The organism is Streptomyces sp. NPDC020422, assembly GCF_044386705.1.
GTDB lineage: Bacteria > Actinomycetota > Actinomycetes > Streptomycetales > Streptomycetaceae > Streptomyces.
This window is the reverse complement of sequence record NZ_JBIRVJ010000001.1, coordinates 843500-889906: the sequence shown is the minus strand read 5'-3', so window position 1 is coordinate 889906 and position 46407 is coordinate 843500. Positions and strand designations below refer to the sequence as shown.

Genomic DNA, 46407 nt, shown 5'->3' with positions numbered 1-46407 from the left:
GAGCCGGCCAGACCGCCGGAGGACGAGCGGCTCGCCGTGCTGTCCGAGCGGGAACGAACCGTGCTCGATCTGATCGGCGAAGGGCTCACCAACCGGCAGATCGCCAAACGGCTCTACCTCTCCGAGAAGACGGTCAAGAACCACATCTCCCGGCTCCTCGGCAAACTCGGCGTGGAACGCCGCGTCCAGGCCGCCGTGATCGCCGCCCAGGCCCACGAGGACGGTGCACAGGAGCGGTAGCGCGGACGGGCGCGGAGTCGCGTGGCCCCGCCTGCCGCGTCCGCCTACCCCGTCCGCCGGAACGCGGTCCGCACCAGGCGTGCCGCGACGAACCCGCCCGGCGCGCAGACGGCCGCGAGGGCGATTCCCGTCCAGCCGAGCGGTTCGGTCTCCAGGACCGAGCTCAGGAACGGGACGTAGAGGGCCGCGGCGGCCAGCAGGGCGGAGGCGAGGACCGAGAGCGGCAGGAACGGGTTCTGCCGGGTCAGCAGCCGTGCCCGCAGCCCCAGGACGACGCCGAGCTGGGCGGCGAGCAGGGCGAGGAAGAGGACGCTCTGCCACGGCAGCCCCAGCGTCCGGGCGGCGAGTGCCGCGCCGAGCGTGACGGTCGTGACGACGGCGGCGAGGAGGAGCAGCCGTTGCCAGGCACCGCCGCCGAGGATGTGCTGGTCAGGGGGGCGGGGCGGCCGGCGCATGGTGCCGGGGGCGGCGGGTTCGGCGCCCATGGCGACGCCGGTGAGGCCGTGGGTGAGGAGGTTGATCCAGAGGATCTGGCCCGCTCTGAGGGGAAGCGGCAGCCCGAGCAGCGGGCCGGCCAGCATGACGAGGATCTCGGCGGCGCCGCCGGCCATTCCGTAGACCAGGAAGCGGCGGATGTTGTCGTAGACGCGTCGGCCCTCCTCGACGGCGGCGACGACCGTGGAGAGCTCGTCGTCCGTGAGGACGAGGTCGGCCGCCTGCCGGGCCACCTCGGTGCCGCGCGCACCCATGGCGACGCCGATGTCGGCCCGGTGCAGGGCGGGGCCGTCGTTGACGCCGTCGCCGGTCATGGCGGTCACGGCTCCCGCGGCACGCCAGGCTTGGACGATGTCCACTTTCTGCTGGGGGTCGGTGCGGGCGAAGACGGGGACGGCGGTGAGGTCGGCGACGCGTCCGGCCGCCACATCCGCACCCGTGATGACCTGCCCGTCCGACTCGCCCCGGTCTCCCAGGAGCGCCACGCCGGACGCCACCGCCCGCGCCGTCGCGGGGTGGTCCCCGGTGATCAGTACGGGGGTGATGCCGGCCGCGCGGCAGGCGGCGAGGGTCGCGGCGGCGTGCGGCTTGGGCGGGTCGCTCAGCGCGACGAGGCCGAGCAGGGTGAGGCGGGTCTCCGCCGCGGTGACCGGGTCCGGGACCTCGTCCCGGACCCGCGAGGCGACCGCGAGCACACGGTAGCCGCGCTCGGCCAGCCGTGCGGCCTGCCGACGGGCCTCGGCGAGGGCGTCCGGCCCGGCGGCGAGGACGGCGGGGTCGAGCACGGCTTCGGGGGCGCCCTTGGTGCAGACGAGCACCCGGCCGTGTGCGGTCGTGTGCAGGGTGGTCATGCGTCGGCGCAGGCTGTCGAAGGGGACCTCCGCGATCCGGGGCCGGCTCGCCGAAAGCGCCGCCTGCGCCGGGCAGCCCGCCTTGGCGGCGGCCGCGAGCAGGGCGGCCTCCATGGGGTCGCCCAGGGCGGTCCAGCGGGCGTCGGACGGGGCGGGGTCCGGCGGGCGGAGGGTGGCGTCGTTGCACAGGGCTGCCGCGGTCAGCAGCTCCCGTACGGGCCGGAGCTCGTCCTCGGTCGCCGGTCGCCCGTCGACGAGGACCTCCCCCACCGGCTCGTAGCCGACACCGGAGAGTTCCGCACGCACGCGCGGGGTCCAGACGTGCTGGACGACCATGCGCCCCTCCGTGAGCGTCCCGGTCTTGTCGGTCGCGAGCACGGACACGGAGCCCAGGGTCTCGACGGCCGGCAGCCGCCGCACCAGGGCGTGCCGGGCGACCATGCGCCGGGCTCCGAGGGCGAGGGCCAGGGTGACGACGGCCGGGAGGGACTCGGGGACGGCGGCCACGGCGAGGCTGATGGCCGTGACCGCCATGGTGCCGGGCGGGAGTCCCCGTACGAGCCCCAGGGCGAAGACCAGCACGCACAGGGAAAGGGTGACCACGGCGAGCACGCGCCCGAGGGCGGCGAGACGCCGCTGCAGCGGGGTCGGCTCGCGGCGGGTGTCGAGCAGGGCCGCGATGCGGCCCAGCGCGCTGCCGGATCCGGTCGCCGTCACCGTGGCCACGCCCCGGCCCCGGACGACGACCGTGCCGGCGCTCAGGGCGTCTCCCCCGGCCTTGTCCACGGGCACCGACTCCCCCGTGAGCATGGACTCGTCCAGGAGCAGGGCGGTTGCCTCGGCGAGCTCGGCGTCGGCGGCGACTATGTCGCCCTCGCCGAGCCGGAGGACGTCTCCCGGGACGACGTCGGCGGCCGGCAGGTCGCGGACGGCGCCGTCGCGCAGCACACGGGCGTGCGGGGCGCTCAGGGCGGAGAGGGCGGCGACGGCGTTGTCGGCCCGGATCTCCTGGGCGACGCCGACGGCGGTGTTCACCGCGATGACCAGCGCGATGACGACCGCGTCGGGATGGTCCCCGATGGCGAGGGTGAGGGCGACCGCGCCGAGGAGCACCGTGATCAGCGGGTCGCGCAGCTGCGCGAGGATGCGGCTGTGGAGGCGTACGGACCTCTCCGAGGTCACCTCGTTGGGCCCGGACGCGGCGAGTCGGCGCGCCGCCTCCGACTCGGTGAGACCGCTCGCCTGACCGGGCGACGCGATGGCCGGCGCCGTCATGGCGGTTCACCCGACGGGGACGGTGATGACGGGGCAGTGGGCGCGGTGCAGCAGGCCGTGGACCACGGAGCCGAGGCGCATCCCGCTGTACCCGCCGTGGCCCCTGCGGCCGACGACGAGGGCCAGGGAGTGCTCGGCGGCCTCCGCCAGCACCTCGACGGGCGAGCCGGCGATCACCTCGTGGGTGAGCCTCACGTCCGGGTACTTCTGCGCCCATCCGGCGGTGGTCTCGGAGAGCAGCCTGCGCTCGGCGTGGAACAGGGAGTCCCCGGTGGGCAGGGAGAAGACCGGAGCTTGCCGGACGGCGATGGCGCGCAGCGCGCAGCGGCGCAGATCCGCCTCGTCGAGGGCCTGGGCCAGAGCGGCCCGGGAGGACTCGCTGCCGTCGATGCCGACCACCAGGTAGGGCGGGTCCTGGGTGACGTGCTCCGCGTCGCCCACGACGACGACCGGGCACCGGGCCTGCGCGGTGACCGGCACCACGAGGGAGCCGGCGCTCAGGTACTCCTCGGTGCGGCTGAGGTGCCGTGAGCCGAGGACGACCATGGCGGCCTCCGCGCTCAGCCCGGTCAGCACCCGGGACGGGACTCCGTCGACGAGCGTCGTGGTGACGCGGACGCCGGGGCGGCGGCCGTGCGCCCACTCCGACGCGGTGCGCAGCGCGGCCTCCGCGTCGACCGCGCGGGCGTGGTGATGCGGGATTCCGGCATGCCGGGGGTCGTGCACCGGCGGGACGGCGGCCACCAGGCGCAGGGCGAGGCCGCGGCGGTCGGCCTCGTCGACGGCCCAGGCCAGCGCGAGGTGCCCGTTCCTGACGGGGTCGATGCCCATGACGATGTCGGGGCGTTTCGTCGTACCGGTCATGGTGAGCTCCCCTGTCAGGGTCCGTGCCGGGGACGGGTCCCACGGGGCCGTGGTCGGCACGGTGCGGCTCCTCCGTTCGGAGCGCCTGTTCTCACCGTGGCATCGGGTGGCCTCGCGTCCGCAGGGCCGCTGGGGGCAAGGGAGGGGCCGAAGGTCCCCTTCCGCGCCCGGCCGTGCCGCCCCCGCGCCGCCGGCGGCGGCGCGGGGGTGCCGATCGGCCCACGGAAGGGCGCCGGTCGGACCCTCCGGGACACGGCGGTGCGGTGCGAGGGTGGAGACCGGCAGCTACTCCGAAGGAGGACGGCCATGTCCCAGGCAGCTTCGAACCCCGCTCCCTCCGCGCCCGGCGGTCCCGCCGCCCCGCGACCGGCCCTGCTGAGCTTCCTGGGCGGCGTGGGGACGGTCACGGGCAGCAAGTTCCTGGTCGAGACCGACCATGCGCGGATCCTGCTCGACTGCGGCCTCTTCCAGGGCTTCGCGAACCTCAGACGCCGCAACTGGGACCGGTTCGCCCGGGACGCCGCCGACGTGGAGGCGGTGGTGGTCACCCACGCCCACCTGGACCACTGCGGCTATCTGCCGCGCCTGGTCCGGCAGGGCTTCCGGGGACCGATCCTCATGAGCCCGCACACGGCCCGGCTCGCGGCGATCGTGCTGCGCGACAGCGCACGGCTGCAGATGGAGGCCGCCCGGCACGCCAATGAGCACGGCTGGTCCAAGCACCGCCCGGCCAGGCCGCTCTACGACGACACCGACGTCGACAAGACGGTGTCCTTCTTCGATCCGGTCACGGTCGGTGCCGACGTGGAGATCATGGCCGGCATCCGGCTGACCCTCCACCACGGCGGGCACATCCTCGGCTCGGCCTGGGCCCGCCTCACCCTGGAGGACGGGCACACCCTGGCCGTCTCCGGGGACCTCGGCCGCCCCGGGCATCCGCTCCTGCTGCCGCCGGAGCCGTTCTCCGGCGCCGACGTCCTGCTCATGGAGTCGACGTACGGCGACCGCCGCCACGACCAGGAATCCGGCCGCTCGGCGTTCGCCGACGTCATCGCCAGGACCCTGGCCAGGAGCGGCACCGTCGTCATCCCGGCCTTCGCGATCGACCGCACCGAGGTCGTCCTGCACGAACTGACGCGGCTCCGCGAGACGGGAGTCCTCCCGAGGTCGGTGCCCGTGTTCGTGGACAGCCCCATGGCCCTGGCGGCCCTCGACGTCTACCGGGACGCCGTGCGCGAGCGCTCCGCCGAGCTGCGGCCCGAGATCCTGTCCCAGGGCGAGGCCGCCCTGAGCCCCGCGCCCTTCCTCGCCGCCCGCTCGGTGCAGGAGTCCATCGACATCAACAGCACGCGCGGCCCCGCCGTCATCGTCTCCTCCGCCGGCATGGCCACCGGCGGCCGGGTCCTGCACCATCTGCACCGGCTGCTGCCCGATCCGCGCAACGCCGTGGTCGTGGTGGGCTTCGCCGCGGCCGGCACCCGGGCGCGGGACCTGGTGGACGGTGCCCGGGCGCTGAAGATGTTCGGCGAGTACGTGCCGGTACGCGCCGAGGTCGCCGACGTACCCCACTTCTCGGCTCACGCCGACGCCGGACAGATCGTCGAGTGGCTGCGCGGCGCGCCCGCCCCGCACACCACCTACCTGGTGCACGGCGAACCGTCGGCGTCCGAGGCGCTGCGCGACCGCATCGACCACGAGCTGGGCTGGACGGCCATCGTCCCCCGCTCGGGCGAGGCCGTCCTGGTCCGCTGAACGGACCCGCCCGTGGGACCGGACCGCGTCCGGTCAGCGGGTCTCTCCGGCCCCCGGGGCCGACTGCCTCCGGCGGCGCCGCCAGGCCCGCCGGAGCTCGTCCGTGCCCCACACCAGGATCGGAAACGTCGCGATGAGCAGGATGACGTCCGGGGGGAGGGCTGCCGTGCCGAAGAGGTGCTGGAGCGGGGGCGCGTAGACGAGGGCGGCGGTGAAGGCGAGCTCGAAGACGATGCCGACGAGCAGCAGCGGGTTGGAGAAGACGCCGATCTCGTGGAGCGCGGCGTGGTCGGTCCGCGCGGCGAAGGCGGTGCCGATCTGACAGGTGACGATGCCCGCGAAGGTGGCGGTGGTGGCCGTCACGTACGCGTGGTGCAGGGGGCTGCCGGCCCCGGTCGGGTCGCCGGGCTGCCAGCCCGCGCGCCACAGTACGGAGAAGTAGCCGATCATGACGAGGGCTGCCGACACCAACCCCAGGTACCCCCAGCTGCGCACGAGCATGTCACGGGAGATGACGCCCTGGTGCTGGGGCCTCGGCGGCCGTTGCATGATGCCGGGCTCGGAGCGTTCCCTGCCGAGGGCGAGTGCGGGAAGCGTCTCGGTGCCGAGGTCGATCGCGAGGATCTGCAGCACGGTGAGCGGCAGGGGGACGGCGCCGGCCGAGAGGGCGAAGACGAGGAAGGGCACGATCTCCGGGGTGGCGTGGGCGAAGATGTAGACGATGAACTTGCGCACGTTGTCGTAGACCCTGCGGCCCGCCTCGATCGCGGTCACGATGGTGGCGAAGTCGTCGTCGGTGAGGACCATCGCGGCGGCCTCGCGGGCCACGTCCGTGCCCGAGCGGCCCATCGCCACGCCGATGTGCGCACGGTGCAGCGCGGGGGCGTCGTTCACGCCGTCGCCGGTCATGGCGACGATCCGGCCGTGGGCCCGCAGGGTGTCGGCGACTTTGAGCTTCGTCTCGGGCGAGGAGCGTGCGAAGACGATCTCGGCGTCGCCTGCCACCAGGAGGCGGTCCAGCGCGTCGTCGTCGAGTGCCTCGGAGGCCGCGACGACCTGGAGACGGGGCACGCCGATGCCGACTTCGCGGGCGACCGCCGCCGCCGTGGCCCCGTTGTCGCCCGTCACGATGTGGACCCGCACCCCGGCGCCGTGGCAGCGCTCGACGGCCGCCGCCACCTCGGCGCGGGGCGGGTCGTACAGGCCGACGAGACCGAGCAGGGACAGCTCCGACTCGGCGTCCTGGCGGCGCGACGGCCGCTCGGCGCCGCTCGGCAGCTCGCGGGCGGCCACGGCGAGGACACGCATGCCGCCCGCCGCCAGTTCATGCGCCGCCGCCCGGGCTCCGTCCGTGTCGGGCCCCGGCCGCAGCCGGGGCAGGATCGCCTCGGGCGCGCCCTTGGCGACGATCCGCGCGCGGCCCGCCGCCCGGTCGTCCTGCTGCACCACCGACATCATGCGCAGCCGGGGATCGAAGCGGAACAGCGCCTGCCGTCCCTCGTCCCGTCGGCCTGGATCCACGGGGCTGCCGTACTCCGCGGCGCCGGCGACGAGGGCCGCCTCCGTCGGGTCGCCGTGCGGTTCGCCATCGGCGTCGCGGGTGACCGTGGTGCACAGGGCGGCCGAGTGGATCAGCTCCTGGGCCCAGGGGCCCGGTTCCGTGCCGTGGCCGGGCGTCCACAGGGCGTGCAGGCGCATCCGGTTGCGGGTCAGGGTGCCGGTCTTGTCCGTGCAGATGACGCTCGTGGAGCCGAGCGTCTCCACGGCGCTCAGGCGTTTGACCAGGGCGCCCCGCCGGGCCAGGGAGCGGACTCCGACGGCCAGGGCGAGGGTGATGGTCGGAAGCAGTCCTTCGGGAACGTTGGCGACGAGCAGGCCGATGGCGAACATCAGGGATTCGGTGAGGGGCAGCCCGACCGCCACACCGACGCACAGGAAGACGATCCCCATGCCGGTGGCGACGCCGGCGATGAGCCAGGCGACCTTCTTGACCTGTCTCTCCAGGGGGCTGGCCTCGCGCCGGGTGCGCTGGCTGAGTGCGGCGATCCGGCCGAGTTCGGTGTGGTGGCCGGTGGCGAACACCACGGCCCTTGCCTGCCCTTCGACGCAGGTCGTTCCGCTGAAGACGAGGTTGGGCTCCTCCAGGAGGGGCGCGCCGAGGAGACCGGCCGCGGCGATCCGTTCGGCCGGCACGGACTCCCCCGTGAGCGTCGACAGGTCGACCTCGACCCCGCCGTCGGTGACCCGCGCGTCGGCGGGGACCTTGTCGCCCTCTTCCAGGAGGATCACGTCCCCCGGCACCAGGTCCCGGGCCTCCACGGTCGACGGCTTGCCGTCCCGTACGACGAGGGCGTGCTCGGGCAGATAGCGCGCGAGGGTCTCCACCGCGCGCTCGGCCTGGCGCTCCTGGAGGAGGGCGAAGGCCGCGTTGACGCCGATGACCGCGAGGATCGCCCAGCCGAGGACGGCGAGGTCGGCGACGTAGGCGAGTGCGGCCGCCGCCCACAGCAGCAGCGCGAGGGGGTGGGCCAGCTGTCCGGCCAGTTCCCGCGGGAGGGAGGAGCGCGCCTTGCGCCGCACCTCGTTCGGGCCGTGGACGGCGAGGCGGCGGGCCGCTTCACGTGCGGACAGTCCGTCCGGTCCGGTCGCCAGTTCACGGCGCAGCCGGGGCAGCGGCTCCTCCGGGTCGAGCGGGAGCCCGGCGTCGGGGCGCTCGGCCTGCCGCTCCGCCGCCGCGCCGCCCGTAGGGTCATTCATCGGCATGCCCGGGGCCGGTGCCCCGACGGAGCCGGCCGGGCCGTACGGGCTCGGCCCGTTCCCCCTCCCGTCCCCGGGCGGCGACACCGCCGCTGGTCACGGCGGTCGCCGGGGTCGGTACGCGCGGACCTCGCAGGCCCGGTCCCGCCGCCGGCGCTGTCGGCCGGTGGCCTGATGCGTCTGCGCGGCTCATGTCGCACCTCCGGGTTGGGAGGGCCGGACGGCTCGGCGGTGTGCTCAGCGCGTGGCGCCGAGTTCGCTGCCGATGTGGTGCGCCCACTCCTGGATCCGCTGCGGGTTGCGGAAGTCCCCGCCCTTCCCGTGGCGGACCAGGGACCGGGCGATACGTCCGGACGTGTCGGCGGTGACGGCGCCGCCGAACGTGATGTGTTCGCGCGCCCCCAGCTTCTTCATCCGGCGGGCCACGCCGGGTGTGGGCGGGATGTCGTGCTGTTCTGCGGAGCTGTCGACGGGCCCGCTGCTGAAGAGCCAGACGGGCCGGTTGCGCAACTGCTCGGCGTTGCGGCGGGCGCACCGGCTGGCCTTGCCGTTCCAGCGCCCGGCGTAGAGGGCGCCGCCGAGTACGACGCCGTCGTATCCGCTCACGTCGGTGACGGTGTCGGCGGGCAGGACGACCGCGTCGACGCCGTCGGCGCGGAGCGCCTTGCCGATCTCGTCGGCGATGCCCGCGGTCGCGCCGTGCCTGCTCCCGTAGGCGACCAGCACGCGTGTGTGCGTCATGACCTCTCTCCTCTTTCCACGCGCCGCACCGGGATGCTGCGTGCCGTCCCGGTCTTCGCTTCGGGCATCGGGATGCGGATGGTGAGGATGCCGTCCTGGTACGACGCGTCCACCTCCTCGGCGGGGATCGGGGCGGGGAGCCGCAGAGTCCGGCGGAACGCTCCGTAGCGGAACTCCGAGTGCTCCTTGTCCTCCTCGCTCTCGCTGTGCTCCGCGCTCACCGTGATCAGGTTGTCGTCGACGCTGATCGTGATGTCCTCGGGCCCCATGCCGGGCAGTTCGGCGCGCAGCACGTAGCCGCCTTCACCGCTGGTCACCTCCACCGGGATGGAGTGCGCGGCGGCGCCGGGACGCCATCCGGGCAGCCCCGGGAACTCGCGGTTGAACCAGTCGTTGAAGTCGGGGATGAGGCTGTGCCTGCGTTCCACCTTGTCTCCGGTCATCGTTCCGCTCCTCGTGTGCGGCTCCCGGGGCGGGTTCCGTCCGACGGGTCGGGCCGGGAGTCCTGTTCGCCCCCACCTCCACTCTCCCCCTCGTGCCGTCGGACGTCCGTTCAGCGGCAGATCTGCTCGACGAAGTGGCCCACCACCTCCTCCGGCAGGTGCCTGGCGAGGTCGGCCTCGCTGATCATGCCGACCAGGCGGTGGTCGTCGATGACCGGCACGCGACGGACGCGGTGGTCCTGCATGGTGCGGAGCACCTGCTCGGCGTCGGCGGTCGCGTCGACCGTGACCGGCTTGCCCTGCGCGAGGTGTCCTGCCGTCATGGCGCGGGGGTCCTTGCCCTTCGCCAGGCACTTCACCACGATGTCGCGGTCGGTGATGATGCCGTGGAGCCGTTCGTCCGGCCCGCAGATGGGCAGGGCGCCGACGTCGAGTTCGCTCATGCGGCGCGCCGCGTCCATCAGGGTCTCGTTCTCCTGCACACAGCTCGCACCGGTGTGCATGATCTCTCTGGCGGTCGTCATGGCCGAGTCCTTCTTCCCTGTCCTCGCCGTCTTCGTGTCTTCGTGCTGTGGTCGGGTGGGGCTCCCGCGGGCGGAGTCAGAGGAAGGCCGCGGAGACCCGGACGGTGTGTATCGGGCGCCCGGGGCGCGTCCTCGCCTCCAGGGCGCGGGGATCGGCGCCGGACCGCCGGGGCGGTGCGTCGCCCGTGGTGCCTCGGGGACCGGACCGGCGCGGGGGTCCGGCGTCCCGGGCGGGGCGGCGACGGTTCCTGCGGGGCATGCTCACTCCTCTCCGCCGGGTCCGGTGCCGGGATTCGCCTCGGCTCGGGCCACGTGCCGCTTGACCGCGGCGAAGCTGTCCGGTGCCACCGAGAGGGAGTCGAGGCCCGCTTCGACCAGGATCGTGGTGAAGTCAGGGTCGTCGCTGGGCCGCTGGCCGCACAGGCCGACGGGGCGTCCGGCCGCGTGGGCGCGGGCGGCGAGAAGGGCGATGCTGCGGACGACGGCGGGGTCCCGCTCGTCGAAGACATGGGCGAGCGCCTCGGAGTCGCGGTCGACGCCGAGGGTGAGCTGGGTGAGGTCGTTGCTGCCGATGGAGAAGCCGTCGAAGCGTGCGGCGAACTCCTCTGCCAGGACGATGTTGGCCGGTATCTCGGCCATGACGTACACGCGCAGCCCGTTCTCGCCGCGCACGAGCCCCTCTTCCGCCATCACGGCGAGGACCTGGTCGGCCTCACGGAGGGTGCGGCAGAAGGGAATCATCACGATGACGTTGGTCAGCCCCATGTCGTCGCGCACGCGCCGCAGCGCCCGGCACTCCAGGGCGAATCCCTCGCGATACCCCTCGCTGTAATAGCGGCTCGCGCCGCGCCAGCCGATCATGGGGTTGGCCTCGGCGGGTTCGAAGGGCCGGCCGCCGAGCAGCTTGGCGTACTCGTTGGTCTTGAAATCGCTGGTCCGGACGACGACGGGGGCCGGCCACCGCGAGGCGGCGATGCGGGCGATGCCCCTGGCCAGCCGGTCGACGAAGTACTGTCCCCGGTCGAGGTAACCCTCCGTGATCCGCTCGACGAGGTGCAGGTCGTGCGCGTCGAGCCGCTCCGGGTGGAGCAGGGCCATGGGGTGGACCTTCACCTGGTGGGCGACGATGAACTCCAGCCGGGCGAGCCCGACGCCGTCGGCGGGGAGGCGCCACCACCGGAGGGCAGCGGACGGATCGGCGAGGTTCAGCATCACCCGGGTGCGGGTGGGCGGCAGGTCCGCGAGGTCGGTGCGGGTCTCCTCGTACGGGAGCAGTCCCTCGTAGACGTGTCCGTTCTCGCCCTCGGCGCAGGAGACCGTCACGGCCAGGCCGTGGCCCAGGATGCGGGTGCCGTCTCCGGTGCCGACGACGGCGGGTACGCCGAGCTCGCGGCTGACGATCGCGGCGTGCGACGTGCGGCCGCCGTGGTCGGTGACGATGGCGGCGGCCCGCTTCATGACCGGTTCCCAGTCGGGATCGGTGACGCCCGTGACGAGGACCCCGCCCCGGGGGAAGCGGTCGAGGTCGACGGGGGCGTCGAGCGCGACCACCGGGCCGCGGCCGATCGCCTCGCCGACGGCCTTGCCGGTCACCAGCGGCTCCCCCGGTGTGACCGTGAGGCGGCAGCTGCTCAGGGTCGTGGCGGGCCGTCGTGACTGCACGGTCTCGGGCCGGGCCTGGACGATCCACAGGTCGCCGGTGAGTCCGTCCTTGGCCCACTCCAGGTCCATCGGGCAGCCGTAGTGCTCCTCCACGGCCGCCGCCCAGCCGGCGAGCGTGCGGACCTCGGAGTCGTCGAGCACGCGCTGCCCCCGCTCGCTGTCGAGCGTGTCGACGGTGCGGGTCAGACCCGTGTCCGCGTACACGGTCTTGAGGCGCTTGGTGCCGATCCGGACGTCGATCACGGGGTCGAGAGCCGGATCCTTCATGCTCGGTTTGAACACGGTGTACTCGTCGGGGTCGACCCGGCCGCTGACGACGGTCTCGCCCAGCCCCCAGGCGGCACTCACCACGACCACGTCGGGGAACCCGGTCTCCGGGTCCAGGGTGAAGGCGACGCCGGCCCCCGCGAGGTCGGACCGGACCATGAGCTGGACGCCGACCGAGAGGGCGACGGACAGCTGGTCGAAGCCCATGCGCTCGCGGTAGTCGACGGCCCGGTCGGTGAACAGGGACGCGTAGCAGCGGGTGCACGCTTGGAGGAGCTCCTCGGTGCCACGGACGTTCAGGTAGGTCTCCTGCTGTCCGGCGAAGCTGGCCTCGGGCAGGTCCTCCGCGGTCGCGCTGCTGCGCACGGCCACGTCGGGCGACTCGCGTCCGGACTCCTTCGCCAGCCCCGCGTACGCCGTGAGCACGGCGTCCCGCAGGGGCTCGGGCAGCGGCCGCGCGAGGAAGAGCGAGCGGACGGCCGCCCCGACCTCGTCGAGCGGGGCGCCCTCGTGCAGCCGGTCGATCTGTTCCTCGACGAGGCGTCGCAGGTCGCCGGTGCCGAGCAGTTCCCGGTACGCGTCGGCCGTGGTGGCGAACCCCGGCGGGACGCGGATGCCGACGGCGGAGAGCCGGTTGGTCAGCTCGCCCAGCGAGGCGTTCTTGCCTCCCACGCGTGCGACGTCCTGCCGGCCCAGTTCCGTGAACGGCACGACGCGTCGTATCGGTCCCATGGCGTCCTCCACGGTTTCTCGCCGCGTTCGTCAGTACGGGAGCGGACGGCCGGAGGGCGTCCGCAGGTCGGGGGCGGCGGGGCGGCGGGACGGACGGGGCCGGCGGCTGATCCGGATCTGCTGCATCGTGCTCACCTCTCCGGGGGTCCGGACGGCGGTCCGGGACCGATGTCGTCCTCCCACGGTGCTGTACGGCGCCCGGTCCGTATGAGTGCCGAGAGGGTCAGTCGGCCAGGGCCGGTCGGTCCGTACGGGAACGGGACCGGTCGGCCCTGGCCGTGGCCCCTTCCTTCCCGCCCGTTTCCGGCAGCGGAACGGTGATCACGGGGCAGTCGGCATGGTGCAGCAGGCCGTGCACCGTGGAGCCGAGCCGCATGCCGGAGTAGCCCCCGCGTCCGCGGCGCCCGACGACGACCGCGAGGGCCTCGCGGGAGGCACGGGCGAGTTCCTCGACGGGGTGCCCGCGCACGACGGTCTGCTCCACGTGGACGTCCGGGTAGCGGGCGGCGTGACCGGCGACCGACTCGGCCAGCAGCCTGCGGCGCTCGGCCAGGCCCTGCGCCGCGTCGCCGTGGGACAGCAGGGGGCGGGGCCACACCCACGTCGCCAGGAGCCGTGCCTCGCGCAGGCTCGCCTCCGCGACGGCGAAGGCGACGGCGGCCCGGCAGTCCGTGCTGCCGTCCACGCCGACGACGACCAGCGGCGGGTGCATGGGCGTGTGTTCCGGTTCGCGGATCACGACCACGGGGCAGTCGGCGCGGGCCGTCAGGGGGACGACCACGGAGCCCTCGCTGAGGACCTCGGCGGCTCTGCCGAGGCGACGGGAGCCGACGACGGCGAGTGCGCTACCCGGGGTCCTGTCGCGCAGCACGGTCGCGGGCGCCCCGATGACCAGTTCCGTCGTCGCCCACAGCTCACCGTGGAGTTCCCGTACGAGGTCGGCGGCATTGGCGAGCATGGACTCCGCGCGGATCCGCAGGGAGCTCTGGTGGGCGTCCGCCGCGTACGGAAGCCGGTCGTGGACCGGCGGAACGGCGGCGACCAGGCGCAGCCGGGCACCTCTGCGCACGGCTTCGTCGGCGGCCCAGACGAGGGCGGGGACCGACAGCTCCAGGGGGTCGATGCCGGCCAGGATGTCGCTCATGGCTCCTCGTCCGGTGCCGTGAAGGCGGTGGGGACGATCTCGACGGGGCATCGGGCGTGGTGGATCAGGGTGTGCGCGACCCGGCCCAGGGACGGACCCACGCCCAGGGGGCGCCGGCCGCGGCCCATCACGACCAGGTCGGTGTGGGCGCTCGCCTCGATCAGGGTGCCGGGGGTGCTCGTACCGGTCTCCACGTGGTGGCCCACGATCAGCTCGGGGTACGCCTCGCGGACGCGGTCGGACAGCTTCTTGACGTCGTGCACGCGCTGATGGGCGATCTCGTCGAGGTCGTCGAGCATCGTGGCGACACTGCCGACGTGGGTGAACAGGTTCCAGACGCTCACGAGGCGCAGGGCGGCCTTGCGGGCGTCGGCCTCGGCAGCCGCGACCATCAGCCAGTCCAGGTCCTCCGGCCCGTGCACGGCCGCGGTCACCGAGCCCGTCTCCAGCCACTCGTCGTCCCCGCGTACGACGATGACGGGCACGTCGGCGCGGGCCGCGACGCCGAGGCCGACCGAGCCGAGCATGAGGGCGGAGAAGCCTCCGAGCCCCCTGCTCCCGACGACGATCGTCCCGCCGCGGCCGGCGGCCGCGCGCAGGCCGGCGACCGGCTCCTGGCGGCTGAGCTCCTTGGTGACGGCGAGTTCGGGGAAGAGGTCCCTGGCGGCGGCCTCGGTCCCGTTCAACAGGTCTCGGCCCGCTTCGCGTACCGCCTGGACCGTCTCGGCGTCGGTCCAGTAGGCACGCCGATCGGTGTCGGCGGCGTGCACGAGACGCAGGCTGCGGCCCCGGCGGTCCGCCTCGGCGGCGGCCCAGAGCGCGGCGGTACGGGCCGAAGGGGATCCGTCGACCCCGACGACGACGTCGCCGAGCTGCGCCCGGGCGGCGATCTCGCTGTTCATGGTCTTCCTCCATCGGGCTACCCGGGGGCCGGGGCGAGTCCACGGGAACGGCATCTCCCACGCTGGCACCGTGGCGGGCCTCACGGGGATGGGCCGTTCGGCCCCGATCGCGGCCTGCCCGGCCCCTCCTGCACGGGGGCGGCACGGACTCCGCGCGCCGGACGGCGAGGGAAGCGGTGCCGCGTGCGGTACCGCTCCGGCTGGTGCGCGAGGACGAGTGGGCGTACGCGCCGGAGATCGGCGCTCGGGCCCTCTCGACTGCCGCACAACTGGACGCTGCCCGGGCCACGGCGTGAGCCGGTGGCGCGATCTCCCGGCCCGGGCGTCGGGCCCGGGCCGGGGATCCGTCAGCGCACGGCCTCGTCAGTGCCCGGTGTCGGTGTCCGTGCCGGGAGCACCGAACGCCCTGATCCGGCGACCGGTCACCCGGTGCGGGGTGAGCACGACGAGGACGTCCCGTCCGTCGCCGGCCCAGGGCGTCGAGTGGACGGCGGCCCTGAGCGTCCGGACGCTCGCCGGGTCCGACTCGCGGCGCCCGGGGCCGGTGAGGAGGACGCTCCAGCCCTGCCTGAAGGCCTCGTCCACGCGGTCCAACTCGAAGGCGATCGGCATGCCCGAGTCGGCCGCCTTCGCGAGCGGCGTGCCCTCCGCCGTCATGAACAGGACCTCGCTGCCCACGACCTGGTAGTTGACGGGGAAGATCTCGGGCCCGTCGTCTCCCGTGACGGCGACCCTGCCGACGCCGTGGTCGTCCAGCAGCTCCCAGCATCCCGACTCGCCGATGTCGTCCATCAGGGCGTGCCGGCCGGCCTGTCCCGTTCCCGGGGCGACGTCCGCCGTGTAACCGGTCAGGTCCTGGACGGTCGTCTCCAGGGCGTTGGCGAGCCGGACCAGGAACTCGACGCTCGGGCTGGGCAGTTGTTCTTCCAGGAGGCCGATGTAGCCGGGTGTCGATCCCGCCCGCGCGGCCACCTCCTCACGGGACAGGCCGAGGTGGCTGCGGCGGGCCTCGACCCTGCGACCGAGGTCGCTCATGTGGTGCCGGACGGCGGCGTTCATCACTGGTCTCCCTCCGAAAGGGCGGTCAGGTGGTGGGGGATGACGGCGACCGGGCACGAGGCGTGGTGCAGTGCGCGGTGCGCGACCCTGCCGAGTTCCAGACCGACGACGCGGTCCCGGCGCCGCGCCCCGACGACCAGCAGGTCGGCGGCGGCTGAGCGTTCGGTCAGCACCCGGTGGGCGGGGCCCTCGACGGTGCTTCTGCGCAACCGGACCCGGGGATGCTCACGCGCGAGCGGTTCGAGCGCCTTGTCCAGGAGCGCGGAGGCGCGCTGTTCGAAGTACACCCGGGGGTCGCCGGCCAGGAGCGGGTGGTCGACCGGTTCGTGGGCGGGCCGTCGCCAGGCGCGCACGACGTCGAGCTCCGCGTCGCGGACGGCCGCCTCGCGGAAGGCGAAGCGGACTGCCGGGGCGTCCACGTCGTGGTCGCCGATGCCCAGCAGGACGCGCCGGTGGCGCGCCTGCCTGCCGTGCTCGTCCCCACGGACGACGACGACCGGGCCGTGGGCCCGTGCGGCCACGATCAGGCCGACGGATCCGAGGAGCAGGTCGCCCAGCTCTCCCCGCCCGCGGGACCCGACCACCAGCAGCATGGCCTGGTGTCCTTCCCCGAGCAGCGCGCCGGCCGCGTCCTCGGCCAGGACCTCGGCGCTGACGGCGAGGGCCGGCGCGCGGCGCCGGGCGCGTTCCGCGGCCGTGCCGACGATGTTCTCCGCGAGGACCTGGCCGGCGGGCCGGTCCCTGCTCCAGGCCGGCAGGACGCCCTCGTAGCGTTCCCACAGCGAGGCGTGCACGATCCGCAGCGGCTGTCCGTGCCGCACCGCCTCGTCGACCGCCCAGTCCAGGGCGGCGAGACTGGCGTCGGAGCCGTCCACGCCCACCACCACCGGTCCCGTCACCACGGGCCAGTCCATCGTCCCCACCGCCTTTCCCTGTGCGGGTCGCCTCGCACGCTTCAGTGGACTTCACCGCCGCGGCGCGGCCGCCTTCCGGCCGGAGCGCGGGAAGTGCTGGACGCGCGCGTCCGGACCGGGGAAGACCAGGGTGGTCCTGCCCGTGTCCGACCAGCGGACGTCGTAGGGCGGAGTGCCGTCCGCGTGGTGCAGGCCGACGACCTCGCCGTCGCGCCCCGCGTCCCCGACGGTGGCGCCGCCGACGACCAGCCGGTCGCCGACGCGGGCCCACAGACCGGCGCGGTCCTCGTCGGAGTGGTGTCGTGTCGCGGTCCCGGTCATGGCCCTCTCCTCCCGGGATCGGTCGGGGAGCCTCGAAGCCTCCGCGACCGGTGGTTCCTCCTTCCACCGTGGGGCGCGCCGACCGGACCCCATAGGGGCGAACGGTCCCCGAAGGGGACCGTTCGGCACTGCTGCCGCGAAGGGCCCGCCCACCAGGGTGGGAGCGGTGGGGGCGCCCGTCCGGAGGAGGAGCCTCGTGAGGCACCGCACCGTCTTCGAAGTGAAGGACGTCCGCCTGCTCGGCGCGGTTGGCCGAAGCCGGCCGGCTGCGGGCCGGCGCCCACGGCAGTCTCGCGCTCGGCGTGGAGCCCCGGCGATGGACGCCATGTGGGTGGCCCCCGTGATGCCCGAGCACCCGCTCCGCGTCACCTGGGACGGCTGTACCGACCGCCTGATGTCCACGGCCGACGCCCGGCACACCCAAGAACACGAACACGAACACGAACAGCACGACGTCACAACAGGAGGTGGACCGTCATGACGCAGGGCATCGTGGTCGGCGTCGACGGCACGGAGCAGGCACACGCCGCCGCCGAGTGGGCCGCGGACGAGGCGGTGCTGCGCGGCACCGGCGTCCAGCTGGTCCACGCGAGGGAACCGTGGCCCGAGTCCGTGGTCCCGTTCGCGACGGGCGGGACGGAGGAGTCCTGGGCCGAGGATCTGCTCGCACGGACCGCCGAGCGGCTGCGCGGCCGGCACCGCGGTCTGCCGGTGTCCACCCGGGTGCTGGCCTCCGGACCCGCCCCCGGTCTCGCCGCCGCGGCCGAGTCCGGTGAGCTCCTCGTCCTGGGGTCGCGCGCGCTGGGCGAAGTAGCCGGCTATCTGGTCGGCTCGGTGGCTCTGACCGTCGCAGGCGCCGTCGAGCGGCCGCTCGTGCTCGTACGTGCCCTCGGCGACGCCTTCCCGAGCGGGCCGGTCACGGTGGGCGTCGACGCGCGGCAACCCGTGGACGCCGTGTTGGGTTTCGCGTTCGAGGAGGCCGCCCGGCGCGGTAGCGGAGTGCACGCGGTGTACGCCCAGCAGCTCCCGCTGTACGCCACCCTCGGCCCCGAGATGGTGCCCGACATCCGGGTCGCCGTGGCGCCCGAGATCGAGCGTGCGCTCGACGAGGCACTCGAACCCTGGCGGTCGAAATACGCCGACGTGCCCGCGGTCGCCCGCGTACTGATCGGATCGGCCGGCCAGGAGCTCGTGTCGGCCGCCGCCGACGCGGCCCTGGTGGTGGTCGGCCGGCGGACCCGGCGTTCCGCGCTCGGCGCGCACCTCGGCAGCGTCACCCACTGCGTACTGCACCACAGCCGCGCTCCGGTCGTCCTCGTCCCGCACGACTGATTCGGGCGCGGCGCGCGGTGCTCAGGCCGTGCCGCGGATGCGGGCGACGAGGAGGGCGATGTCGTCGTCCGCCGAGGCGGGGACGAGGTGGGTGAGCAGTCGGTCGCACAGGGCGGACAGGGACGGGCCGGGCTCGGCGAGCAGGTCGGTCAGTTCGGCGAGGCGGGCGTCGATGTCGCTGTTGCGGGCCTCGACGAGGCCGTCGGTGTACAGGACGAGGAGGCTGCCGGGGGGCAGGGTGACATCGGTGGTCGTGAACGGGACGCCGCCGACGCCGAGCGGCAGGCCGGGCGGTAGGTCGAGCAGCCGGACGGTGCCGTCGGGGAGGACGGCCGCGGGGGGCGGGTGGCCGGCCCGGGTGATGCGGCACGCGCCGGTGTCCGGGTCGACGACGACGCACAGGAAGGTCGCGAGCATGGGTTCGGCGAGGTCGTGCAGGGCGGCCTCCATCTGGTACAGCAGTTCCTCCGGCGAGAGGTCGAGCCGGGCGAGGGCCCTGACGCTCGCGGAGAGCCGTCCCATCACCGCGGCGGCCGCGGTGCCGTGTCCCATCACGTCGCCGATGACGAGCGCGGCCCGGCCGCCTTCCAGGGGGATGACGTCGTACCAGTCGCCGCCGACCTCGTTGACGTCGCTGGCGGGCAGGTAGCGGTGGGCGACCTCGATCCCCGGCGGCGGGGTGATGTGCTGCGGCAGCATGCTGCGCTGGAGGACGGCGGCGGTGTCGTGTTCCCTGCGGTACAGGCGCGCGTTGTCGACGCAGACCGCGGCGCGGGCCGCCAGGTCACCGGCGAGCGCGACCTCGGCCTCGGTGAACGGGCCGGTCGGCCGGGTGCGGTAGAAGGTCGCCAGCCCCAGCACCACCCCGCGGGCGAGCAGCGGGGCCATCATGAACGAGTGGACGCCGAGCCGGAGGAGTTCGGCGGGCGTGGTGGAGTGGGCGGCCGCCGGGGCGATGGCCTCCTCGTCGAAGACGGGGACGACGTAGGGGCGGCGGGCGGCGAGGGCTCGGGTGTACGGCGCGCCGGCGGGGAAGGCGAGGGTTTGTCCGAGCGGGGCGAGGACGGTCGTGACGGGTGATCCGGCCAGGGGCGCTTTGGCCAGCCTGCGCAGTGTGGCGCCGCCGACCAGGCCGCCGCCGATGTCGTCGCCCGCCGCCAGGGTGTCCAGGACGTCGACGGTGACGGCGTCCGCGAGGTCGGGGACGGCGACGTCGGCCAGTTCCTGTGCCGTGCGTTCCAGGTCCAGGCTGGTGCCGATCTTGAGGGTGGCCTCGTTGACCAGGGCGAGGTGGCGCCTGCCCGCGTCGGCTTCGAGCTGGGCCCGCTGCTGGGCGGTGATGTCGATCAGGGTGGCCGCGAGACCGATCGGGCGCCCGTCGGCGTCCTCCAGCCGGACGTAGGAGCCCGACCAGACGTGGTCGTGGTCCGGGTCCGCCGGGGTACGGCCCGTGCGGCGGGAGTCGAGGACGGGTCTGCCCTCCTCCAGGGCCCGCCGCATGGAGCGCTCCATGGCCTCGGCGTTGACGTCGGGCAGGATCTCGACCAGCCGGCGGCCGATGTGAGCCGCCTGCGGAAGACCGTTCATGGCCTCGAGCGCGGGGTTGACGCGGAGGAAGCGCAGCTGGGTGTCCAGGACCGCGATGCCGACCGGTGAGCGTGAGAACAGCCCGTCCCACACCGCCGAGGAGCCGCGGATCCGGCGGGCGGCCTGCGCCTCCGCCGCGAACACCAGCACGGTCGTGCCGCCCCGGTGCCGGGCGGGGACCGGACACGCCCAGATCTCCAGGTCCAGGGGGCGTCGCTCCTTGTGCCAGGCGGTCACCATGCCCATGACCCCGCGTCCGGTGGCCGCGCCCTCCCAGAGCGAGCGGCCGAGGCTGCGGTCGGCGTCCGGATGGAGCAGTTCGGCGATGTGCCGGCCGAGGACCTCGTGCGGGGTGTAGCCGAGCAGGTCCTCGGCCGCGTGGTCCCAGCGCACGATCGTGCCGTCCGCACCGGTGGCGACCACCGCGACCGGCAGGGCGCCCAGCCACCCGCCCGCGTCATGGGCCGCGCTGCTGGTCACTTCGTCGAAGGGCACCTGCTGCATCGCCACCGCGATTCCGGGTACTCGGGCGCTCCTGGACGGCTGCCGTCATCCTCAGTATGGGCCGGGCGCCCGATGTTCGTCGTGTGGATCCCGCTGCCCGTCACGTGGGGTGGCGTGGCGGCCACTGCCGGTCGCCGCCGGGGGGCGCCGGCCGGCTCGGGCGTCGGGGGACGCGGGGCGCAGCCGTACCGCCGTGACCTTGTACTCGGGGCACGAGGTCACCGTGTCGGCGTGCTCGGACGTGAGCGCGTTGACCCGGTCGTCCGGGAAGTGGAACGCGCAGAAGACCTGTCCGGGGGCGAGGTCGCCGCCCACGCGGGCGAGCAGCCGCGCCTGTCCGTGCCGGCTGTCGACGAGGACGGGCGCGCCGTCCCGCACCCCGTACCGCGCGGCGTCCAGTGGGTGCAGGTCGAGCCGGCCGTGACTGTCGAGCAGGAGGTTGCCGCCGCGCCGGGTCATGCTGCCGGAGTTGTAGTGGGCCCAGCGGCGTCCCGTGACGAGCAGCAGCGGATAGGCGTCGTCGGGTTCCTCGCCGGGCGGCAGGTAGGGGGCGGCGGAGAGGTGGGCGCGGCCGTCGGGGGTCGCGAACTCCTCGGTGTACAGGGTGGCCTCGCCGGGCCGGTCCGGCGAGGGGCAGGGCCAGGGCACGGCTCCCTCTCGGTCGAGGCGGGCGTGCGAGATCCCGGCGAACAGCGGTGCCAGGCGTGCGCACTCGGCGAGGGCGGCGGCCGGGGTGGGGCAGCCGAGGTCGGCGCCGAGGGCCTCGGCGACCGCGTGGAGGGTCGCGAAGTCGGAGCGTGCCGTTCCGGGCGGGCGAACGGCGGCCCGTACGCGCTGGAAGCGGCGGTCGAAGTTGACGAAGGTGCCGTCCTTCTCCAGCCAGGAGGCGACGGGCAGGACGACGTCGGCGTGCCGGGCGGTCTCGCCGAGGAAGAGCTCGTTGACGACGACGAGCGGGCAGGCGTCGAGGGCTTCGGCGACGTGCCGGCTGTCGGGGTCGGTCGCGCAGACGTCCTCGCCGATGATCCAGAGTGCCCGCAGGCGCCCCTGCCCGGCTGCTGCGAACATCTCGGGGATGCGCAGGCCGGGCCGCTCGGGGACGGGGTGCCCCCAGACCTCTTCGGCGCGGGCGCGGGTCTCCGGGTCGGTGACCCGGCCGTATCCGGGGAGGAGGTCGGGCAGGGCGCCCATGTCGGAGGCGCCCTGGACGTTGTTCTGGCCGCGCAGGGGGCTGATGCCGAATCCGCGCCCGGTGCCGCCGACGGCGCCGCGCAGGATGGGGAGGTTCGCCAGGGTGCGTACGCCGTCGGTGCCGTGGAGGTGTTCGGTGACGCCGAGCCCGTAGACGACGGCCGGCCGCTGGGCGCGCCCGTAGAGCCGGGCGGCTTCCCGGATGGCGTCGGCGGGCACTTCGGTGATGGCGGCGACCCTCTCGGGCGGGTAGTCGGCGAGGAGCGCGATGAGTTCGTCGAGCCCTGCCGCGCGCCGGCGGAGGAAGTCGGGGTCGGTCATGCCTTCGGCGACGAGGACGTGGGCGAGGCCGTGGAAGAGGGCGACGTTGGTGCCGGGGCGGGGCCGCAGGTGCACGTCGGCGTGCCGGGCGAGTCCGACGGACCGGGGGTCGGCGACGACGAGGGAGGCGCCGGCGAGGGCGTGCTGGAGGAGGCGGGCGCCGACGACGGGGTGGGCCTCGACGGGGTTGGCGCCGACGACGAGGAGGCAGTCGGCGGTCTCGACGTCGTCGAAGGGGTCGGTGCCGCCGGCCCTCCCGAAGGACGCCGTGAGTCCGGCGGCGGAGGGGGCGTGGCAGAGACGCGAGCAGTTGTCGACGTTGTTGGTGCCGATGACGGTCCGGAGGAACTTCTGGACGAGGTAGTTCTCCTCGTTGGTGGCGCGGGCGGAGGAGATCGCGGCGACCGCGTCGGGTCCGCCGTGGGCGACGGCGGCGCGCAGTCCGTCCGCGACGACTCGGATCGCCTCGTCCCAGCTCGCCGGTACCAGGGCGCCGTCGCGCCGGACCAGGGGCTCGGTGAGGCGTTCCGCCGAGGTGAGGTAGCCGTGGGCGAAGCGCCCCTTGACGCAGGCGTGGCCGTGGTTGACGGGGCCGTCGCGGGCGGGGAGGACCGCGGCGACCCGCTCGTCGCGGACCACGACGTCGAGGGCGCAGCCGACGCCGCAGTACCCGCAGGTGGTGCGGATCCGGTCGGGGTCCGGCCGCCGGGAGGTGAGTCCCTTGCCCGGTCCCGGCTGGGTGAGCGCGCCGGTGGGGCAGGTGTCGACGCAGCCGCCGCAGGCCACGCAGTCGGAGGCCGCCCAGGGGCCGCCCGTGCCGGGCGCGACGACCGTGTCGGGCCCGCGTCCGGTCAGGGTCAGGGCGAAGGTTCCCTGCACGTCGGAGCACATGCGGACGCACCGGCCGCAGGCGATGCACAGGTCACGGTCGAGCCGGACGTACGGGTGGGAGTCGTCCTGCCCGCGCCCGGGTGTGCCGGCGCCCGCCTCAGGTTCGATGCCCAGGGTCCGGCAGGTGTCGGCGAGTTCGCTGGGCGAGTCGTCCGCGAGGGCGTCCGGCGGGAGCGCGGAGGCGATGAGCGCGACGGCGTCCCGGCGCAGTTCGCGGATCTCCTCGCCGGCGGTGTCGACCGTCAGGTCCGGCGCGGCGGGTGTGACGCAGGCGGCGACGGTGCGCCCGTCGGCCCGGACCAGGCAGGTCCGGCAGGAGCCGACGGGCCGGAGGCGGTCGTCGTGGCAGAGGGTGGGCAGGGCGGCACCGGCCGCCCGGGCGGCGTCGAGCAGGGTCGCTCGGGCGGGCAGTTCGACCGTCACGCCGTCGACCCGGAGGCGGATCACCGGTCCCACCCCGCGAGGGCGGCGCCGTAGGCGCGGGCGAGGCTGCGCACGGCCACGGGTACCCGCCGGCCGAAGGCGCACAGGCTCGCCTCGTCCATCAGCCTGGCCAGTCGGGCGTACGTCTCCCCGGGGCGTTCTCCCCGGCTTCGGGCGAGTTCGAGCCCTCGTCTGGTGCCGACCCGGCAGGGCGAGCAGGCTCCGCAGCTCTCGTCGGCGGCGAACTCCCACAGGTGTCGCAGGAGTTCGCGCGGGTCGGTGTCGGCGTCGAAGGCGACGAGCCCGGCGTGTCCGAGGGCGGCGCCCCGGTCGGCGAGCGCCCGGGAGGCGAGGGGTACGTCGAGGGCGTTGCCTGCCAGGAAGCCGCCGAGCGGGCCGCCGATCTGCAGGGCGACGAGTTCGCGTCCGTTCTTCAGGCCGCCGCCGAACCGGGTGACGATCTCGCTTACCGGGGTGCCGATTTCGACCTCGTAGGCCGCCGGGCGGGTGAACCGCTCGGACAGGCAGACCAGCTTCGTGCCGGTCTCGCCGGGTGCGCCGCGCCGGGCGTAGGCGGCACCGCCGTGCTGAAGGATCCAGGGCACGCTGGCCAGTGTCTCGACGTTGTTGACCACCGTCGGCGCGTCCCACAGGCCGTGGTCGGTGGGGTACGGGGGCCGTGGGCGGGCGCAGCCGCGGGCGCCCTCCAGGCGGGCGATGAGCGCTGTCTCCTCCCCCGCCACGTAGGATCCGGCGCCTTCGACGATCTCGACGAACGGCTGCGGCCCGGCGGTCTCCACCGAGGCGGCGAGGTCTCCGGCGGCCACCGCGTCCCTCATCGCACGGCGCAGGCGGGTCATCGCCCTCGGGTACTCGGAGCGCACCAGCACGGTTCCGCGCCGCCCGCCGCAGGCGAAGCAGGCCAGGGCGAGCCCCGCGAGGACGCGCTCGGGGTCCTCCTCCATGAGCAGCCGGTCGGCGTACGAGCCGGGGTCGCCCTCGTCGCCGTTGGCGACGACGACCGGATCCGGCTTTCCCGCGACAGCGGCCCACTTCGCCGCCACCGGGAATCCGGCCCCTCCGCGCCCGCGCAGCCCGGAGGCGGCGACCTCCTCGCGGACGTCGTCGGGCCGCAGCCCGGTCGCCGCCCGGCGCCACACGTCCCACGCCGACTCCCCGTTCACGACGCCCGCCAGGAGGACGGGGGCCCCGGTGGTGTCGGCGGCGGGGATGCCGGGCGCATGCGGCTGCGCATGCCTGGTGAGCCGGTCGGCGAGGTCGGCTCCCACGCAGGGGCGGGTGCCGTCGAGGGCGGCGGGGGCCGCGTAGCAGTATCCGAGGCAGTGCACGGTCTGGAGCGAGGTCCGGCCGTCGACGGCGACGTGCCCGGCGGTGACGCCGAGCGCCTCCTCCACCTCGGCCAGGTGCCGTCCGCCGCGTGCGGCGAAGCACGCGGTCGCGGTGCACACGCGGACGTGGCGCTCGCCTCGTGGTGCGGCGAGATCGGCGAAGTAGGTGGCGGGACCGAGCCCGGCGGCGCCGGGCAGTCCGACCGCGGCCGCGGCCTGGGGCGCCCATTCCCCGGGCTCCGCCGTGGTCGCCGCCCTGGTCCGCTCCAGCGCGGCCGGCAGCGGGCCGCCGCGCCCCGTGTGCCGTGCGGCCAGCGCACGCAGCGCGTCGCGGTGCCGGCCCGGGACCCCGGGCGACCGACCGGTCATGGTCCCAGCGTGGTCGCGTGTGTCCGCGCCCGCATCCCGGGGTGCGGCCCGCCGCGCGTTCCCGGACACGGCCTACGCCTCCCCACCGCGCAGGGCGCTCAGACGTCTGCGGTACTCCTCCTCGTCGATCTCGCCGCGGGCCAGCCGCTCGCCGAGGATCTGCTCGGGGGCCGAGGGGCCCTGGCGTGGGGGCCGTCCCGCGGCACGGTCGAAGCTTCGGAAGATCAACACGACAGCGGTGATGAGGAGGCCCCAGAACAGGACCATCCCCGCCGACATGGCGAACCAGCCCCATCCGTTCATGCCGTCGCCGTACCAGAACATCATGGCCACTCACGCTCCCCGAGGCCGGACCGGCGGGCCAGGGCGCCCCTGTCCGCGGTCGGGCCGGACACTCCCACCGTGCCCCGGTCCCGGCGCGGCGCACAGGGTCCGACCGGCCCCTCGCGGGGGCCGGTCGGGTACGGGCCGGGGCGGCGCGTGGCCGGATTGGTCCGTTCGGCCCCCCTCCCGGGCCTGGAGGGCCGTAGCCGCCCGCGCCTCCGCGGGCTTCGGATGGAAGACATGAACAGCGACCTGCCGCTCCTGGTCGCCACGGGAGTCCGCAAGATCTACCGGACGGGCTCGGTGGCGGTCACCGCCCTGGACGACCTCGACCTCGTCGTGCGCCACGGGGAGCTGGTGGGGGTGAGGGGGCCGTCCGGGTCCGGCAAGACGACGCTGCTGAACTGTCTGTCCGGGCTCGACGACATCGACGGCGGCCGGGTGGAGATCGACGGCCACGACCTGTTCGCGATGTCGGACGCCGCCCGCACGGAGCACCGGGCCCGCACGATGGGCTTCGTCTTCCAGTCGTTCAACCTCATCCCGGTCTTCTCCGCGGCGGAGAACGTCGAACTGCCGCTGCTGCTGGTGGGCACCCGGCCCCGCGAGGCACGGCGCAGGGCGCTGGCCATGCTCGACCGGGTCGGCCTCGGCCACCGGGTGGAGCACCGGCCGAGCGAGCTGTCGGGCGGCGAGCAGCAGCGGGTGACCATCGCCCGCGCGCTCGCGGGGCGGCCGGCCATCGTCTGGGCGGACGAGCCGACCGGCAACCTCGACAGCGCGATGGCCGACCAGGTCATGGGCCTGTTGTGCGACCTCAACCGGGACGACGGCCAGACCATCGTCCTGGTCACCCACGACGCCGCGATCGGCGCGCGCGTGCCGCGCCTGATCACGATGCGCGACGGGCGCCTCGTCGACGACCTGCGGCAGCGCGCCCCGGGCACCGCCCGGACCCCTCACGCGGTCGGCGACACCCCCGGGGGCTGACGATGTACCCGAATCTCCTCGCCCCGCTGCTCATCGCACTCGCGCTCGTCCTCGTGGCGCTCGTCCTGGTCGCGGCCCGGCAGCCGGTCGCGCGTCGACTGGCCTTCCGCCAGCTCGCCCGCCGGCGCACCGAGGCGGCGCTGGTGATCGGGGGATCCGTACTGGGGACGGCCATCATCATCGGGGCCCTGGTGGTCGGCGACACCCTGAACTTCTCGGTGCGGCAGGAGGCGTACCGCACGCTGGGGCCGGTGGACGAGCGGGTCGTCGCACCGTCCGGCCCGGCCGGTCGCACCGTCGCCGAGCGGCTCGCCGTCCTCACGGCCGACCCCGATGTCGACGGTGTGCTGACCGCCCAGGCCACCCAGGCGTCGGCCGTCAGCCGCAGCGGCGGCCGGCCGGTCGCCGAACCACGCGTCCTGGCCTGGCAGCTGGACTTCGCCGCCGCGTCCCGCTTCGGCGCCCCGAACGGGGACTCCGGTCTCACCGGACCTGCCCCCCGGCCCGGCCGGGTCGTGCTCAACGCCCCCTTGGCGCAGTCCCTGCGGGTCTCGGCAGGAGAGCCGGTCACGCTCTATCTGTTCGGCGCTCCGCACGCGTTCCGCGTGGACCGGGTGGTGCCGGAGCGGGGTCTGGCCGGTGTGGGCCTGGGCGGCAGGCTGAACCGCGATGCCTTCCTGGCGCCGGGGACCCTGGACGCGGCCGCCCGTGCCGCGGGGAAGGAGCCCCGTTCGGTCACCTTCGTCTCCAATCGCGGCGGCGTCGAGGGCGGCGACGCCCTGACCGGGAGGGTGACCGCGGGCATCCGCCGGGCCGTGGGACCGCTGGCCGGCCAGACGACGATCGACACCCCGAAGCACACCGTGCTGCGGGACGCCGAACAGGCCGGGGCGGCGCTCGGCGCGCTGTTCCTGATGATCGGCAGCTTCAGCATCATCGCCGGCGCCCTGCTCCTCGTGAACATCTTCGTGATGCTCGGCGAGGAGCGGAAGGCCCAGATGGGCATGGTGCGGGCGATCGGCATGAAGCGCTCGCGGCTGGTCGGCTCCTTCACCCTCGAAGGGGCCGCGTACGCGCTGTTGTCCGCCCTGCCGGGAGTGGCCATCGGGGTCGCCGTCGGCTGGGGCGTCGCCGTGGTGGCCGCGGAGATCTTCCAGGGCTGGGCGGTCGGCGGAAGCAGTCTGCGGATCACCTTCGCCGTCACCCCGACCAGCATCCTCAACGGGGTGGCCATGGGCCTGCTCATCGCGTTCGCGGCGATCCTCGCCACGAGTGTGCGCATCAGCAGGTTCAACATCATCGCCGCCATCCGTGACCTGCCGTCGGCTTCCGACGGGCGCCCGCGCCGCAGGCTCCTCGTCGTGTGCAGCGCCCTGTCGGCCCTGTTCGCGCTCGCGGCCGTGCCCGCGGTGGCCCGCAGCCAGGCGGAGGCGACGTACCTGATGCCGGCGCTCGCCCTCGCCTTCGCCACCCCCGCCCTGCTGCGCGTGATGTCCCGGCGCGCCGCCGCCACGCTCGTCGCGGGTGCCGTGCTCGTCTGGACCCTGCTCGCTCCGGTCCTGCGCCCGAGGATCTTCGACACGCCGTCCATGTCCGTGTACGTCATCCAGGGAGCCCTCGCCGCCTTCTCCGCCGTGGTCCTCGTCAGCAACAACCAGAGGGCGCTGCTGCGCCCCGTCCGCCGGCTGGTCGAGCGGCCCTCGGAGTCGGGCCTGGCCGCCCGGCTCGCGGTCGCCTATCCGCTGGCGAAGCGGTTCCGCACGGGTGCCACGCTCGTGATGTACACGCTGATCGTGTTCGTCCTGGTCCTGCTGACGGAGATCTCCGGGATCCTGCGCGCCGGAGTGGACGGGGTCGTCGCCGACGCCACGGCCGGCTACTCGCTGCGGCTCGACTACAACCCCCAGGTCGCCGGCGACGGGCTCGTCGCCGGTCTGCGGAACGGCCCTTCGGGCGCCGGAATCACCGCCGTCACTCCCCTGCTGAACGCGACCGGCCGGGCCACCGACCCCGGCAACCGGAGCACCCGGCCGCTGGACGTCGCGGCCGTGGGCGTGCCGGACGGAGCGATCAGCGGCATCACCTTCCGCGAGCGCTTGCCGGGACTCGCGGACGACCCGGCGGTCTGGCACGCCCTGGCCGCCGACCCGAAGTACGTCGTGCTCGACGGCTTCTTCGGCAGTACGGGCGGGCCGGCCGGCGACTACTACGACCCGGGAGACACCCTGACCGTCACCGACCCGCGGACGGGCCGCAGCGAGCAGAAGGTCATCGCCGGGGTGCTCAGCAACGGAATGGTCTTCTACCCGGGCACCGGCGCCAGTTCGACCACCTACCCGGTGGTGATGGGGGAACGCGGCATCCGCGAACTCTTCGACGGCCAGGCCCAGCACGCCTCCGCCCTGGTCGCCACCAGCCCGGGCACCTCCCCCGACGGCCTGGCGACCCGGCTGCAGGGCGAGCAGCTGTCCGCCAGCCTGGTCGCCACGCCGATCGCCTCCGAGATCCGCCACCAGTTCGACTCGAGCACCGCCTTCTTCCGCCTCATGCAGGGTTTCCTCGCCCTGGGCCTCGGTGTGGGCATCACCGGCCTCGGTGTCGTGATGGTCAGGGCGGTGCGCGAACGCCGGCGCACCATCGGGATCCTGCGGGCCCTCGGTTTCCGGGCGCGTACGGTGCGCCGTTCCTTCCTCTGGGAGAGCGCCTTCGTCGCCTCGGAGGGAATCGTGCTCGGGTCCCTGCTGGGCGTCCTCACGACCTGGCTCATGTACCGGAACAGCGCGGCCTTCGAGGGCCTCGAAGGCGGCTTCCCCGTCGAGTGGACCAGCATCGTCGGCCTGGCCGCGGTCACTTTCGCCGCCTCCCTCCTCGCCACGGTCGGGCCGGCCCACCGTGCCGCCGCCATCCGCCCTGCCCGCGCGGTCCGCGTGGCGGAGTGACCCACGGCGCCCGCGCCGCCCGCTCAGCCGGGGGCGCGGGCGCCGTAGCGCACGGGGTCCGCGTCGCAGGCCGCGGCGCAGTGGGCCGAGCAGAAGTGGAAGGGGCCGTCCCGGTGTTCGGGCGCGGTCTCGCGGTCGATCCGCATGCCGCAGACCGGGTCGGTGGCCGTCTCCTCCGCTTCACCGCCGTCTTCTCCCCGTGTGGTCGCGCCGCCGCCGTCTGCGGCGCGCGCTGGGGCTGTAGCCGCCCCGCACCGTCACGTCCACCCGCTGGACCCCGTCCTCCGGCCGGGCCATGCCGGCCCTGCGCGGCCCGAAGCAGTACCGGCCCAGCACGGCGACCAGTCCGGCGGCGACCACGGTCACCACGACGTCCGCCACCGTCACGGGGCTCGCCTCCTGGCGCCCGCCCGCCCTTCCAGCCTCCCGCGCGGCACCAGGCAGCGCTATCCGCGCCCGAGGTCCCAGGATGCGATGTCGCGGTAGCGGATCGGCCCCGGGCCGCGGCCGAAGTCGCTGCCGACCAGGTGGAGGCGTTCGGTGTGCCAGCGGCGCCCCTGGAATCCGGCGAGCGCCAAGGCCGTCTCGACGACGCTCGACGTGTCGTCGCGGCGCGCCCGCGCCAGGGTGAGGTGGGGGCGCAGGGGGCGCCCCTCGTAGGGGATGCCGCATGTACGGACCAGGTCGCGCACGTCGGACGCCAGGCGGTGCAGACCTTCGAGGTCGCCTTCGATGCCGCTCCACAGGACCCGCTCGTCGAAGTGGCCGCCGCCGTGCAGGGCCAGTTCCAGTGGGTCGCGGGAGGCCGCGAGCTCGGCGAGCGGGCGGCGCAGCGGAGGCACGGCGGCGACGGGGAGCTCCCCGAGGAAGGCGAGCGTGATGTGCCAGTCCTCGATGCGGTTCCAGCGCATGCGCGGGTACGCCTGGTAGGCGGGGAGCAACTCGCGCTCCAGCTCGTCCTTCGCGTCGTCGGGCGGGGCGAGGGCGATGAACACGCGGGTCGTCGCATCACGGGTCACTTCGTTCACAGGGGACTTCGTACCTCGTGACGTGGGGCGGCGTCACTTTTCCCGGGAACCGGGGCGGGGACCGCCCGTGACCGCCAGCGTCAAGCACAGCGCCGCCAGCGGCAGTTCCGCGAGTACGGCCATGGCGACCGCCGTCGCCAGTTCGGCGCCCGGGGCGGCGGTGGCGAGGTCCATGCAGGCGTCGGCGACGAGGAGGGTGGCGGCGGCCGCCGCCGGGGCACGATGGCGGGGGTCGGCGTGCAGCAGGCGGGTGCCCGCGGTGAGCAGTGCCGCCGCCTCCAGGGCGTCGACGGTGACCCAGGCCGCCGCCTCGGCGGTCGGCAGGGTGCCCGCCAGGTAGCCGAGCCAGGGCAGCAGGATCAGGCCGGCACCCACCAGGACGCGGCCCCGGCGGCGACGGGAGCGGCTGACGGGCTTCGCGACGGCGTCGGGGCCTGCGCCCGCGCAGCGGCCATCGGCGGTGGCGGGGTGGGCGGCGATCAGGGCCATGGGCGGTGCCTTTCGGTGTCACGGACCCGCTGTCCGGGCTCGTGATCCAGACTCCTGCGCGCCCGCTCCCCGGTCGGTAACACCCTTTGCCGACTTGGGGTGGCACTGGCTGTACCCCGGGACCGGACAGCAACTGCATTCCGGGCGGCGGCCCCGGCCCGTACGGTTGGATCATGAAAGTCCCGCCCCGGACGCGGCGCGCGCTCACCCGCGTGGCCCGAGACACGTCCTTCCTCGCCCTGGGGGTGCCCCTCCACCTCCTCATGGGCTTCCTGCTGTTCGTGGTCGGCGGCCTCGTCTGGGAGATCATCCTGGGCAGCGACGCGGGCGCGCCGGTGGTCCTGGGCTTCGTCGTGGTCCTCGCCGTCCTCGCGGTGCCCGCCCTGACCGTCGCCCAGATCCGGCGATTCCGGCGCCTGTTGGGCATCGACATTCCCCGCCCGGGCCGGCGGCGCCCTCAGCGGCAGGCGGGCTACCACTGCCTCGCCGGGCTCCTGCTCGGCGCGCTGGAGGTGCTGCTCCTGGCGCTGCTCGTGGCCGGGCTCGCCGCTGCCACGGTGTACGTGTGGGTGTGGGCGGTGCCCTGGCGGTGGCGGATCGAGCACCCCGGGTACGGCACCCAGGCGTTCTACGTCACCGTCGCCGGGCTCGCCGCGCTGGCGCTGGTGCCCTCGCTGGCCGCAGCGCTCGTCCGCGTCGAGACCCACGCCGGGCCCCGGCTGCTGGGCCCCGACTCCGGCGAGGACCTGGCTCGGCGGGTGGCCGACCTCACCGAGAGCCGGGCCGGGGCGGTCGACGCCGCGGACGCCGAACGGCGCCGGATCGAGCGGGATCTGCACGACGGCGCCCAGCAGCGACTGGTGTCGCTCGCGCTCAACCTGGGGATCGCGAAGGCCACGCTGAAGGACCTGCCGCCCGAGGCGCGGGCCGTGATCGACGCGGCCCACCAGGAGGCGAAGGACGCGATCGAGGAGCTCGGGAACCTGGTGCGCGGGCTGCATCCGGCGGTCCTGGACGAGCTGGGCCTCGACGCCGCCCTGTCGGGACTCGCCGCGCGGTCGCCCCTCCCGGTGCGGCTGAGGGTGGACCTGCCGCCACGCCAGGAGCCCGACGTGAGGCGGGACATGGCGGGCGGCCGGCCGCAGGCTCCCGCGGCCTCCGCCGTCGAGGCCGTCGCGTACTTCGTGGTCTCCGAAGCCCTCACCAACATCGCCAAGCACGCACGGGAGGCGACCAGGGCGGAGGTGAGCGTCACCCGGCTGGGCGCGATACTGCGGGTGGTGATCGCCGACGACGGGATGGGCGGCGCCGATCCGTCCAGGGGCAGCGGTCTGCGGGGGCTCGCCCAGCGCGTGCGGTCCGTGGACGGGACCTTCCGGATGAGCAGTCCCGTAGGGGGACCGACCATGATGAGCGTGGAGTTGCCGTGCCCGACCTGAGACGTGCCGTGATCGCCGAGGACTCCGTGCTGCTGCGGATCGGCCTGGTCAAGGTGGTGGAGATGGCCGGCTTCGAGGTGGTGGCCGAGACCGGGGACGCGCAGGGGCTGACGGCCGCCGTCGAGGAGCACCGGCCCGAGCTCGCCGTCGTGGACGTGCGCATGCCGCCCGGTTTCACCGACGAGGGGGTGCGCGCCGCCCTGACCATCCGCAGGGAACGGCCGGATACGGCCGTGCTGATGCTCTCCCAGTACGTCGAGGAGCGCTACGCGGCCGAGCTGCTCGCCACCAACACGAGCGGGGTCGGCTATCTCCTGAAGCAACGGGTCGCCGACGTCGAGGAGTTCATCGACGCGTTGCGGCGGGTCGCGGACGGCGGCACCGCGCTCGACCCGCAGGTCGTGGCGCAGTTGCTGGTGCGCAGGCCGAGCGACCCCCTGGAACGGCTCACGCCCCGCGAGCGCGACGTCCTCGCGCTGATGGCCGAGGGCCGCTCCAACGCGGGCATCGCCGCCCAGCTCGTGGTCAGCGAGAGCGCCGTCGCCAAGCACATCAACAGCATCCTCGCGAAGCTGGACCTGCCGCGCGCGGACGCCGACCACCGGCGCGTGTTGGCCGTGCTGCGCTTCCTCGGCGTGGCGGGATGACCCTCCCGGCCCCCGTCGACCGGGCACCCGTCCCCCTCCTGACCGGGTGCCCGGCCGACGCGCGGGCGGTGACGGGTCAGGCGGCGCGGTCGGCGGCGAGCCGGGCGGCCAGAGCCGGTATGCCGAGGGCCTGTTCGTCCGCCGGGGTGGCCTGGTAGAGCTTGTTGGCCAGCTGGTACGGATCGACCGCCAGGTCGTAGTACTCGCGGAACTTCACCTGCCCGGTGCCGGACACCGTGCCGTTCGCGTCCGTCGTCAGGTCGTAGTACTCGGTGTACTGCTTGTCCTTGGCGACGTACGAGGACCAGGTCGGCACACCGCCCGCCGTGGTGCCCTGCTTCCACCACTCCACGAGGAGGTGGTCGCGCTCGTACGAGGAGAGCAGGGACCTGCCGTCCTGCGGGGCGGCCGGGGTGATGCCCGCCGCGTCGAGGATGGTCGGGGCGATGTCGATGTTCGCGACGATGCGGTTGTCCACGGTCCCCGCGCCTCTCCCGCCCGCCGGCCAGGACAGGTAGAAGGGCACCTCGTGCGCCGGCCGGTAGGGCACCGACTTGGCGGTCCAACCGTGGTCGCCCCAGCTGAAGCCGTTGTCGCCGATGTAGATGACGAGCGTGTCGTCGAGCTGGCCCAGCGCCTGGAGCTTGTCCTTGAACGCCTGGACCGCGTCGTCGACCGACAGCAGGGTGCGCAGCTGCTCGGCACGGATGTTCCGGCCGTCGGCCAGGGTGCCGGTCGCGTTCTTGATGTAGGCGGGCTTGTCGCTGCGGTCGCCCTCCGGGACGGAGGGGCGCCCGTTCCAGTCCGGGACGGGCGCGTCGGCGTACTTCGCCTCCGGGGTGCGCGGTCCGTGGGAGGCGTAGGGGGTGACGTACGCGAACCACGGGCGGGGGTCGGTGGCCGCCTTGTCGAGGAACTTCAGGGTGCGGTTCTTCACGATGGTGGTGGTGTATCCGTTGATCGTCTGGACGGTGCCGTCGACGTTCCACTGCGCGTCGACGTACCCGGGCTGGAGCAGGGCGAACTCCTCGAAGTGCGGCGGGTTGTCCGCCAGGGTCCAGGAGTTGAGGTACTTGCCGAACAGGCCGGTGCGGTAGCCCGCCTGCTTGAGGTACTTCTGCACCGTGGTGCTCTGGTCGAGCGCGTACGAGGCCTTGTTGTTGCGCACGCCGTGGTGGTGGGCGTGGCGCCCGGAGAACACGCTGGAGCGCGAGGGTGCGCACAGCGGCGTGGCGACGTGGCCGTTGGTGAACCTCACGCCCTGGTCGGCGAGCCAGGCGACGGTCTTGGGCAGGGCCCACTCGGTGTGCTTCGGCTGGTCGTCCGTGACGATCAGCAGGATGTTCGGGCGGCCCGCGGCAGCGGCGGGGCCGGCTCCGGCGACCTGTGCGAGGGCGGGTACGGCGGTGGCGGCTGCCACCGCGGCGGCGCCGCCGAGGAAGCCGCGGCGGCTCACCGGGGGGCGTCGGTTCTCGCTCATGATGTCCATTCCTCCTGGGTGCGTCTGCGCAGGGGGGGCACGGCGGGCGGACGGCTGCGGTGAGCCGTCGGGCCGCTGTGCGGAAAGGGGAAGAGACGGGAGTCAGGCGGGTGCGCCAGGTGGGGATCCCGTAGGGGAAGAGGGGCGCTTCAGCGCGCCGGGGCGACCGTACACAGGGCGCTCGCCACGTGCCCTTGGTCGACGTGGCGGCGCGCAGTGAGGATTCCTGCTGCCATGGCCCAGAGCGTAAGGGCAGCGGAACGGGGGTTCCATGTACGGCGGATGAAATGGGTCCGGGCACGGGCCGGCCGCCCGGGGACGCACTCCCGGGCGGCCGTCGCCTGCTGGGTTCGGGGCCTTCAGCGTGCCGCGGCGGTCCGGCTGCGGGGGTCGTCCAGGCTGCTTGCCAGGGACCAGATGACGAACACGTCGATCCCCATCACGAGGATCGACCAGAACGGCGCGTACGGCAGGAACAGGAACTGGGCGAGGAGGCTCAGCGAGGCGAAGAGCAGGCCGGCGAAGCGGGCCCAGGTCGCGCCCTTCAGCAGACCGCCGCCGGTCAGGGCGACGAGCGCGCCGAGGACGATGTGGATCCAGCCCCAGCTGGTCAGGTTGAACTCGAACACGTACGAACCGACGCGTGTGTACACGTCGTCCTCGGCCACGGCGGCGATGCCCTGCAGCACCGCGAGGATGCCGCTGCACAGCAGCAGGACCGCCGCGAACATCACCCCGCCGGCCACCCACCCACCGGTGTCCCGGCCGTCCCGTGGCGCGCCTGACGACTGCGTTGTCTGCTGACTCATGTGCGTGTTCCCTTCTGCCGCTCTGCTCCGAGCGTCCTCGGGCCGACACCGCGCAACCACACGGGCTCCGCCGAACGGGTGAGCGGGCCTCGGGCCCCTCCGTACCTGCGCGGGTTCGGCATCCGGGGAAGGCGAGGTCGGTCAGGCCAGGGCGAGGAAGAGTTTTTCGAGCTCTTCCTCCGACATGGGCGGGGCATCGGCGGCGCTTTCGGCCAGGCACTGGCGCATCCCGCTCGCGACGATCTTGAAGCCGGCCCGGTCGAGGGCCCGGGAGACGGCGGCGAGCTGGGTGACGACGTCCTTGCAGTCGCGGCCGGCCTCGATCATCGCGATGACGGCGGCCAGCTGGCCCTGGGCGCGGCGCAGCCGGTTCAGGACGGGGCGCACGGCTTCTTCGTCGACCTGCACGGCGGATCCTCCTCCACGTTTCACCATCCCCGCCCGCCAGGATACCCCGAGGGGTATCAACCGCTACTTTTGCTCCGCAACCGGACGGCGGTCGCGGCGACCAGCAGCGCACCGAGCCCGCCCAGGGCACCCCAGGCCGCCGGGTGGGCCCCCATGCCGGCGCCGAGCTGCCGCACCAGGACGAAAACGCCCATGACGACGACGAACCAGCCGAAGGCCCTGCGCAGGACGCCCTGGGGAATACGCCCGGAGAGGCGCCCGCCGAGGACGCTGCCCGCCACGGCCACCGCCGTCACCAACAGGGCGAGCCGCCAGTCGATGTGCGCGCCCGGGAGGTGCCCGGCCAGGCCGGCGAAGGAGTTCATCGCGATGACGAGCAGCGAGGTGCCGACCGCGAGGCCCATGGGCAGTCCGCCGAGGAGGGCGAGCGCGGGAACCACGAGGAATCCGCCGCCCGAGCCGACCAGTCCGGTCACGGCGCCGACGCCCAGTCCCTCGACCGCGATGCGCCGCAACGGCAGGCGGCCCTGGGGCCGCCAGGCCTGAGGCTCGCCCTCGCGTCGCGGCCCGCGGAGCATCGCGACGGCCGTGGCGAGCATCATCAGGGCGAACGCGACGAGGAGCGCCGTAGCGGGGACATGGGCGGCGATCCGGCCGCCGCCATAGGCGCCGGCCATGCTGAAGACGCCGAAGAGGAGCCCCGCCTTCCAGCGCACCCGGCCGGCGCGGGCGTGGGGAACGAGGGCGGCAAGGCTGGTCACGCCGACGACGAAGAGGGAGGTCGCGATCGCTTCCTTGGTGCCCTGGCCCGCGAGGTAGACGAGCAGGGGCACGGTCAGGATCGAGCCCCCACCGCCCAGGACGCCCAGGCTGAGGCCGACGAGCAGCGAGGCCGCCACGACGAGGGCTGTCACGGCGTGGCCCGCAGTCCCGCGATCACGGTGCGGAGGTCGGTGCGCGGCCCGCGGTTGTAGGGCAGCTTGGAGAGCAGGACGCCCATGGCACAGGAGTTGCTGACGGCGGCGTAGGTCAGCCCGGCGCCGATGGCGGTGCCGATCAGGTGCGCGCCGGGCACGAAGACGCCCACGAGTCCGGTCGCGAGCACGATCGAGCCGGCGACGAGCCGGACCTGGCGCTCCATGTCCCACCGCTCGGGACCGCGGTTCGTGGGAGCTCCGGCCGCCTCCCAGGCGTTCATGCCGCCTTCCAGGACCCGCAGGTTCGGCAGGCCCGCTGCCGCGAGCGCCTGCTCGGCCTGCTCGGCGCGGACGCCGGAGCGGCAGACGAGGACGACCTCCTCGTCCAGATGCGCCCGCAGTTCCTCGCGGTGCTCCCGCAGGGTGGCGAGGGGGACGTTGTAGGCGCCCGGGATGTGCACGGTACGGAATTCGCCCGGAGTGCGGACGTCCAGCAGGCGCGGGGCGCGCCCGTCCCGGACGAGCGGCTGGAGGGCGGCGGCGGTGACGTAACGCCGGGGATGGGCGGGATGGCCGGAGTACGCGGTCATGGAGGCTCCTGAACAGAGTGGTGGACGGGTGCGTGGGCGGGGGAAGGTGATGCGGACGTGCGTGGGTGGGGGCGGGGGAAGGTGCTGCGGGCGTGCGTCAGGCGCGCGCGGTCGGCTCCGCCGAGAGGGCCCAGGCCGCGTAGCCGCCGAGGATGTCGGAGACGTCCGCGAAGCCGCGCCGGCGCAGGAGGCTCGCCGCGATCGACGAGCGGTGGCCGCCGGCGCAGTGCAGGACGAGGGGCAGGTCGGCGGGCAGCTCGGCGGCGCGGGCGGGCAGCTCGTTCAGCGGTACGTGCAGGGCGCCGTCGATGAAACCGTTCGCCTCGCGCTCCCCGCAGGTGCGGACGTCGACGACGACCGGGGGGTTGTCGCCGGTCAGCGCCGCGCGCAGGTGGGCGGCGGTGAGGCGGCTCGCGGGGGCGACCTCGTCGGCGAGCGCCTCCAGGGCGTCCTCCGGGTCGCGCAGATAGCCCACGGCGCGGTCGAAGCCGATGCGGGCGAGGCGGGTGACGACCTCCTCCTCGCGGTGCTCCGGTGCCATGACGATCAGACGGTCGGCCGGGTCGAGGACGGTACCGGCCTGCTCGGCGAAGCGGCCTTCGGCGGGCACGTTGACCGCGCCGCGCAGGTGCCCGTTGGCGAACTCCTGCGGGGAGCGGGCGTCGACCACGACCGCGCCCGCGTGCCGCAGCTCGGCGAACTCGGCCGGGGACAGCGGCCGTGGCGTCGTCGCCGCGTCGTACAGCAGGCGGTCCTTGCGGTTGAGTTCGGCGTCGTAGGCGAAGTACCCGGGCGCGGGCGGCTGCCCGGCGGTGACGAGCGCGACGAACGCCTCGCGGCTCATCGGGACGCAGGCGTAGTTGGTGGCGCGCTGCTCGCCGATGGTGGACTGCTTCTCGGTGGAGAGGTTCTTGCCGCAGGCGGAGCCGGCCCCGTGGGCGGGGAAGACGCGGACCTCGTCGGGCAGTGCCATCAGTTTGTCCTGGACGCTGTCGTGGAGCATGGCGCCGAGCTCCTCGGCGGTCACGCCCACGGAGGCGAGCAGGTCGGGGCGGCCGACGTCGCCGATGAAGAGCGCGTCGCCGGTGAGCACGCCGTACGGCACGGCGTCGTCGGCGTGCTCGTACACGAGGACGCTGATCGACTCGGGGGTGTGGCCGGGGGTCGCCAGGATCTCGAGGGTGACGTCGCCGAGTGCGATCCGCTCGCCTTCGGCGAGCGCGCGGATGGGGTACTCGGTCTCGGCCCCGCGGCCGTAGCCGATCCAGGCGCCGGTGCGGGCGGCCATTTCGAGGTGGCCGGCGACGAAGTCGGCGTGGAAGTGGGTGTTGATCACGCCGACCACGGTGAAGCCGTGCGCGGCGGCGTCGGCGAGGTACTCGGACACGTCACGGCGGGGGTCGACGACCACGGCCTGCCCGGTCGTCTCGTCGGCGATCATGTACGACGCCTGGGAGAGGCAGTCGAGGTAGTACTGCGCGAAGAACACGGCGTTTCCTCCATCGGGGACGGGCCGGCGGGGCGGGTGGGGCGGAGCGGGGCGGGCCGGGGACACCCCTCGCCTCGATACCCCCCTGGGTATCTCTCCCCACGACCGTAAACAGGTCGGCCATCGCCCGTCAAATACCCCCCTGGGTATCTCGCATCACACCTTCGACATACGGGTGGGGGTATATTGAGCTGCTGGTACTCCCCCGGGACAGACGCCGACGGGCCCGTCGAAGGCCCGGCTCTTCGCGGGGTGGTTCCGGCGCCCAGGTCGACCGTGGCCGCCGGGCGGTCCGGGCTGCCGAGAGCTCCCGGGCGGGCGGAGGGCGAGTCGACGACCAGGCGCTTCCTAGCCGCCTGGTTCCGTCCGCCGGATGTCGCGCACCAGGAGCACGGTGATGTCGTCGGTGGGTCGGCCGTCGGGCCAGGACTGCCGGACGAGGCCGTCGGCGAGGCGCGGGAGCGGGTCGTCGGTGTCGGCGAGGTGGCGGGCGAGGGCGGCGGTGGTCAGGGCGGGGTCGACGCCAGGGACCTCGACGAGGCCGTCGGTGTAGAGGGCCAGCAGGGCTCCCGGCGGGAACGGCGCGGCGGTGACGGGGTAGTCGGCCCGGGTGCCGACGCCCAGCAGGGGGCCGGGTTCGGCGTCGAGGACGCGGGCCCGGCCGGGCGCCGTGCGCAGCAGGGGCGGGACGTGCCCGGCGTTCGCCAGGGTCAGCCGGTCGTGCGCGAGGTCGAGGTGCACGTAGAGGCACGAGACGAGCAGTTCGGAGTCGAGGTCGGCGAGGAGCCGGTTGGTGTGGGCGAGGACTTGGGCGGGGGACGCTCCGGAGGTGGCGTGGGCGTGGATGGCGGTGCGGACCTGGCCCATGAGCGCGGCCGCGGCGATGCTGTGCCCTTCGACGTCGCCGACGACGGCGGCGACGGTCGTGGCGTCCAGCCGGAGCACGTCGTAGAAGTCCCCGCCGACCTGGAGGTCGTGGACGGCGGGCAGATAGCGGGCGGCGATGTCGAGGCCGGGCACGGCGGGCGGGTTGCGGGGCAGGAGGGCCTGCTGCAGCTGCTGGGCGAGGTCGTGCTGGGCGTCGTGGAGGCGGGCGCGGTCGAGCGCCTGGGCGACGAGACCGCCGAGCGAGGTCAGGACGGCGCGTTCGTCGGCGGAGAAGCGGTGCGGGCGGTCGTACGAGATGATGCAGCAGCCCACGGGGCGGCCTGCGATCGTCAGGGGGAGGTAGGCCCAGGCCTGCTTGTCGCTGAGGCGCGTGGCCTCGGGATGGCGGGCGGCCATCTCGTCCCGGTCGGCGAAGAAGGCGGGGACACCGCCGGCGAGGACCTGCCCGGCGGGGGTGACGTCGGTGTTCAGGGGCAGTCCGTCGAGGCGCTCGATCACGTGGGCCGGATAGCCGTGTCTACCGATGATCTTCAGGCGTCCGGCGTCGACGGCGGAGAGCACCAGGCCCTGGGCGCCGAAGGCGGGCAGGGCGTGCTCGGCGATGAGGCCGACGAGATCGTGGACGCCGACCGCTTCGGAGAGCATGGCGGCCAGGTGGACCAGCTGGTAGAGCCGGCCGGTCGCGGCGGCGGGACGCCGGGCCGAAGCCGGCGGGAGGGTGGACGAGGCCTGTTCGCGCCCCGGTGTGACGCGGACGCTGATGCCGCTGGCGTCCGGGTAGAGCTGGAAGGTGAGCCAGTGGTCCGGCGGGCGCAGGGCCGTGAAGGAGACGGGTTCACGGCTGACGACCGCGGTGCGGTACTGGTCCTCGTAGGCGGGGTCGTCCAGCCACGGCAGCGCCTGCCAGGGACGGGTGCCGAGGAGCCGGCCGGGCTCGCGGTCGAGGAGACGGGCGGCCGCGCGGGTGAGGAAGGTGATCCGGCCCTCGAGGTCCAGGGCGAGGGCGCCTTCGGGAAGCCGCTCCGCGAAGTCGGCGGCTGCCAGACCGGTCGGCGCGGGGCCCGCGACGGCGTCCCGGGGCACGAGGCGCGGCCGGTCCGGGAGGGAGGGCTGCTCGGTGGAGCCGTCCAGGATCCGGCAGAGGACGGCGGCGTGCCCGCGGAGGTGGGCGCGCTCCCTGGTGGCGATCTCCTGGGGGTGGTCGGCGGGCCACATCAGCACGACGCCGCCCCAGCAGCGGCGCCTGCCGGTCACGGGGAACGCGGCGAGGGCGAAGCGGTACGGGAGGACCGCGGCGGCGCGCGGATAGCGGCGGGCCATCTCGTCCTGCCCCCCGACCCAGACGAGCCGGTCCTCGCCGATGGCGTCCGCGACGGGAACGGGGGCGGTGAGGGGCAGTCGCTGCCAGGGGGCGGTGAACTCCACCGGCAGACCGCACAGGGCCACCAGGCGCAGCACGGGCTCCGCCGGCTCGATCAGGTAGAGGAGGCCGATCGAGGCGCCGGTGCGGTGCACCGCGCCGGCGAGCGCCAGGTCGAGGGCGGTGTCCACCGTCCCGCCGACCCCCGGGGGCTCCTCGATCGCGGGCATCCCTTCCTCCGAGCGCTCCGGGGCCGCGACCGGCTCGGCCGCACCGGCCCGCCGCCTCCATTGTCCACGGGGGAGCGCCTGCCCGCCGGGGCGCCGCTCACCCGTCAGCGGCGCCGGTACTCGCCGGCGCTCCTGGGATGCCAGGAGCAGGTCCACACGCCGTGGGGGCAGTAGTCGGAGAGCGATTCGTAGAGCGGGCGCTGTGCGCGGAACCAGGCGAGCATGCCCTTCATGTAGTCGGCGTCGTCGCCGTTGCGGAAGAGGCCCCATTCCGGGTACGAGACGTGTTTGCGGTGCCGCTTGGCGAAGGCGACCTGGTCGCGTAGCCCGTAGGGCTCCTCCACCTGGCTGCGGAACGAGGTGCCGGGGGGCTGGTCGTAGGCGTCCATGCCGATGATGTCGACGTAGGCGTCCCCGGGATAGCAGCGGGTCCATTCGACGGCGTCGACCCCGCGGTTCGGGGCGAAGTCGAAGCGGAAGCGCTGGCCGGGGACGGAGCGCATGGCGCGGACGATGCGGCGCCAGTACTCCTGCCACCGGGAGGGGTCCGGATGGCAGCGGTGGGTGTAGGTGACACCGTTCATCTCCCAGCCGAGGACCAGCACGCTGTCGCCGAGTCGGTGCCGTACGAGGCGCTCCGCGAGGACCTTGAAGTGCGCGTCGTTGCGTCCGCTCGCCCCCTCGTAGAGGAGCGCCGCGACCTCCTCGTCGGAGAGCTGGGCCTCGCTGCGGTCCAGCATCGGCACGTTCAGGACCAGGACCCGGCCGGGGCGCGCGGTGTGCCAGGTCGCCCAGGGGCGCAGAAGCTCGTCGGGGCCCTCGATGCTGACCCAGTCGTCCCCGGCGAGGTAGGTGCGCCCCGCCTGGAGGGCGCCCTGCGCCCGCCAGGCCTCGAACCGGCCCAACCGGGCCACGCCCTCCGCACCCGAACCGACGAACACCCCGTGCAGCGTCGCGGCCTGCGCGCCGCGCGGTTTCGCGTCCCCGGTCCCGGCCGGCCCGGGGGCGACGACCGAGGTCGCCACCAGCGCGCCCACCAGCAACGGCGTCACGCCGTCGCGCACCCGCCGCACCACCGGCACTCCCTCCGGACGCCCTGGACATCGGTCCGGGCCTGACTGGTGCTCAGCGTAGGTGGCGTGGGGCACGCCCGCACGCGCACGATCCGGGCCTGCGTCTCACCGCAGGACGCGGCGGAGCCAGCGGGTGCGGGCCTCGCGGGCGTCCTGACTGAGGGCCGCCCGCGGGGCGATGGTGTCGAAGCCGTGGAAGGCGCCGGGCCACACGTGCAGTTCGGCCTGGCCGCCCGAGCGCCAGATCGCGTCGGCGTAGGCCACGCACTCGTCCCTGAAGGTCTCGGCCGACCCGACCTCGATATAGGCCGGGGGCAGCCCGGACAGGTCGGCCGCCCGGGCGGGTGCGGCGTAGGGCGGCAGGTCGTCGGCGCCGTAGCGGTCACCCAACAGCGCCTGCCAGGCGGTCGCGTTGGAGGTCCGGTCCCAGGTGTCGACACCGGCCATCTGGTGGCTGGAGAAGGTGCCGCCGCGGTCGTCGAGCATCGGGCACAGGAGGAGTTGGCCGATCGGGGCGGGCCCGCAGCGATCGCGGGCGAGCAGGGCGAGCGCCGCGGCGAGGCCGGCGCCGGCGCTCTTGCCGCCGATGAGGATACGGGCCGGGTCGATGCCGAGGCCGGTGGCGTGTTCGGCCGCCCAGGCGAGTCCGGCGTAGCAGTCCTCCAGGGGCCCGGGGTAGCGCGTCCGCGGTGCGAGGCGGTACTCGACCGACAGGACGGCCAGCCCGAGGGGCTGCGCCCAGGAGCGGAGCAGTCGGGGGAGGACGGACCACGCGTTGCCGCTGATCATGCCGCCGCCGTGCATGTAGTAGAGCAGCGGCAGCGGACCGGCCAGGCCGGCCGGCCGTGCGCTGACGAGTGTGACGTCCGGCTCGCCGGGCGGGCCCGGCACGTGCAGCTCCGACACCTCGAAACGCCCGTCGGCCCGCAGCTCCTCGACCGTCGGCCGGGGCCGCAGCGCGGCGTCCCGCTCCTGCCGGACCACGAGGTTCTCCGGGGTGTAGGGCTCCCTGTCCGACTCCCCCAGGGAGGCCAGCGCCACGCCCAGTTCGGGGTCGAAAGGAGGGGCCTGGGGAGCCGGGACGCGGGCGGGTCGGGGGGTGGGGGTCATGAGGGGCAGTATCCCCGGGGCCGGCGGCCCCTGGTGCGTGCGGCAGGTGAGAGCGGCCCGGCGAAGGGCGAAAGGCTACGACTCTCCCCCGCGCGCCGCGGGCCCCGTCACCCCCTGCGGGTCCCCCGGCGTCTGCCCGGCCGCCCTCTCCCCCGCAGCCCCCTCCCGCCGCAGCGCGACCCGCAGCGTCAGCGTGGCGACGACTCCCGCCGCCACGCCCCAGATCAGGGCGGCGGGTACGCCGTTGCCGAGGTTGCCGAAGGCGTACAGCAGTCCGTACTGCCGGCCCGTCCCGTCCAGCGCGATCCGCAGCGACTGGCTCACGAGCAGCCCGATGACGGTGGCGCTCACGGCGCCGGCTGCCATCGCGGGGACGGTGACGCGGGTGAGCAGTCCGGGGAGGCGGCGCAGGCCCCACCAGACGAGGGCGAGCACCACCAGGTCGGCGGCGCGATAGAGGAGCCAGGTGGTGAAGGGCACGCCGGCGGGGCCCGCCCAGGCACCGAGCAGCAGCCACTGGCGCAGGAGGTCGCCGGGTTCGTCGAGCAGTCCGGCGGGTGCCGGGGCCGTCTGGATGGCGGCGGCCACCGACTCGTACGAGAGGACCAGCAGGGAGAACGCGATCACCGCGGTCCCCGCGGTGGCGGCCTGGCGGGCGGGGCGCGCCGGGACGTCGGCGCGCGGGAGGTTCCCGGCGCCCTTGGCGGTGATCCGGGCGATCAGCGCGGTCACCACGGCCGTGACGAGCGCGGCCGCCACGAGCGGTTGCCGGCCGGAGGCGATGACGCTCGCGAGCTGCGGCAGGATGCGGTAGCTGCCGCGGCCGCCCGAGGCGATGAGCCAGGGGGCGGAGACGGTCACCGCGAGGACGCCGGCGACGATGCCCCAGGCCCAGAGCGCGAGCAGGGTGGCGGGCATGCGGCCCTGCACGGGCGGCAGGCGCCGGGCCAGGAGCAGGGCTCCGGGGACGAAGAAGGCGAGGACCGCGCAGAAGCGGATCTGCATGGCGGTGGTGCGGAGGGAGAGGTAGCTGCCGTCGACGACCGTCGCGTCGCCGGTGCCGCCGGACGCGGGGGCGTACGTCCAGGGGGCGAGCCGGCGTGCGAGTTCGGCGGTCTGTTCGAAGCCGAGGACGGACTGGCTGCCCGGCAGGCGGAGCGCCTCGGAGCTGGCGCCCGCCCACCACAGCAGCGCGGTGAGCAGGAGTCCCCCGATCAGTGCCGGTATGGCCGCGCGGCGGTATGTCATGTGCTGTCCCCCGTGGTGACGGCGCATCGGGCGATGCGCCTGGTCCGTCGGAGGGTACGGGGCGCTGATCACCCGGGCGTCACGAGTGGACGGATCATCATCCCCGCAGATAATGAATTGCCAAATTCTGCAATTCATTACATGATGGCCGGGCTGTGCCCGCAGGTAGCCGCGGGCACAGCACCAGAGAGGAGCGCGTGTGTCCACCCCGGCCGGCCCTCCGCCGCTGCGCCGCCTGCGCGCCCTCCTGCCGGGCCGCGCCGACTTCGCCGCCATGGCCCGCAACCCGCGCCGCGACCTGCTCGCCGGGCTCACCGTCGCCGTCGTCGCCCTCCCCCTCGCCCTCGGATTCGGGGTGTCCTCGGGACTCGGCGCGGCGGCGGGACTCGCGACCGCGGTCGTCGCCGGCACCCTCGCCGCCCTGTTCGGCGGATCCGGCCTCCAGGTCTCCGGCCCGACCGGCGCCATGACGGTGGTCCTCGTGCCGATCGTCGCCGAGCACGGGCCGAACGGGGTGCTGACCGTCGGGCTGCTGGCCGGGCTGATCGTCATCGGGCTCGCCCTCGCGAGGGCCGGCCGAACGATGGTCTATCTGCCCGCCTCCGTGGTGGAGGGCTTCACCCTCGGCATCGCCCTCGTCATCGGCCTCCAGCAGGTGCCGAACGCACTGGGCGTGGCCAGGCCCGAGGGCGACCGCGTCCTCGTGGTGACCTGGCGGGCGCTCGTGGAGTTCGCGCGCGCCCCGCACTGGACCGCCCTCGCGGTCGCCCTGGGCGTCGCCGCGCTGATGCTCGTCGGCGCCAGACTGCGCCCGGCGGTGCCCTTCTCCCTGGTCGCGGTGGCCGCCGCCACGGGGGCCGCCCAGCTGCTCGGCCTGGACGCGGCGACGATCGGCGCGCTGCCGGCCGGGCTGCCCGCCCCCTCCCTCGACTTCGTCGACGTCTCCGCTCTGGGCGGCCTCATCGCCCCGGCGTTCGCGGTGGCGGCGCTCGCCGCGCTGGAGTCGCTGCTCTCGGCCCAGGTCGCGGACGGCATGACGGTCGGCCAGCGGCACGACCCCGACCGCGAGCTGTTCGGGCAGGGCCTCGCGAACCTGGCCGCGCCCCTGTTCGGCGGCGTACCGGCGACCGGCGCCATCGCCCGTACCGCGGTCAACGTCCGAACCGGCGCGACGTCCCGGCTCGCCGCGCTCACCCATGCCCTGGTCCTCGCCGTGATCGTCTTCGCCGCGGCCCCGCTCGTGTCGAAGATCCCACTGGCCGCGTTGGCCGGCGTCCTGCTGGCGACCGCCGTGCGGATGGTCGAGGTCGGCTCGCTGCGCGCGATGGCGAAGGCCACCCGCTCGGACGCCGCCGTCCTCACGCTCACCGCTGCCGCGACGCTCGCCCTGGACCTCGTGTACGCGGTGGTCATCGGCTTCGCCGTCGCGGGCGCGCTCGCGCTGCGCGCGGTGGCGCGGCAGGCGCGCCTGGACCAGGTCGACCTCCGGGCCGACCTGCCCGGTGAGCACGACGCCGAGGAACACGCCCTGCTCGACGAGCACATCGTCGCCTACCGCATCGACGGCCCGCTGTTCTTCGCCGCCGCCCACCGCTTCCTGCTCGAACTCTCCGGGGTCGCCGACGTCCGGGTGGTCATCCTGCGCATGTCACGGGTGACGACGGTGGACGCCACCGGCGCGCTGGTCCTCAAGGACGCGGTGGAGAAGCTGAACCGGCGCGGCATCGCCGTCATGACCTCGGGCATACGCCCCGGCCAGCGCCAGGCCCTCGCCTCGGTCGGGGCGCTCGACCTGCTGCGCTTCGAGGGCCGGGAGTACGCCACCACGCCCGAGGCCGTCGCGGGCGCCCGCGGCCACCTCCGCGGTGCGGGGATCCTGACCGCGCCGGCCGCCCGCGAGGCCGGCACCGCCCTACCGGAGAGCACCCGATGAACGACCCCGCCCCGACCCTCCGCCGGATGACCGAGGTCTCCGGCGCGGAGGCCCTGTGGCTCCTGGAGGGCGTCGCCCACGGACGCCTGGTAGTCGTGCGGCGCGA

Annotated in this window: 39 protein-coding genes (1 of these 39 running past the window's edge); 9 read left to right on the top strand and 30 right to left on the bottom strand. The window is 74.4% G+C overall.

What is annotated here, in order from left to right:
* The coding region (locus ACH414_RS03975) for a helix-turn-helix transcriptional regulator (RefSeq protein WP_398940745.1) at positions 1 to 240 on the top strand (240 nt) is incomplete at its 5' end.
* Positions 241 to 284: 44 nt separating this feature from the next.
* On the opposite strand, the gene ACH414_RS03970 is transcribed toward ACH414_RS03975, so the two are convergent.
* Together ACH414_RS03970 and ACH414_RS03965 are read right to left on the bottom strand one after the other, a co-directional pair.
* Positions 285 to 2861: a cation-translocating P-type ATPase gene (locus ACH414_RS03970; RefSeq protein ID WP_398940744.1), complete on the bottom strand. Its 2577-nt coding sequence runs from the start codon at positions 2859 to 2861 to the stop codon at positions 285 to 287.
* 6 nt (positions 2862 to 2867) lie between these two features.
* Positions 2868 to 3725, bottom strand: coding sequence for a universal stress protein (locus tag ACH414_RS03965; protein ID WP_382544144.1), 858 nt, complete (start codon positions 3723 to 3725; stop codon positions 2868 to 2870).
* A 306-nt stretch (positions 3726 to 4031) separates the two neighbouring features.
* On the opposite strand from ACH414_RS03965, the gene ACH414_RS03960 reads away from it, so the two are divergent.
* The gene (locus ACH414_RS03960; RefSeq protein WP_398940743.1) at positions 4032 to 5477 is read left to right on the top strand and encodes an MBL fold metallo-hydrolase RNA specificity domain-containing protein; all 1446 of its coding nucleotides are present in this window, start codon (positions 4032 to 4034) and stop codon (positions 5475 to 5477) included.
* Positions 5478 to 5510: 33 nt separating this feature from the next.
* Here ACH414_RS03960 and ACH414_RS03955 read toward each other — a convergent pair whose 3' ends face one another.
* The 10 genes from ACH414_RS03955 to ACH414_RS03910 all read right to left on the bottom strand — a co-directional run bounded on the left by ACH414_RS03955 (position 5511) and on the right by ACH414_RS03910 (position 16943).
* A complete protein-coding gene (locus tag ACH414_RS03955; RefSeq protein ID WP_398940742.1) occupies positions 5511 to 8234 on the bottom strand; it encodes a cation-translocating P-type ATPase in 2724 nt (907 codons plus the stop codon).
* 237 nt (positions 8235 to 8471) lie between these two features.
* The gene (locus tag ACH414_RS03950; RefSeq protein WP_382544135.1) at positions 8472 to 8975 is read right to left on the bottom strand and encodes a flavodoxin domain-containing protein; all 504 of its coding nucleotides are present in this window, start codon (positions 8973 to 8975) and stop codon (positions 8472 to 8474) included.
* Positions 8972 to 9418: an Hsp20/alpha crystallin family protein gene (locus ACH414_RS03945; RefSeq protein WP_382544133.1), complete on the bottom strand. Its 447-nt coding sequence runs from the start codon at positions 9416 to 9418 to the stop codon at positions 8972 to 8974. The genes ACH414_RS03950 and ACH414_RS03945 overlap by 4 nt, the downstream gene beginning before the upstream one ends.
* Positions 9419 to 9528: 110 nt before the next feature.
* On the bottom strand, positions 9529 to 9942 hold the full coding sequence (locus tag ACH414_RS03940) for a CBS domain-containing protein (protein ID WP_382544130.1): 414 nt from the start codon (positions 9940 to 9942) through the stop codon (positions 9529 to 9531).
* A gap of 261 nt (positions 9943 to 10203) precedes the next feature.
* Positions 10204 to 12603, bottom strand: coding sequence for a phosphoenolpyruvate synthase (ppsA, locus tag ACH414_RS03935; protein WP_398940741.1), 2400 nt, complete (start codon positions 12601 to 12603; stop codon positions 10204 to 10206).
* 223 nt (positions 12604 to 12826) lie between these two features.
* Positions 12827 to 13747, bottom strand: coding sequence for a universal stress protein (locus ACH414_RS03930; RefSeq protein WP_398940740.1), 921 nt, complete (start codon positions 13745 to 13747; stop codon positions 12827 to 12829).
* Positions 13744 to 14649 (bottom strand): universal stress protein, encoded by a 906-nt coding sequence (locus ACH414_RS03925; RefSeq protein ID WP_382544121.1) that lies wholly within the window; start codon positions 14647 to 14649, stop codon positions 13744 to 13746. Before ACH414_RS03925 ends, ACH414_RS03930 begins: the two co-directional genes overlap by 4 nt.
* A 363-nt stretch (positions 14650 to 15012) precedes the next feature.
* Positions 15013 to 15708 carry a pyridoxamine 5'-phosphate oxidase family protein gene (locus ACH414_RS03920; protein WP_382544118.1) on the bottom strand — a complete coding sequence of 232 codons (696 nt, stop codon included), beginning with the start codon at positions 15706 to 15708 and terminating at the stop codon, positions 15013 to 15015.
* The gene (locus ACH414_RS03915; protein WP_386566905.1) at positions 15708 to 16622 is read right to left on the bottom strand and encodes a universal stress protein; all 915 of its coding nucleotides are present in this window, start codon (positions 16620 to 16622) and stop codon (positions 15708 to 15710) included. The genes ACH414_RS03920 and ACH414_RS03915 overlap by 1 nt, the downstream gene beginning before the upstream one ends.
* Before the next feature lie 51 nt (positions 16623 to 16673).
* Entirely contained in the window at positions 16674 to 16943 is a 270-nt protein-coding gene (locus ACH414_RS03910) for a DUF1918 domain-containing protein (protein ID WP_382544113.1), read from the bottom strand.
* A gap of 477 nt (positions 16944 to 17420) precedes the next feature.
* Between ACH414_RS03910 and ACH414_RS03905 the strand changes: the two genes are divergently transcribed.
* Positions 17421 to 18275, top strand: a complete 855-nt coding sequence (locus tag ACH414_RS03905) for a universal stress protein (RefSeq protein WP_398940739.1) — start codon at positions 17421 to 17423, stop codon at positions 18273 to 18275.
* 21 nt (positions 18276 to 18296) lie between these two features.
* Here ACH414_RS03905 and ACH414_RS03900 read toward each other — a convergent pair whose 3' ends face one another.
* The 4 genes from ACH414_RS03900 to ACH414_RS03885 form a co-directional block, all read right to left on the bottom strand.
* Entirely contained in the window at positions 18297 to 20366 is a 2070-nt protein-coding gene (locus tag ACH414_RS03900; protein WP_398940756.1) for a SpoIIE family protein phosphatase, read from the bottom strand.
* Positions 20367 to 20417: 51 nt separating this feature from the next.
* Positions 20418 to 23216 carry a formate dehydrogenase subunit alpha gene (gene fdhF / locus ACH414_RS03895; RefSeq protein WP_398940738.1) on the bottom strand — a complete coding sequence of 933 codons (2799 nt, stop codon included), beginning with the start codon at positions 23214 to 23216 and terminating at the stop codon, positions 20418 to 20420.
* Positions 23213 to 24910, bottom strand: a complete 1698-nt coding sequence (locus ACH414_RS03890; RefSeq protein WP_398940737.1) for an NADH-ubiquinone oxidoreductase-F iron-sulfur binding region domain-containing protein — start codon at positions 24908 to 24910, stop codon at positions 23213 to 23215. Before ACH414_RS03890 ends, fdhF begins: the two co-directional genes overlap by 4 nt.
* Before the next feature lie 72 nt (positions 24911 to 24982).
* Positions 24983 to 25237, bottom strand: a complete 255-nt coding sequence (locus tag ACH414_RS03885) for an SHOCT domain-containing protein (protein ID WP_386567170.1) — start codon at positions 25235 to 25237, stop codon at positions 24983 to 24985.
* A 237-nt stretch (positions 25238 to 25474) separates the two neighbouring features.
* On the opposite strand from ACH414_RS03885, the gene ACH414_RS03880 reads away from it, so the two are divergent.
* Together ACH414_RS03880 and ACH414_RS03875 are read left to right on the top strand one after the other, a co-directional pair.
* Positions 25475 to 26224, top strand: a complete 750-nt coding sequence (locus tag ACH414_RS03880; RefSeq protein ID WP_398940736.1) for an ABC transporter ATP-binding protein — start codon at positions 25475 to 25477, stop codon at positions 26222 to 26224.
* 2 nt (positions 26225 to 26226) lie between these two features.
* Positions 26227 to 29163, top strand: a complete 2937-nt coding sequence (locus ACH414_RS03875) for an ABC transporter permease (RefSeq protein WP_398940735.1) — start codon at positions 26227 to 26229, stop codon at positions 29161 to 29163.
* A 23-nt stretch (positions 29164 to 29186) separates the two neighbouring features.
* On the opposite strand, the gene ACH414_RS03870 is transcribed toward ACH414_RS03875, so the two are convergent.
* The 4 genes from ACH414_RS03870 to ACH414_RS03855 are packed head-to-tail and all read right to left on the bottom strand — an operon-like array spanning position 29187 to position 30680.
* Positions 29187 to 29309: a hypothetical protein gene (locus tag ACH414_RS03870; RefSeq protein ID WP_382544096.1), complete on the bottom strand. Its 123-nt coding sequence runs from the start codon at positions 29307 to 29309 to the stop codon at positions 29187 to 29189.
* Between the two features lie 34 nt (positions 29310 to 29343).
* Positions 29344 to 29550, bottom strand: coding sequence for a hypothetical protein (locus ACH414_RS03865; RefSeq protein ID WP_382544093.1), 207 nt, complete (start codon positions 29548 to 29550; stop codon positions 29344 to 29346).
* A gap of 59 nt (positions 29551 to 29609) precedes the next feature.
* On the bottom strand, positions 29610 to 30191 hold the full coding sequence (gene thpR / locus ACH414_RS03860; protein ID WP_391768322.1) for an RNA 2',3'-cyclic phosphodiesterase: 582 nt from the start codon (positions 30189 to 30191) through the stop codon (positions 29610 to 29612).
* Between the two features lie 33 nt (positions 30192 to 30224).
* The gene (locus ACH414_RS03855; RefSeq protein WP_398940734.1) at positions 30225 to 30680 is read right to left on the bottom strand and encodes a hypothetical protein; all 456 of its coding nucleotides are present in this window, start codon (positions 30678 to 30680) and stop codon (positions 30225 to 30227) included.
* A 173-nt stretch (positions 30681 to 30853) separates the two neighbouring features.
* On the opposite strand from ACH414_RS03855, the gene ACH414_RS03850 reads away from it, so the two are divergent.
* Entirely contained in the window at positions 30854 to 32119 is a 1266-nt protein-coding gene (locus ACH414_RS03850; RefSeq protein WP_382544084.1) for a sensor histidine kinase, read from the top strand.
* Between the two features lie 8 nt (positions 32120 to 32127).
* Positions 32128 to 32766: a response regulator gene (locus ACH414_RS03845; RefSeq protein WP_382544632.1), complete on the top strand. Its 639-nt coding sequence runs from the start codon at positions 32128 to 32130 to the stop codon at positions 32764 to 32766.
* A gap of 76 nt (positions 32767 to 32842) precedes the next feature.
* Here the strand turns inward: ACH414_RS03845 and ACH414_RS03840 are convergent, their stop codons facing one another.
* From ACH414_RS03840 to ACH414_RS03795, 10 genes are all read right to left on the bottom strand, one after another.
* Positions 32843 to 34246: a sulfatase gene (locus ACH414_RS03840; protein ID WP_398940733.1), complete on the bottom strand. Its 1404-nt coding sequence runs from the start codon at positions 34244 to 34246 to the stop codon at positions 32843 to 32845.
* 359 nt (positions 34247 to 34605) lie between these two features.
* A complete protein-coding gene (locus ACH414_RS03835) occupies positions 34606 to 35055 on the bottom strand; it encodes a hypothetical protein (RefSeq protein WP_386566898.1) in 450 nt (149 codons plus the stop codon).
* Positions 35056 to 35196: 141 nt separating this feature from the next.
* Positions 35197 to 35490 carry a metal-sensitive transcriptional regulator gene (locus ACH414_RS03830; RefSeq protein WP_382544076.1) on the bottom strand — a complete coding sequence of 98 codons (294 nt, stop codon included), beginning with the start codon at positions 35488 to 35490 and terminating at the stop codon, positions 35197 to 35199.
* Positions 35491 to 35519: 29 nt separating this feature from the next.
* Positions 35520 to 36377 (bottom strand): sulfite exporter TauE/SafE family protein, encoded by an 858-nt coding sequence (locus ACH414_RS03825; RefSeq protein ID WP_398940732.1) that lies wholly within the window; start codon positions 36375 to 36377, stop codon positions 35520 to 35522.
* Entirely contained in the window at positions 36374 to 36970 is a 597-nt protein-coding gene (locus ACH414_RS03820; RefSeq protein WP_398940731.1) for a rhodanese-like domain-containing protein, read from the bottom strand. Before ACH414_RS03820 ends, ACH414_RS03825 begins: the two co-directional genes overlap by 4 nt.
* Before the next feature lie 97 nt (positions 36971 to 37067).
* On the bottom strand, positions 37068 to 38459 hold the full coding sequence (locus ACH414_RS03815; protein WP_398940730.1) for a rhodanese-like domain-containing protein: 1392 nt from the start codon (positions 38457 to 38459) through the stop codon (positions 37068 to 37070).
* A 348-nt stretch (positions 38460 to 38807) separates the two neighbouring features.
* Positions 38808 to 40937 carry a SpoIIE family protein phosphatase gene (locus tag ACH414_RS03810; protein WP_382544065.1) on the bottom strand — a complete coding sequence of 710 codons (2130 nt, stop codon included), beginning with the start codon at positions 40935 to 40937 and terminating at the stop codon, positions 38808 to 38810.
* A 104-nt stretch (positions 40938 to 41041) separates the two neighbouring features.
* The gene (locus ACH414_RS03805; protein ID WP_386566894.1) at positions 41042 to 42013 is read right to left on the bottom strand and encodes a glycoside hydrolase family 26 protein; all 972 of its coding nucleotides are present in this window, start codon (positions 42011 to 42013) and stop codon (positions 41042 to 41044) included.
* A gap of 102 nt (positions 42014 to 42115) precedes the next feature.
* Positions 42116 to 43120 carry an alpha/beta hydrolase gene (locus ACH414_RS03800; protein WP_398940729.1) on the bottom strand — a complete coding sequence of 335 codons (1005 nt, stop codon included), beginning with the start codon at positions 43118 to 43120 and terminating at the stop codon, positions 42116 to 42118.
* Positions 43121 to 43195: 75 nt separating this feature from the next.
* Entirely contained in the window at positions 43196 to 44368 is a 1173-nt protein-coding gene (locus ACH414_RS03795) for a hypothetical protein (protein ID WP_398940728.1), read from the bottom strand.
* A 274-nt stretch (positions 44369 to 44642) separates the two neighbouring features.
* Between ACH414_RS03795 and ACH414_RS03790 the strand changes: the two genes are divergently transcribed.
* Together ACH414_RS03790 and ACH414_RS03785 are read left to right on the top strand one after the other, a co-directional pair.
* On the top strand, positions 44643 to 46301 hold the full coding sequence (locus ACH414_RS03790; RefSeq protein WP_382544629.1) for a SulP family inorganic anion transporter: 1659 nt from the start codon (positions 44643 to 44645) through the stop codon (positions 46299 to 46301).
* Positions 46298 to 46407 carry the start of a pyridoxamine 5'-phosphate oxidase family protein gene (locus ACH414_RS03785; protein ID WP_382544054.1) on the top strand. The gene runs 310 nt beyond the window's last position, so only the first 110 of its 420 coding nucleotides appear in the window; the start codon lies at positions 46298 to 46300; its stop codon lies off the right edge, out of view. The genes ACH414_RS03790 and ACH414_RS03785 overlap by 4 nt, the downstream gene beginning before the upstream one ends.

Coding starts and splice junctions, on each gene's coding strand:
- ACH414_RS03920 (WP_382544118.1), bottom strand. CDS start 15,708: ATGAACGCCGCCGTCCGGCACCACATGAGCGACCTCGGTCGCAGGGTC.
- ACH414_RS03855 (WP_398940734.1), bottom strand. CDS start 30,680: ATGGCCCTGATCGCCGCCCACCCCGCCACCGCCGATGGCCGCTGCGCG.
- ACH414_RS03875 (WP_398940735.1), top strand. CDS start 26,227: ATGTACCCGAATCTCCTCGCCCCGCTGCTCATCGCACTCGCGCTCGTC.
- ACH414_RS03800 (WP_398940729.1), bottom strand. CDS start 43,120: ATGACCCCCACCCCCCGACCCGCCCGCGTCCCGGCTCCCCAGGCCCCT.
- ACH414_RS03795 (WP_398940728.1), bottom strand. CDS start 44,368: ATGACATACCGCCGCGCGGCCATACCGGCACTGATCGGGGGACTCCTG.
- ACH414_RS03830 (WP_382544076.1), bottom strand. CDS start 35,490: ATGGTGAAACGTGGAGGAGGATCCGCCGTGCAGGTCGACGAAGAAGCC.
- ACH414_RS03840 (WP_398940733.1), bottom strand. CDS start 34,246: ATGAGCGAGAACCGACGCCCCCCGGTGAGCCGCCGCGGCTTCCTCGGC.
- ACH414_RS03900 (WP_398940756.1), bottom strand. CDS start 20,366: ATGCAGCAGGTGCCCTTCGACGAAGTGACCAGCAGCGCGGCCCATGAC.
- ppsA (WP_398940741.1), bottom strand. CDS start 12,603: ATGGGACCGATACGACGCGTCGTGCCGTTCACGGAACTGGGCCGGCAG.
- ACH414_RS03850 (WP_382544084.1), top strand. CDS start 30,854: ATGAAAGTCCCGCCCCGGACGCGGCGCGCGCTCACCCGCGTGGCCCGA.
- ACH414_RS03930 (WP_398940740.1), bottom strand. CDS start 13,747: ATGAGCGACATCCTGGCCGGCATCGACCCCCTGGAGCTGTCGGTCCCC.
- ACH414_RS03880 (WP_398940736.1), top strand. CDS start 25,475: ATGAACAGCGACCTGCCGCTCCTGGTCGCCACGGGAGTCCGCAAGATC.
- ACH414_RS03965 (WP_382544144.1), bottom strand. CDS start 3,725: ATGACCGGTACGACGAAACGCCCCGACATCGTCATGGGCATCGACCCC.
- ACH414_RS03820 (WP_398940731.1), bottom strand. CDS start 36,970: ATGACCGCGTACTCCGGCCATCCCGCCCATCCCCGGCGTTACGTCACC.
- ACH414_RS03950 (WP_382544135.1), bottom strand. CDS start 8,975: ATGACGCACACACGCGTGCTGGTCGCCTACGGGAGCAGGCACGGCGCG.
- ACH414_RS03915 (WP_386566905.1), bottom strand. CDS start 16,622: ATGGACTGGCCCGTGGTGACGGGACCGGTGGTGGTGGGCGTGGACGGC.
- ACH414_RS03925 (WP_382544121.1), bottom strand. CDS start 14,649: ATGAACAGCGAGATCGCCGCCCGGGCGCAGCTCGGCGACGTCGTCGTC.
- ACH414_RS03885 (WP_386567170.1), bottom strand. CDS start 25,237: ATGATGTTCTGGTACGGCGACGGCATGAACGGATGGGGCTGGTTCGCC.
- ACH414_RS03945 (WP_382544133.1), bottom strand. CDS start 9,418: ATGACCGGAGACAAGGTGGAACGCAGGCACAGCCTCATCCCCGACTTC.
- ACH414_RS03960 (WP_398940743.1), top strand. CDS start 4,032: ATGTCCCAGGCAGCTTCGAACCCCGCTCCCTCCGCGCCCGGCGGTCCC.
- ACH414_RS03910 (WP_382544113.1), bottom strand. CDS start 16,943: ATGACCGGGACCGCGACACGACACCACTCCGACGAGGACCGCGCCGGT.
- ACH414_RS03835 (WP_386566898.1), bottom strand. CDS start 35,055: ATGAGTCAGCAGACAACGCAGTCGTCAGGCGCGCCACGGGACGGCCGG.
- ACH414_RS03955 (WP_398940742.1), bottom strand. CDS start 8,234: ATGAATGACCCTACGGGCGGCGCGGCGGCGGAGCGGCAGGCCGAGCGC.
- ACH414_RS03790 (WP_382544629.1), top strand. CDS start 44,643: ATGGCCCGCAACCCGCGCCGCGACCTGCTCGCCGGGCTCACCGTCGCC.
- ACH414_RS03940 (WP_382544130.1), bottom strand. CDS start 9,942: ATGACGACCGCCAGAGAGATCATGCACACCGGTGCGAGCTGTGTGCAG.
- ACH414_RS03890 (WP_398940737.1), bottom strand. CDS start 24,910: ATGACCGGTCGGTCGCCCGGGGTCCCGGGCCGGCACCGCGACGCGCTG.
- ACH414_RS03905 (WP_398940739.1), top strand. CDS start 17,421: ATGACGCAGGGCATCGTGGTCGGCGTCGACGGCACGGAGCAGGCACAC.
- ACH414_RS03970 (WP_398940744.1), bottom strand. CDS start 2,861: ATGACGGCGCCGGCCATCGCGTCGCCCGGTCAGGCGAGCGGTCTCACC.
- ACH414_RS03810 (WP_382544065.1), bottom strand. CDS start 40,937: ATGCCCGCGATCGAGGAGCCCCCGGGGGTCGGCGGGACGGTGGACACC.
- ACH414_RS03870 (WP_382544096.1), bottom strand. CDS start 29,309: ATGCGGATCGACCGCGAGACCGCGCCCGAACACCGGGACGGCCCCTTC.